Source organism: Streptomyces sp. NPDC002926, from assembly GCF_053591755.1.
Genome location: NZ_JBSFUK010000036.1, coordinates 1 through 40981 on the forward strand (window position 1 = coordinate 1; position 40981 = coordinate 40981).

The 40981-nt window shown below is 68.3% G+C and carries 31 protein-coding genes and 4 pseudogenes; 20 read left to right on the top strand and 15 right to left on the bottom strand.

Annotated elements, in window-relative coordinates; genetic code table 11:
* Both ACWDZ6_RS30005 and ACWDZ6_RS30010 read left to right on the top strand, forming a co-directional pair.
* Nucleotides 1-235: hypothetical protein (locus tag ACWDZ6_RS30005; RefSeq protein ID WP_451505333.1), on the top strand; the 235-nt coding region annotated here is incomplete at its 5' end.
* A gap of 70 nt (nucleotides 236-305) precedes the next feature.
* Nucleotides 306-2504 (top strand): ATP-binding protein, encoded by a 2199-nt coding sequence (locus ACWDZ6_RS30010; RefSeq protein ID WP_451505334.1) that lies wholly within the window; start codon nucleotides 306-308, stop codon nucleotides 2502-2504.
* Between the two features lie 383 nt (nucleotides 2505-2887).
* Here ACWDZ6_RS30010 and ACWDZ6_RS30015 read toward each other — a convergent pair whose 3' ends face one another.
* The 3 genes from ACWDZ6_RS30015 to ACWDZ6_RS30025 all read right to left on the bottom strand — a co-directional run bounded on the left by ACWDZ6_RS30015 (nucleotide 2888) and on the right by ACWDZ6_RS30025 (nucleotide 7097).
* A complete protein-coding gene (locus ACWDZ6_RS30015) occupies nucleotides 2888-3013 on the bottom strand; it encodes a hypothetical protein (RefSeq protein WP_451505335.1) in 126 nt (41 codons plus the stop codon).
* A 95-nt stretch (nucleotides 3014-3108) separates the two neighbouring features.
* Entirely contained in the window at nucleotides 3109-5799 is a 2691-nt protein-coding gene (locus ACWDZ6_RS30020; protein WP_451505336.1) for an NACHT domain-containing protein, read from the bottom strand.
* Nucleotides 5800-6206: 407 nt separating this feature from the next.
* Entirely contained in the window at nucleotides 6207-7097 is an 891-nt protein-coding gene (locus tag ACWDZ6_RS30025; protein ID WP_451505337.1) for a hypothetical protein, read from the bottom strand.
* Between the two features lie 197 nt (nucleotides 7098-7294).
* Here ACWDZ6_RS30025 and ACWDZ6_RS30030 point away from each other — a divergent pair, with 197 nt between their 5' ends.
* Nucleotides 7295-7582, top strand: coding sequence for a hypothetical protein (locus ACWDZ6_RS30030; RefSeq protein ID WP_451505362.1), 288 nt, complete (start codon nucleotides 7295-7297; stop codon nucleotides 7580-7582).
* A gap of 218 nt (nucleotides 7583-7800) precedes the next feature.
* On the opposite strand, the pseudogene ACWDZ6_RS30035 reads toward ACWDZ6_RS30030, so the two are convergent.
* A pseudogene (locus ACWDZ6_RS30035) lies at nucleotides 7801-8008 on the bottom strand (MerR family transcriptional regulator); the annotation flags it as partial.
* Between the two features lie 589 nt (nucleotides 8009-8597).
* On the opposite strand from ACWDZ6_RS30035, the gene ACWDZ6_RS30040 reads away from it, so the two are divergent.
* From ACWDZ6_RS30040 to ACWDZ6_RS30060, 5 genes are all read left to right on the top strand, one after another.
* The gene (locus ACWDZ6_RS30040; RefSeq protein ID WP_451505338.1) at nucleotides 8598-10343 is read left to right on the top strand and encodes an ArnT family glycosyltransferase; all 1746 of its coding nucleotides are present in this window, start codon (nucleotides 8598-8600) and stop codon (nucleotides 10341-10343) included.
* Nucleotides 10344-10614: 271 nt separating this feature from the next.
* A complete protein-coding gene (locus tag ACWDZ6_RS30045) occupies nucleotides 10615-11331 on the top strand; it encodes an SDR family oxidoreductase (RefSeq protein WP_451505339.1) in 717 nt (238 codons plus the stop codon).
* Between the two features lie 194 nt (nucleotides 11332-11525).
* A complete protein-coding gene (locus ACWDZ6_RS30050; RefSeq protein ID WP_451505340.1) occupies nucleotides 11526-12110 on the top strand; it encodes a hypothetical protein in 585 nt (194 codons plus the stop codon).
* Nucleotides 12107-12853, top strand: a complete 747-nt coding sequence (locus ACWDZ6_RS30055; protein ID WP_351453803.1) for a hypothetical protein — start codon at nucleotides 12107-12109, stop codon at nucleotides 12851-12853. The genes ACWDZ6_RS30050 and ACWDZ6_RS30055 overlap by 4 nt, the downstream gene beginning before the upstream one ends.
* Before the next feature lie 10 nt (nucleotides 12854-12863).
* Complete coding sequence (locus tag ACWDZ6_RS30060) at nucleotides 12864-13904, top strand: transporter substrate-binding domain-containing protein (protein WP_451505341.1); 1041 nt, start codon at nucleotides 12864-12866, stop codon at nucleotides 13902-13904.
* On the opposite strand, the gene ACWDZ6_RS30065 is transcribed toward ACWDZ6_RS30060, so the two are convergent.
* The gene (locus ACWDZ6_RS30065) at nucleotides 13882-14055 is read right to left on the bottom strand and encodes a CsbD family protein (protein WP_351453807.1); all 174 of its coding nucleotides are present in this window, start codon (nucleotides 14053-14055) and stop codon (nucleotides 13882-13884) included. The genes ACWDZ6_RS30060 and ACWDZ6_RS30065 overlap by 23 nt on opposite strands.
* 271 nt (nucleotides 14056-14326) lie before the next feature.
* Between ACWDZ6_RS30065 and ACWDZ6_RS30070 the strand changes: the two are divergent.
* A pseudogene (locus tag ACWDZ6_RS30070) lies at nucleotides 14327-14461 on the top strand (transposase family protein); the annotation flags it as partial.
* Between the two features lie 270 nt (nucleotides 14462-14731).
* Here ACWDZ6_RS30070 and ACWDZ6_RS30075 read toward each other — a convergent pair.
* Nucleotides 14732-15967, bottom strand: coding sequence for an epoxide hydrolase family protein (locus tag ACWDZ6_RS30075; RefSeq protein WP_451505342.1), 1236 nt, complete (start codon nucleotides 15965-15967; stop codon nucleotides 14732-14734).
* Nucleotides 15968-16029: 62 nt separating this feature from the next.
* On the opposite strand from ACWDZ6_RS30075, the gene ACWDZ6_RS30080 reads away from it, so the two are divergent.
* Together ACWDZ6_RS30080 and ACWDZ6_RS30085 are read left to right on the top strand one after the other, a co-directional pair.
* Nucleotides 16030-16992 carry a helix-turn-helix transcriptional regulator gene (locus tag ACWDZ6_RS30080; protein ID WP_451505343.1) on the top strand — a complete coding sequence of 321 codons (963 nt, stop codon included), beginning with the start codon at nucleotides 16030-16032 and terminating at the stop codon, nucleotides 16990-16992.
* Nucleotides 16993-17402: 410 nt separating this feature from the next.
* Nucleotides 17403-17750, top strand: coding sequence for a PRC-barrel domain containing protein (locus tag ACWDZ6_RS30085; protein ID WP_451505344.1), 348 nt, complete (start codon nucleotides 17403-17405; stop codon nucleotides 17748-17750).
* A gap of 146 nt (nucleotides 17751-17896) precedes the next feature.
* Here ACWDZ6_RS30085 and ACWDZ6_RS30090 read toward each other — a convergent pair whose 3' ends face one another.
* Nucleotides 17897-18865 carry an LLM class F420-dependent oxidoreductase gene (locus tag ACWDZ6_RS30090; RefSeq protein WP_451505345.1) on the bottom strand — a complete coding sequence of 323 codons (969 nt, stop codon included), beginning with the start codon at nucleotides 18863-18865 and terminating at the stop codon, nucleotides 17897-17899.
* A 405-nt stretch (nucleotides 18866-19270) separates the two neighbouring features.
* Between ACWDZ6_RS30090 and ACWDZ6_RS30095 the strand changes: the two genes are divergently transcribed.
* Entirely contained in the window at nucleotides 19271-19564 is a 294-nt protein-coding gene (locus ACWDZ6_RS30095) for a hypothetical protein (protein WP_451505361.1), read from the top strand.
* Here ACWDZ6_RS30095 and ACWDZ6_RS30100 read toward each other — a convergent pair.
* Nucleotides 19533-21041 carry a glutamate synthase subunit beta gene (locus tag ACWDZ6_RS30100; RefSeq protein ID WP_366732774.1) on the bottom strand — a complete coding sequence of 503 codons (1509 nt, stop codon included), beginning with the start codon at nucleotides 21039-21041 and terminating at the stop codon, nucleotides 19533-19535. The genes ACWDZ6_RS30095 and ACWDZ6_RS30100 overlap by 32 nt on opposite strands.
* 1013 nt (nucleotides 21042-22054) lie before the next feature.
* On the opposite strand from ACWDZ6_RS30100, the gene ACWDZ6_RS30105 reads away from it, so the two are divergent.
* From ACWDZ6_RS30105 to ACWDZ6_RS30120, 4 genes are all read left to right on the top strand, one after another.
* The gene (locus ACWDZ6_RS30105) at nucleotides 22055-23593 is read left to right on the top strand and encodes a S8 family peptidase (RefSeq protein WP_451505346.1); all 1539 of its coding nucleotides are present in this window, start codon (nucleotides 22055-22057) and stop codon (nucleotides 23591-23593) included.
* Between the two features lie 544 nt (nucleotides 23594-24137).
* A complete protein-coding gene (locus tag ACWDZ6_RS30110) occupies nucleotides 24138-24629 on the top strand; it encodes a sortase (RefSeq protein ID WP_451505347.1) in 492 nt (163 codons plus the stop codon).
* Nucleotides 24630-24793: 164 nt separating this feature from the next.
* Nucleotides 24794-25390, top strand: coding sequence for a class F sortase (locus ACWDZ6_RS30115; RefSeq protein WP_451505348.1), 597 nt, complete (start codon nucleotides 24794-24796; stop codon nucleotides 25388-25390).
* Between the two features lie 266 nt (nucleotides 25391-25656).
* The gene (locus ACWDZ6_RS30120; RefSeq protein ID WP_366732779.1) at nucleotides 25657-26019 is read left to right on the top strand and encodes a hypothetical protein; all 363 of its coding nucleotides are present in this window, start codon (nucleotides 25657-25659) and stop codon (nucleotides 26017-26019) included.
* A gap of 441 nt (nucleotides 26020-26460) precedes the next feature.
* Here the strand turns inward: ACWDZ6_RS30120 and ACWDZ6_RS30125 are convergent, their stop codons facing one another.
* Nucleotides 26461-26652: a DUF6381 family protein gene (locus ACWDZ6_RS30125; protein ID WP_451505349.1), complete on the bottom strand. Its 192-nt coding sequence runs from the start codon at nucleotides 26650-26652 to the stop codon at nucleotides 26461-26463.
* Between the two features lie 409 nt (nucleotides 26653-27061).
* Here ACWDZ6_RS30125 and ACWDZ6_RS30130 point away from each other — a divergent pair, with 409 nt between their 5' ends.
* Together ACWDZ6_RS30130 and ACWDZ6_RS30135 are read left to right on the top strand one after the other, a co-directional pair.
* The gene (locus ACWDZ6_RS30130; protein ID WP_326654622.1) at nucleotides 27062-27265 is read left to right on the top strand and encodes a cold-shock protein; all 204 of its coding nucleotides are present in this window, start codon (nucleotides 27062-27064) and stop codon (nucleotides 27263-27265) included.
* Between the two features lie 349 nt (nucleotides 27266-27614).
* The gene (locus ACWDZ6_RS30135; protein ID WP_451505350.1) at nucleotides 27615-28061 is read left to right on the top strand and encodes a hypothetical protein; all 447 of its coding nucleotides are present in this window, start codon (nucleotides 27615-27617) and stop codon (nucleotides 28059-28061) included.
* A 169-nt stretch (nucleotides 28062-28230) separates the two neighbouring features.
* Here ACWDZ6_RS30135 and ACWDZ6_RS30140 read toward each other — a convergent pair.
* Nucleotides 28231-28521, bottom strand: a pseudogene (locus ACWDZ6_RS30140) (winged helix-turn-helix transcriptional regulator); the annotation flags it as partial.
* On the opposite strand from ACWDZ6_RS30140, the pseudogene ACWDZ6_RS30145 reads away from it, so the two are divergent.
* Nucleotides 28515-29084: pseudogene (locus tag ACWDZ6_RS30145) on the top strand (hypothetical protein); the annotation flags it as partial. The pseudogenes ACWDZ6_RS30140 and ACWDZ6_RS30145 sit on opposite strands and share 7 nt — an antisense overlap.
* Before the next feature lie 553 nt (nucleotides 29085-29637).
* On the opposite strand, the gene ACWDZ6_RS30150 reads toward ACWDZ6_RS30145, so the two are convergent.
* The 5 genes from ACWDZ6_RS30150 to ACWDZ6_RS30170 all read right to left on the bottom strand — a co-directional run bounded on the left by ACWDZ6_RS30150 (nucleotide 29638) and on the right by ACWDZ6_RS30170 (nucleotide 40131).
* A complete protein-coding gene (locus tag ACWDZ6_RS30150; RefSeq protein WP_451505351.1) occupies nucleotides 29638-30015 on the bottom strand; it encodes an ATP-binding protein in 378 nt (125 codons plus the stop codon).
* Between the two features lie 363 nt (nucleotides 30016-30378).
* Nucleotides 30379-31344 carry a YihY/virulence factor BrkB family protein gene (locus tag ACWDZ6_RS30155; protein WP_451505352.1) on the bottom strand — a complete coding sequence of 322 codons (966 nt, stop codon included), beginning with the start codon at nucleotides 31342-31344 and terminating at the stop codon, nucleotides 30379-30381.
* 201 nt (nucleotides 31345-31545) lie between these two features.
* On the bottom strand, nucleotides 31546-32766 hold the full coding sequence (locus ACWDZ6_RS30160) for a phospholipase D-like domain-containing protein (protein WP_451505353.1): 1221 nt from the start codon (nucleotides 32764-32766) through the stop codon (nucleotides 31546-31548).
* Nucleotides 32767-32957: 191 nt separating this feature from the next.
* On the bottom strand, nucleotides 32958-35498 hold the full coding sequence (locus tag ACWDZ6_RS30165; protein ID WP_451505354.1) for a SpoIIE family protein phosphatase: 2541 nt from the start codon (nucleotides 35496-35498) through the stop codon (nucleotides 32958-32960).
* Nucleotides 35499-35556: 58 nt separating this feature from the next.
* Entirely contained in the window at nucleotides 35557-40131 is a 4575-nt protein-coding gene (locus ACWDZ6_RS30170; protein WP_451505355.1) for a HAMP domain-containing protein, read from the bottom strand.
* A gap of 250 nt (nucleotides 40132-40381) precedes the next feature.
* Here ACWDZ6_RS30170 and ACWDZ6_RS30175 point away from each other — a divergent pair, with 250 nt between their 5' ends.
* The gene (locus tag ACWDZ6_RS30175; protein ID WP_451505356.1) at nucleotides 40382-40528 is read left to right on the top strand and encodes a hypothetical protein; all 147 of its coding nucleotides are present in this window, start codon (nucleotides 40382-40384) and stop codon (nucleotides 40526-40528) included.
* Nucleotides 40529-40981: the final 453 nt, after the last annotated feature.

Below are 40981 nucleotides of genomic sequence, written 5' to 3' on the forward strand. Positions count from 1 at the left end.
CGCCGCGGGCGCGGCCGGCGCGCCGCTCGGCTGGTGGGCCGGGCGCGAGACGCGGGGCGGCGGCCGGGTGGTCCAGCGGGCGACGGCGACGGACGCCTCACGGACCACACAGATCGGCGGCAGCCGAGGTGGCACGGCGGCCGCGCCCTCTGGTGATGTGGAGCAGCAGGCCGAATCGTCAGGCACCGCGCGCATTACGCAGATCGGCGGCGATCAGCACACCGGCGGGCGGTAGCCGGATGGCGGGGGAGAAGCGGCGTACCCACCGCGCAGAGCAGCACGCGCGCGCCCAGGGAGCGGGACGCGTGGAGCAGTTCGCCGGCGACCAGTACAACATCATCGCCACGGGTACCGGCCCCGTACCGCAGGCAACGGCCGCGCTTCCGGCTCCACCGGCCCACCTCGTCGGCCGCACGTCCGAGGCCGAACGGCTGCTGGAACTCCTCGATCCCGAGGGGCAGGGCCCCTCGGCCGTCGTGGTCTCCGCCGTCTCCGGACTCGGGGGGATCGGCAAGACCGCACTGGCGCTGCATGTCGCCCACGAGGCAGCGGTCGTACGCAACTGGTACCCCGGCGGCGTGCTGTTCGTGAATCTGCGCGGTTACGACCCCGAGGGCCAGGTCACGGGCGGGCAGGCGCTTGCCGCGCTGCTGCGGGCACTCGGCGTGCGGGACGAGGACCTGCCGTCCACGACCGACGAACAGGCGGCCGTCTACCGCTCCGAGCTGGCCCGCATGGCCGACCAGGGCCGACGCGTGCTGCTCGTGGCGGACAACGCCTCAACGGCCGCGCAGGTGAGCCCCCTGATCCCCGCGCGTCGCGAACACCGGTTGGTGGTGACCTCCCGGGACATCCTCGCGGCCCTCCCCGCGCGCCAGCTCGGCCTCTACGAACTGGCGCCCGGCCCGGCCCGCGAACTCATCAGCGACAGCCTCACCCGCGCGCGTCCCGACGACACCCGTCCTTCGCGCGAGCGTGAGGCACTGGACGAGGTCGTGCGCCACTGCGGCAGACTCCCGCTCGCCCTGGAGATCGCCGCGGCCCGCCTCACCGGCGACCCGGGTGTCTCCCTCGGCTCTTTCGCCGCCGAACTGGCGAACACCCGAGGCCGCCTGGAGCACCTGCGCTACGACGATGGCGGCCACTCCCTCGCGGTACGGGCCGCTTTCGAGGGCTCGTACCGTCGCTTGGACCCCGAACAGGCCCTGCTCTTCCGCCTGTTGTCCCTCAACCCCGGCCCGGACCTGGCCACGGACGCGGCGGAAGCCCTGATCGGCCGCCCGGCCCGGGGCCTGCTGGCGGACCTCGCCCGCACGGCGTTGCTGAGCGAGCAGCCGGTGGGCGAAGGGCGGTGGCGGATGCACGACCTGATCCGTCTGTACGCGGCGGAACTGGCGGAAGGAGACGACGCGGGGGCCCGGGCGGAGGCGGCGGACCGGCTGCTGGAGCACTACTCCACGACGTTCGAAGCCGCGACCGCACTCCTGGCGGACCTGCCGGAGGAGGATAACCGTCAGCGGTTCGGCAGCCGCAGTGAAGCGCTCGGCTGGCTCAAGGGCGAGCGCGCGAACCTAACCGCTGCCGCCCAGACCTTCTCCGGGAGCCATCCGGACGTCGTGGTACGCATCGCTTTCGACCTCGTGTTTCGCCTCTTCCAGTGGCGCTACTTCGACGACGGAACCGCTGTGGCGGAGGCGGCGCTGGCAGTGGTCGACGGTCACGGAACGGCGAGCGACAGGGCCGGGCTCCACACCATCCTCGGCATGGCGCTGTTCGGGGCCGGACGGCGGGCGGAGGCTGTCGCCGCGACGCAGGAGTCCATCAGGATCTATCGGGAACTCGCCAGGCACCAGCCTGACGTCGAACCCCTGGTGGGACGTTCCCTTGCGAACCTCGCCATCCAGGAGCGCGATCCGGAAAGGCGCCGGGAGGCCGCCGAGGAGGCCGTTTCCATCGGACGCCGATGGGCTCGCGGGGACGACCCCGCACTTCCCCATGTGGAACTCGCGGGAGCACTGCACAACCTCAGCGTTGCGCTCGCGGACCTGGGCCGGCACTCGGAGGCCGTCGCCCCCGCGCAGGAAGCCATGGAGATCCGCAGACGCCAGGCACAGGCGGCCCCGGGGGCCTTCCAGAGGTACTTCGCCGACCTGTTGATCCATCTCAGCGCAAAGCTGTTGGAGGCGGACCGACCGGGAGACGCCGTGCTGCGGGCCGCTGAGGGCGTGGACGTCTTCAGGCAACTGGCCGCAGAGGATCTCAGGGCGCACGAGCACGCCCTGTGCGAGGCGCTGAGCAGGCTTGGTCTCGCGCTCGCCGCGGTGGGGCGACGGGAGGAAGCGTGCGAACTCCACGCGGACGCTGTTGCGGTGGCTGCGCATCTGGGCGAGAACGCTGTGGAAGCCCGGGTGCTGACAGAACTCGCCGACGTACTGGCGCGCAGCGCTGCGGGGCGCGGAATATGGCGGCGCATCAGAAGGCGTCGGCGCCCAGGTGGTTCGTAGGTCCGTCCACATGGTCGTGCCGGGTCACGGCACGGTCCATGACCGGCACTGCCTGTGACGCCCGGCCGCCATGCCGATGGCAACCCGGGGTATGGGCACGGGAAGACGAATGGCCGCCCGACGGCGCGCGGCTGGCGCGACAGGACATTCGTGCCGCCGGGGGGATTGTTAGCCGGAGTGCGTCCCGGCGGATGGAGCCTGCGTGTGGGACCGCAGCGGCGATTGCTTTCCAGACCCGCTCCCTCCAGGTCAAGAAGCGGGTCCCGGAGCCTTCACCACCGCACTGGCATCGCACTCCGCCGCGGCCTCGGTCTGCCCGTACCGCGTGACCACCCTCATGCGGGTCCACGGCGCGGGCTCGGCGCCGGGTTCCTGACCCCACGTCAGGCCCATGTGGGCGTGGCCCACCGGATGTGGACCGGCCAGGCGCTGGTCAGCGGTGCTGCCAGCAGTAGGGCGAGTTCGTGGGCGTGGGCGAAGTTGGCTTCGAGGCGCGCAACGAGTTCCACGAGGTCCGGATCGCAGAGCACGGTCTCGGCCCGTCGGTGAACTCGTCGAACGGCCCTCACTCGATGACTCGCCTGGCGCTCAGGAGGAGAAACCTTCACTGATGCCCTTCGCGTACCGGCGATAGCGGGAATCGTGGCCAGGGCAGTGGCGGGCGCGGCGCTCCGGGCTCATGAGGCCGCCATGAGGCGGCGAGATGGTGTTGCAGGTCGATGTGACGGAATTGGTGGACTGTTCCTACCTGGCGCAATACGCCGCGTCGTTCATGGGCGTCGGTGAGGAAGGCGGTCAGATCCCGAGGGAGGTGTCGGCGCACCGCCAGGTGGTAGCGGGTAAGGGTGTAGTACCACCAGGCGTTGTGGCCGAGCGCCGCCGCGAGGCCGACGGTGAGTCCGTAGGCGAGACCGCGGTCGATGATGTGGGGCGGGCCCATCGAGATCGCCTGTCCGCCCGTGGTCCCCCGGCCCAGACCGTAGGGAAACCCGCCCTGTACGGCGTATTCGACGCCGTAGCACAGAAGGAACGCGGCGCCGACCGCGAGGCCGACAACAGTCCACAGCCTGCGGAAGATTCTTCGGTCCTGCTTCAGGAGGGCGGCCGGTCCGACCGAGGTGGCGAGATCTGCCGGTTTGCCGGCGAGGCCGTGGGCGATTCCGACAGCCAGCCCGAACGCGCATGAGAAAGAGAGCATGGTTGTGAAGGTGTAGGAGGGAGTGCCGGTGAGGAGCGACTGGATCCTGAGTACCCCCCAGTGGGTGACGCCGATGGTGGAGCCGCTGGCGAGGCCCACCGAAAAGCCCCGCCAGTTCCAGGCCCACAGCGTGTGCACGGTCGGGATGGCGTGCGGGCGGCGTGCGGACAGGCTGCTTGCCCGAGCGCCGATGGCTCCGCCGGCCAGTGCGTAGACCGCCCCGTTGGTGAGTGCACCGACGGCTGCGGCCGTCGGGCCGTAGTTGTGGCGGAAGGAGAACCAGAGGACGGCCCCGGCGGTGAAGCCGAGGGCGCACATGCGCCAGTCCCAGTGCCGGCGGGGTGGGTGCCCCGAGGGCGTCCCGGGCTGCCGCACCGCGAGTCTGCTGGACAGCGCACCGACGATTCCGCCGGCGAAGCCGTAGGCGAGTCCATAGGCCAACGTGGTCGGTAGCCATCCTGGCTGCCCGGTGCTGAGCACGTGGGTCACGCCCTCGGCGATGCCCCCGGTCACCCCTGCGACGATGCCGCAGCCGATGCCTCCTGCGATCCCTCCGGCCAGTCCCGCGACGATGGCTGCGGGCGGGCCTGTCTGCCACCCGGAGTCGAGGCCGGCGAGTAGCGCCGTGAACCTGCCCACCACGCCGGCGGCGGTCCAGGCCACGACACCGAGGACAACTCCTGTCACCACCTGGGCGATACGGGGCGGCAGCGCACGGCGCATCTCCCACCAGGCCAGGTCGCAGGTGCCGTCCAGAGTGCGTTGCAGGTGTCGCGCCAGATACTGCAGGGCGTGCTCGGCCTGCTGGGGAGACCAGCGGCAGGGATACCGCGGATGTGGCCGGTAGGCGGCGGGCACGTACGCGTCGAAGAGATGGGCCCGGACAGCTGCGGTGTCGGGGAAACGGGTCGGATCGCACAGGTCCGCAGGCGTGGGGAGGACAGTGGCCTGTTCCCCCGGCCGGGGGTTGTACACCGTCCTTGCCAGAAAGAGCATCAGTGGTGTGGTCAGTGCGCGTGCCACGGGGGCTTCGGTGCCGAGCAGGCGAATCACCGGATCCCAGCGGGCAGCCGCCGCTGTGTGCCGGCCCCCGGCGTCCCGTTTCAGATAGTCGGCGATGTCCGGCGGCTCCACGGGGCGCAGCTCCACGGCGGCGGCGCCGCAAAGCCTGACCGGTACCCCGCGGGCCGGGGCCTGCGTGTCCCCGTACTCCGTCATGCGGCTGGACAGCACAAGCGGCTGGCCGAGAGGCAGGGCGGCGTTGATCGCATCCAGTGCCATGGCGCGGAACCGTTCGGGAATCTCGTCGAACCCGTCCAGGACCGGCAGGATCAGCCGGTGCTCCAGTAGTGCTCGGGCGTGGCTGACCTGCCCAGGGTGTTCCGCATGTCCCACCTCTGCATGTCCCACCTCTGGGGCGCCAAGGCCGCTGTAGTCACGCGCGAGCCGTTCCGCCATCCAGGATTCCAGCGTCTGCTCCGCAGGATTCCACGAGGCCAGAGGGAACAGCACCGGAACCGGGCTTCCTTCTGTGCGCTCGGCGGCCAAGGCCAGCAACAAGCGGATCAGCAGCATGGTCTTCCCGCTTCCCGGGTCGCCGAGGACCACAAGGCGGCGTGTCGGCACCCGTTCCAGGAACACCTCGGTGATCTCCCCGCCTGTCCCGGCCAGTCCAGCAGGCCCAGTGGCCCAGCCGGAGGGAGGAGCCGACCGGCCGGACGGCCGGTCGCCGGCCAGCTCCCGCAGGAGGGACCACGACTCGCCGAATCGCGGATCGGCTGCCTGCCAGGAGACCGGGAGCGGATAGGGGTCGTTCAGCCGCCGCACCCGGACCTCGGATTCCCACTGGCTCCGCACGGCCACCGCCAGCCGATCGGCGATCTGGGCCACGCCGTACCCGTCGGCTGCCTCCCGCCGATCGGCCCGGAAGGTTGCCCAGGACAGGTACAGGCCGCCTACGGACGGAAGCAGAGCCGCTACCGTCTCTGCCACCCGCAGGTCGAAACGGACGGCGATGCACACGGCCCCGGCCATGCCGCCGACTGCCAGCACGAGATAAAGCACACCAACCCGCCGTGTCAGCCTTCCAGTTCCCATGGCCGGATTTTCCAGCGGCGGGAACGGGAGGCTTGCGGGAACAGTGGCCCCGCCCCACGTACGAGTGACAGGTTGCCGGCCTCGCCCGTGGCTTACCTCGTCCGGCCTGCTGAGATCCGCTGTTTCCGGGGACATGTGACGCCCGCCGTCCTCCGCGCCTGCCGGGGGAGGACCCGACGACCCGGCCAGCCAACGCCGGCGAGCTCGCCGGCCCTCCGCGCCTCATCGCCGGCGCACGTAATGGCCCGCCCGGCAGCCCCGGACCATGCGGCTCAGGAGCTACTGTCGCGCACACGCTCACGGGTTCGGCGACCACTCGGTTGCCCGGCACATCGCTTCCCAAGACCCCGCCGCACGTCGCCGACGACCATGATCGTTCTCGACGCTACTTCCTGTACTTCAACTACTCACACCCGGTCTCGCAGGCCCGCGATGAGCTGGTCTGCGGCCGCGAGCTTCTGATCGCGGTCGGCCAGTTCGGCGTTGAGTTGCTTGATGTGGTCGGCCAGTGGTCCGGTCGTCGTCTTGAGCTTCGCCTCCTCCGAGCGGGCCCAGGCGAAGTACAGCTCGGCGCGTCTGTCGTTCAGCTCGCTCTCCTCCTCGGTGATATCCAGTTGGTCGTCCTGCAGCTCATCCAACTCATGGCGCAGGTGTGCAATATGTCGGCTCAGCTCCGCTCGCTGCTGCTCGAGTGCCGCGATCTTCCCTTGTAGCGCCTGCTTGTGCTGGCGGGCTTCCTCACGCTTCAAGCGTTCGATATCGTCCTCGACCTTGACGCGCTCCTCGAAGGCGAGCAGGAGCTCCTTGCTCGCCTGCCTCTGGCGCTCGGCGATGTCGGCCAGGAAGTCCTGCAGTCCCTCTCGGGCCGCCTCGAGTTGCGGGATGGTGGCATCGCTGGGGGGCAGCGCGTGGCGGTCTTCACGCGCGCTGCGGGGAGCAGCATGACCCGTTGCCCGCCTTACGCGCCGGTGATCGTCTTCCAGACGTTTCACGTCCAACCAGTGTTTGCGCCATCTCTGCACTCGCGGATCGCGGTCGCCCACGGGGCGGCCGTCCACGTGTTCGTACAGGACCTGCACCAAGAGGATCAGGAAGTCCGGCTTCGGCAAGCGCTTGGCCCGGAAAACTTCGCTGACTGTGGATATCGGAAGCCCACCGTTGGCTGCCTTGGCGATCGTCCGAAACGAAGGTGCGCCGCATCCGAGGCGCAGTTCCCTCAGCCGCTCGGCGAAGGCGGCAAGTTCTGCCTCGTAGTCCTGCATCGGCTGCGGCTGGGATCGGGGCTCCTGGTCATTCATGTACGTCTCCCTAACGTGCGTGGGGAACACCGTAGGGCGTTCAGCAGGCCGTCCAGGGGTGTTCGCCGAACAGTTCCGCACACCTTCGTTGTCGCCCGAACATCTGCCGTGTACGGCACTGGACAACATCGAGCGAGTCACAGCGAGGTCGTTCGGCACGCTCGCCAGACGAGGCACAGGAGGGCTGAGGTAGGGGAATGGAAAACAATGAGAACGCCTCGCGCCTCCCTCTTTCCGGCTCTGACACCTCCGATGCGCGCGGTGCCGGCGCCGGATCTGCCCACCCGGTCCCTGGTACCGGGCAGGCCGGGGATCGGGATCTGCTGCCCGCGAGGGAGCGGATTTTGGACTTGGTGGCCCTACTGGTTCTGATCGCCCTGGCTGCGGTGGTGTTCACCGTCGCGGGTCAGGCCGCGTTCACCGCAGTCATTGGAGCAGGCGTCGGCCTGTTCGCTACCTGGCGCTCCTCGCGGCCGCGCGGGTGAACATGTCTGTAGCGGGTGAAACTTGGGCCCCGGGCTTCTACGAGTGACCCTCGCCCATTGAACCCGGCGCCAATGGGTTTGTGATCGGGTGGGGCTACATCGCCATCGCACCGGCCGCCGCTCCCCAGCCTTTGCCCGCGCCCGAGACAACGCTCCCCGCACCGGATCACCAGCTCCCACCCCGTAGGCGAGAAGCGGCAGTCGGGGCCCGCCGTGCGGGCGGTGTCGGCTTCGACCTGGGTCCAGAACGCGCGGATCTCCTGGGACGCCGGAACTGCCTCCAGCGCGCAGACGTGCTGGATGCGGGCGAGGGGACATCCCCAGGCCCGGGAGCCGGGCGACCAGTCGGGCCTGGTCCAGTTGTTCGGGCGCGTAGAGGCGGTAGCCGTTCACCGGGTCGACGCGAGTGGGTGTCAGCAGGCCCAGCTCGTCGTGGAAAGCGTCTCGCTCCCGTTCCTGGTGGCGGTCCGGCGGTCGCGACGGCTCGTCCGCCGAGCAGCCCGTCAGAAGCAGCGCGGCCAGTAACCCGATCACGCCCGCAGCCCTCGTGCACCTGCGCATGGAGCTTCTCCCCCCTCGGACGACCGGTCCGCGGTGAACCGGCGCACGGGACACCGTGCTGCCTCTGATACACCGCCAACCGGCTCCAGGTTCCGCTCCAGCGCGAACCGTGTGAACTGCTTCAGCAGCTCAGCCGTGCGAGAGTCCGGCGAGGCCGGTCAGCGGCGGAGAGTACGACGTGAACGACGGCGGGCTCGAACGCGGCGTTGGCCAAAGCGTCACGGTGACGGAAGTTGATGGGGGAAGGTAGGGCCATGACGTCGCCTCGGATCCCCGTCACACAGCCAGCGCCACTGAGGATGTGGGCCAGAACGGCCGTAAGAGCTCGCGCACTGATGCGCCAGGCTGAAGGAGCGAGCCCTTACGGAGCCGGCGTAGCGCGGGTCATGCCTCCCATGCCGGCTGATTCCCGAGGTCACGGACCTGGTCGGATGGTCGCCCGGATACGCGGACGATGACGCAAGAACAGCACTCACTCCTCGATCTGGACGGTGGGGAGCACACCGCGCCACCCCCTGTGCCTCGCCGGCGCACACAGGCGGCCACCGGGAAGCCGCCCGGCCGATTCGAACGGCTGCGGCGGCACCGGCGGTGGCTGTTCGCGCTCGTCGTGTTCGCACTCCTCGCCGAGATGGCGGTCGCGATGGTCACGGCGGCCGTGGAGCAGACCCCGACCATCGACGAGCCGGTGTACGTGGGCACCGGGGTGGTCTACGTGCAGCAGCACAGCCTGCGGTACAACCCTGAGCATCCGCCGCTGGGCAAGCTGATCATCGCGACCGGGCCGGCATTCGCCCACCCGCGACTCGACGCGGCCTTCGTCGGCAACCAAACGGCGCTCGGGCGGCATCTCCTGTACGAATCGGGCAATGATCCATGGCGGCTGATGCTGTTGGCGCGAATGCCGGTGATCCTGCTGACGCTGCTGTTCGGGCTGGTCGTCCTCGCGTTCGCCCGTGACCTCGCCGGCCCCGTGGGCGGATTGGTGGCGCTCGCCCTGTACGCGCTCTCGCCCGACATCATCGCGCACGGGTCGTTGGCCACGCTCGACGTGCCTGCGGCGGGGTTCCTGCTGACGGCGGTCTGGTTACTGTGGCGTGCGCGGCGGCGGCCGCCCCTCTACCTCCCGCTCGTCGGGGTGGCGCTCGGCGCGGCCGTGGCCACGAAGATGAGCGCGTTGCCGGCGGTTCCGGTGCTGCTCCTCCTGGTCGTCATGACGGTCTGGTATGCCTGCCGGACACACGACTTCGGCAGGTGGAGGACGGCGCGGCTGCTTGCGCTCGGCGCGGCGGCGGCAGTCGTCGTGGCGCTGATCGCGGTCGCCGTGGTGTGGGCCACCTACCTTGCCGTCGACCCGCGGTTGCGCTGGACGACCCCCGATAACCCGCCGGTCACCCCCGGGCTGCGCGGACTTGCTGTCGACTGGCTGCCGCTCCCGGAGCCGTACCGGGACGGGATGCGTATCCAGTTCGGCTTCGAGAATTCGACGTTCGGCGGCTTCCTGTTGGGCCGGTACTACCACGGTTCGCTGTGGTACTACCTGCCGGCCGCACTGCTGATAAAGACGCCGCTCGGCATGCTCGCCCTGTGGCCGGCCGGTGTTGCCGCGATCGTGACGCTTCCCCGGCTGCGGCCGGCGGCACCGTACGTGCTCATGCCCCCGGCCGTGCTGCTGGCAGTTGCCCTGAACGGGTCCCGCGACTTCGGCGTCCGGTACGCCGTCTTCGTGCCGATGTTCCTGGCAGTCGCGGCCGCCGGCGTGGTCGCCTTCCGGTGGCGGTGGGGTCCTGTGCTGACGGCGACGCTGGTCCTGTTCGTCACGGTCAGCTCCCTCCGGACGTACCCGTACTACTTGCCTTACTCCAACGAGGCGTTCGGCGGGCCGTCCAAGACTTACCTGCGCTTGCACGACTCCAACGTCGATTGGGGCCAGGACCTGGGGAGGCTGGCCGACCGCATGCGGCAGCGATACCCGGACGAGAAGATCTGGCTCGTCTACAAGGGCAGCGGTGTGCCGTCCTTCTACGGCATCGATGCGTCCGACCCGCGCACGGTCCCCCCGAGCGAGGTTCATGGGCTGCTCGTCGTATCGGACTCCTCGATCGCCAAGGCCGACGGCCGACTGGCGGCGCTGATCGAGAGCAGCAGGCCGATCGACGAGGTCGGCCATTCGATCACGATCTACCGCCGGGCGCCGTAGTGAACACGGCGCCGTTGGGCGCGCCGGGGGATCAGCGACGGATCGCCGCGCGGTCCTGTGCATCTGTACCGGGGTTCGCCCACGGCGTGGACGGAGGGGCGGGGCCTGCCTCGGGGAGTGCCGGTCGGTAGCCGGACGGCGTGACCGTGGCGGTCGATACCTGTGCAATGCCACGGAATGGCTGATGCCCTCGAGCGGCGTGTGGATGCGGCGCCGATACCGGGGTGGTGTGAGACTGCGAAGTGGCGCTGAATCCTGCTCGGAGGGCTTCATGTCGAAACCACTCATCGTGGTGACCGGGGCGAGCCACGGCATCGGCCGGGCTGTGGCGGCGGCCTTCGCAGCGGAGCAGCACCCCTTGCTGCTGCTGTCGCGGCACCCCGTACCGCTCGACGGGCTGTCTTCCGGGCAGATCATGTCGGCAGCGGTCGACGTCTCCGACTATGCCGCACTCGAAGCCGCGGTCCGCGCGGCGGAAGCCCGGCATGGGCCGACCGAATGCCTCGTCAACTGTGCGGGCTTCCTCAGGATCGGCGCACTGGAGACCCGGGATCCGATGGATACGTCGTACGAGGTCGATGTGCTCCTCAAGGGCGTACTCAACGGCATCCGCGTGGTTCTGGGAAACATGAAGGCGCGTAACAGCGGCACAATCATCAATGTGAGCTCGATCGGTGACCGTGTGCCGGGCCCGGACGGCGAGGTCTATCACGCCTGCAAGGCCGCGCTGCGTTCGCTGGCGGGCTCCCTCCAGAAGAGCCAGGCCGCGAACAACATCCGTGTCGTGAATGTCGCACCGGGCTTCGTCAAGACCAACATCCATGCCGAGATGGGAATCAGCTTCGAGGAGTATCGCGAGCGGCTCGGCCATCCGGACTTCATGGGCGCCGACGAACTCGCCGAAATCATCATGTCCTGCTGGAAGCTACCGCAGCGTATTTGCGTGCGTGACATCGTGGTGATGCCGACGAGGTCGGACTTCGGCTGAGCCTTGGCGGCACGCATCCAGCACGGGTGAGTACGCCAATCCGTCTCCTTGTCCGGCCAGTTGAGCGCAATCGTGCTCGGAAGCCGACTGTATCGGGATTGCGGCCACACCATCAGGACCCGCCGGCCTTCCTGACCTGGGCCGTCCCGGCCGAATCAGTCATACTCTGACGCGCGGCGGACAGTATCGGAGAAATGTCGCCAGAAGATTCCATCCGGCCTGCGGCGCATTCGCTTTCCGTAGCCTCGGAATGTCAACTGAACGAGGGCGAAACGCGCTGCGTAAGACCTACGGGTGTGGTCTGTGCGAGTGCTGCCGATGATGGGAAAGCCATGTCTGATCTGCTGGCCGCGGCAGCCGCCGTCACCCCGTTCGTGAGTGCGGCAGCGGCCACCTTCGCCGGCACGCTGGCCCAGTCGGCGCAGAACCGACTCGCGGACAGTGCCGTGGAGCGCGGCCGTGCCCTTCTCGGCGGACTGCTGCGCAGGCAGGCCGAAGACTCGGCGCGCAGCCCGGAGGAAGCGGCCGCAGTCGAAGCCGTCGCCAGCCTGACGGCAAACGACCGGCTGTTGCTGGAGACGGCGATCGGTGGGTGGCTTGCGGACGGATCGCTGACGGGCGAAGCCCTGCTCGCCCACGTACGACGGGCCATGGATTCGAACGCGCCCGGTGACACCATCATTGTGACGTCCCATGGTGAAAACTCACCGGCCATCGGCCAGATCACGCACGCCGACTTCCATTTCGGGCGTCGCCCGGGCGGTGGAGCCGCTTGGTGACTCCGCGCCGCTCCACCGACACCTATGACGTGAAGTCAACAGGCTCCGGTTCGCTGACGATCGGCAAGGTCGGCAGGGTGGTCCTCAGCCTCTTCGCAGGTGATGTCAGCGAGTTCTCCGGCAGGGCCAAGCGCTGGAGCGGCTGGAACTGGCCACCGTTCTTTCTGGTGCTGGCACTGGGCGCCACAGCGCTGATAGCGGGGCCGTCCGGACCGGCCCGTCAGTTCGCCTGGGTGTACGCCGCCATCGGCACGGCCGTGGTGCTGTCCTTCTGCCGGGTCGTGGGCGTGGTGGGTGACAGCCGCTCGCCCGTACCGCGTGCGCTGGTGCAGGGCTCCGCCCTGCTTCTCGCGGTCCTGGGGCTCGTGGGAATGGACCATCTGGCCGAGCACGGCGAGATCGACGTCACCGGACGCACGCACCTTTCCCCCTCGGGGCCGATGACTCGCATGTCCGCCGCGCAGATCGTCGTGGACGGGCCCGCGCAACGCTCCTGGCTGCGTCTGACGGTCGCGGTCGAGGACGCCGATCCGCTACAGCAGTCCTGCACGCCCGAGAGTGAACTCACGCTGCAGCTCATCGGGGGGAGCAACACCGGCCGGGTCGAGGGGGTGCGCGCGGGGACGCCCGTCGAACTGCCACTCGGCGGCTCACGCACCGAGGTTCGCGTCCAGGTGGCCCTGTCCGCCGAAGAAGGCTGCCTGCTAGCTGTTTCCGTCGCCAGTGCGGCGTTCCACGACTGAGGGGAAGACCATGTCCCGCACACCGCGTCCACGGCCGGCCGGCCACCCGCTGCGACGGCCGTCGGCCTGCTTCGCGGCTGCGCTTGCCGTGGTGGTTACCGCTGCCCTGACGGCCTGCGGCTCACCATCGGACGAACCACGATTTCTCGGTGCCGAGAGAGTCACCGTTGCCACACACAACGACCTGCCGGGGATCTCCTATTCCGAGAACTATGACCGTTCAGGTGTGGACTACCTCCTTTTCAAGCGTGTGAAGGAAGAATTGGGGGTCCGGTTCAGCGAGCCGGTCGACGTTTCGTCGGGCGACCGTATCGCTCAACTGGAAGGCGGAACGGCTGACATGGTGATCGCCTCGTTCTCCATCACGCCTGAACGGATGCGCAAGATTGATTTCGTCGGTCCCTACCTCAAGACTCGCCAAGGCTTTCTCGTGGGCTCCGACGGCTGGGACATCACGAAGATCGAGGATCTGCGAGGCAAGCGGGTCTGTACCTGGGACGGCACCACGTCGCAGGAGGCGTTGGGCAACCTCAAAGGAATGGGCGTGGTCGTGCAGGTCCTCGACGATGCCTCCGACTGCATCGACGCTCTGGTGGACGGTCAGGTCGCTGCCGTCTCGACCGACCAGGCGATCCTTTACGGATTCGCCCATCAGCACGCCGCGGAAAGCCTGCGCGTTCTCCCCGGGCTCACCATCGGCGCTCCTCAGCTCTACGGAATCGGGCTGCCGAAGGGGCATCGCGAGGACTGTCGCAAACTGGCCGGCTGGCTGAAGGAGTTCGTGGGCACCAGCGAGTGGACCGGGGACATCGCTACCTCCCTGCCCGAGTTGCCCCTCGCGGACCCAGGCTGGGTCAGTACCCACAAGCCGAGCGACGCCTCGATCGACGCCCGCTCCTGTCGCGACAAGCCGAGCCCTCTCAAGGGCTCGGCTTGTCACCACTCCGTCCTTGGCGCATCCTTGCTGATCGCCGTGACCGCTCCGGACAACAACCGCAGGACGGATCCCGTCTCCGCCGGACAGTTCCCTAGTCGCGGAAGACGTCCTTGATCTTCTCCTTCGCCTGGCGGGCATCACCCTTGGTCTGATCGGCGCGGCCTTCAGCGGTCATCCGCTCGTTGCCGACCGTCCGGCCCACTGTCTCCTTGGACTTGCCCTTGACCTGCTCGGCCTTCGCCTTGGCCTTCTCATCGGCAGCCACAGCACTCACATCCCCAAAATCGACATCAGCTGGTCGTCCTTCGTGTGACCTCAGTACGTGGTCGCAAACACGCGCAGCCTGATGAGGACCTCTGAAAATGGCTCTGTCCGCAGTTCCGTGAATCCCCAGGCCAGGGGCGGGAACGGGGGATCGTTTCGGCAGTGTGTTGTCTACCGTGGCGAGCAAGACGGTTGAGGATGTGCTGTTTCCCGGGATCGGTGTGCGAGTGGAGCGTGTCAGCGACTCCTCCGGCGCCCTGGTGGTGGAGGCGGTGTCCGTCGGTCGGCCGGGCCGGTGCCCGGACTGCCGGAAGCAGGCGAAACGCGTGCACAGCTCGTACCAACGCGGCCTGGACGAGCGGCCGTTGGGCTCGCGGCAGGTCGTGGTCCGGCTCCGGGTGCGCCGGTACTTCTGCGACCGGAAGAGGTGTTCCCGGAAGACGTTCGTCGAGCAGGTGCCGGGCCTGACCGAGCGGCACCGCCGGTCGAGCACCGGGCTGACGGGGTGGCTGCGGTCGATCGCGATGGGGTTGGGCGGCCGTCCGGCGGCTCGGCTGTGCCGACGCCTACGGCTGGCCGCAGGCCGGACCCGGCTGCTCAGGCTGCTTACGGCGCCGCCGGTTCAGGACCGTGCCCCACGGGTGCTGGGGGTGGACGAGTTCGTTCGGATCTCCCTTTCAGCGTGCATTGCCGAAGAACTCGCGGACGTCGCTGACGAGCAGGTCCGGGGCTTCCATCGCGAGGAAGTGGCCACCACGGTCGAGTTCGGTCCACCGCACGACGTTGTGGTCGCGTTCGGCCCAGGGGCGGATGGTCACGTCGTGGGTGGAGACCAGTACGGCGGTGGGCACCGTCCCGCGCCGGTCGGCTGCCCAGTTGCTCTGGCCGGTGCCCCAGCTGGTGTCTTGCGTGGTGTCGACGCTGGAGTCGGTACTCCAGACGTCGGCTGCGGCCTCGCTCCAGGCGTTCGCGGAGATCTCCTCGTAGTAGACCTGGGCGGCTGAAGCGGCGGTGCCGGTCAGCCAGTACAACGAGACCTCGGTCAGGATGCGGTCCCGGTCGATGCTGTCCTCGGGCAGCCCCTCTTCCGGGTCGGTGAGCTCCTTGAACTTTTCCACCATCCAGGCCAGCTGGCCGACAGGGGAGTCGGTGAGGGCGTAGGCCACCGTCTGCGGCCGTTTGGAGTTGCACTGCAGGTAGCCGTCGTTGAAGTTCTGCATGGCCTGCCAGCGCCGTTGTTCGACTTCGGTGAGGCCGTCGAACTCGCCTTTCGCGCCGACCGGGAACGTGATCATCGCGTTGACGTGGATGCCGATGACGTGGTCCGGGGCCTGCTTGCCCATCTCCGGGGCGACCCACGAGCCGGTGTCGTACCCCTGGACTCCGTAGCGCGCATAGCCGAGGCGGGACATCAGCTGGGTGAGCGCTCCGGCCATCGTGGCCGCGCCCATGCCCGGCCCGGCCAGCGGGGTGGAGAACGCGAACCCCGGTAGCGAGGGGACGACCAGGTGGAAGGCATCTGCCGGATCGCCGCCGTGCGCGCGGGGATCGGACAAGGGCCCGATGACATCGAGGAAATCCACCACTGAGCCCGGCCAGCCATGCAGCAGCATCAGCGGCGTGGCATCGGGCTCGGGGGAGCGCACGTGCAGGAAGTGAATGTTCTGCCCATCGATGGTGGTCATGTACTGGGGGTGCTTGTTGAGCGCCGCCTCGTGCACCCGCCACTCGTAGGTGGTGCGCCAGTGTTCGGCGAGATCCTTGAGGTAAGCCGACGGAACGCCGCGGCTCCAGCCGACACCGGGCAGCTCATCCGGCCAACGGCTGGCGGCCAGACGGGCGTGCAGCTCGTCGAGCTGAGCCTGCGGGATGTCGATGCGGAAAGAGCGGATGCCGGGTGTCGTGTTTGCCATGGCTGTGACGCTAGGGCTCGCTTAGGTCACTTCCGGTCCTAACCTTCGGGCAGTCTGGAGGCATGCTCGAGACCTCCGGGCGGCTGCTGAAGCTGCTCTCCCTGCTGCAGATCCACCGCGACTGGTCCGGCGCCGAGCTCGCCGAACGCCTCGCAGTCAGCCGGCGCACCCTGCGCCGCGATGTGGAGCGGCTGCGCGAGCTCGGCTACCCGGTGCACGCCACCCAGGGCGCTGCCGGCTACCGGCTCGGCGCCGGCGCCGAGCTGCCCCCGCTGCTGCTCGACGACGATGAGGCCATCGCCGTCGCGATCGGGCTGCGCACCGCGGCCGGCGGCTCGGTCACCGGGATCGAGGAGTCCTCCCTGCGCGCACTCACCAAGCTGGAGCAGGTGTTGCCATCCCGGCTGCGGCATCGGGTGCACACCCTGCATACCGCTACCGTCCGGGCCGGCGCGGTCCCGGCCCCCAAGGTCTCCGCGGACACCCTCATGGCCATTGCCGAGGCGTGCCGCCGACGTGAGCGGCTGCGCTTCGACTACTCCAGCCCCCGCCGCGGCCCAAGTATCCGCTCGGTCGAGCCGCACAGCCTGGTCAGCTTCGGGCGCCACTGGTACCTGGTCGCCTGGGACACCGACCGCACCGACTGGCGCACCTTCCGCGTCGACCGGCTCACCCCACGCACTCCGACCGGCCCGCAATTCACCCCCCGAGAACTCCCCGACGGCGATGTGGCCACCTATCTGGCCCACCAGCTGTCGTCGCAGACGTGGCCCTTCCAGGCCACCATCACCCTGCACGAGCCCGCCGCAGCGGTCGCCGACCGCGTCTGGCCCGGCATGGGCGTCATCGAACCCGTCGACGACCACAGCTGTCTGCTGCACCTGGGCGCCGGAACCCCCCGCGACCTCGCGTGGATGATCACCTCGGTCGACGCCGACTTCACCCTCACCCACGCCCCACCCGAACTTGCCGACGCTCTGCGCACCCAAGGCACCCGCTGCCTGAATGCTGTACGAGAGGTATAGGTCCCCCCGTTTCATGCGGAGCCCGGTTCATGAACCCCGTCCGCCCAGGCACGGAACAACTCTCGGGCGAATCCGGACGAGAAACGCTCCACTGCTGGCCAGCGCCCCGATTGGACGGGGAACGAGGCGAGCAGCTCTGGGGAGCTCCTGAGCAGCGCATGGGAACTTTCAAAGAGCGCCAACACAGCCCGCACTTCCGGGAATCGAGGAGATCCGGCCACGCGGGTTTCCGCCTCCAACGCCCCGCCGCTCCGGCCGGTTCAGAAGAACCTTGTTGTCCGGTGTGATGTGGAGGATGCAGGGAACTCGCCTGGAGTCGCCGCATCGAAGAGCTGAACGTTTTCTCGGCGCGATGTGCGGCGCTTATCAATTCAACTGCTTTCCTGCGTCTTCAATGTGAGGGAGTTTCTATGAGTGAGCACATCTGGGGTTACGTTCCGACCAGTGGCCACACCGCGGACGATGATCTGACGGGCTACAAGGTCGAAGCCACCGACGGCCATATCGGCAAGGTCGACAAGTACTCCACCGAGGTCGGCTCGCAGTACATCGTTGTCGACACCGGCGTCTGGATCTTCGGCAAGGAGGTCATGCTCCCGGCCGGCACGATCACCAGGGTCGACCACGAGGACAAGAAGATCCTGGTCTCGCGTTCCAAGGACGAGATCAAGGCCTCGCCCGAGTTCGACAAGGACAAGCACCTCGGTGACCCTGCCTACCGTGACCAGCTCGATGGCTACTACAGCTCCGGTCACTGACGAAACGCATGCGCCGGGCGCGGACCCTTGTCGGGGTCCGCGCCCCGGCGCATGCGTGGTCATGACCTGGCCGCTTCCGCGAACTCCCCCTCACGCCCGACCGGGCGCCGGCCGGGATTCAGCTGCGTTGATAGCCCTGGGTGGACTTAACTGAAGGCCGCGCTGAGGGCGGGCAGCAGCATCTTCGCCGACCAGTCGATGAATTCGGGCTGGGTCCCGCCGCCGATCTGTACGAGTGCTACGTCCGTGAAGCCTGCGTCGACGAACGGGCGTACGGCTTCTACGAAGTCCTCCACTCCGTTCCCGCACGGAATGGCCGCGGCGACGTCCTCGGGGCGTACGAACCGGGTCGCCGACGTGAAGGAGTCCGGGTGCGGCAGTTCCGCGTTGACCTTCCAGCCGCTTCCGAACCAGCGGAACTGGTCATGGGCCCGCCGCACCGCCGAGTCCCGGTCGGTGTCGTAGCAGACCGGCAGCTGGCCGACGCGGGGCTTGCCCTCTCCACCGTGCCGGTCGAACGAGGTCAGCAGGGCCTCCGGTTCCGTGGCGATGGCGAAGTCGGCGAGGCGACCGGCGATGGAACAGGAATGCTCGCCCGACACGGCGATCCCGATGGGCGGAAGCTCTTCCGGCAAATCCCACAACCGGGCCGAGTCCACATCGAAGTGGGTGCCGTGGTGGGTGACATGGCCCCCCTCGAACAGCGCGCGGATGATGCCGACCGCTTCCTTGAACATCTCGTGCCGCACATCCACCGACGGCCAACCGCCGCCCACAACATGCTCGTTGAGGTTCTCCCCGGAACCGAGCCCCAGACGGAATCTGCCCTCGGACAGCAACTGCATGGTCGCTGCCTTCTGCGCCACCACCGCCGGGTGGTAACGGAACGTCGGGCACGTCACGTACGTCGTGAGGGGGATGCGTGAGGTCGCCTGGGCGGCTGCCCCGAGAACACTCCACGCATATGGTGAATGGCCCTGCGAGCGCAGCCAGGGAAAGTAGTGGTCCGACGTCACCGAGAAGTCGAATCCCGCGTCCTCGGCCCGGACGACGTGGTCGACCAGTTCGCGGGGGCCCGCTTGCTCGGTCATCATCGTGTATCCAATGTGCACCATGGCCAGTGAATTCCCGGGTTCGTTGGAGGGGCGGCTGATCGGTGTGCGGCGCCACTTCGTATTCGCCTTCGGAGACCTCGTGGCGCCTGGCATCTCGTCCGGCCTGTCGTGCCTTGGCCGGTTCTTTCTTCCGAAGAGCCTTTGACACTTCCGGGACGCCGACGGGCTGTGCGCGCGCACTGTCCCTCGTTCAGGGCAGCCCCCTACGCCGACTGGCTCGTGGTTTTGCTGGTGCAGCAGCTCGGTGCGTAGTGCGGACTGAGCCGTTCACCTGCGTGCCTGCCGCCGCCGCACGCCGACTGTTCGCTCACCGTGTGCGAACGGGCGGCGACCGTCGGCGTGTGCGCGACCGGGCACCCTGACGCCGTGGTCGGGTTCGCGGGCCGGCAGACGGGCCGGGCGACCATGCCGACGAGCGAGTTCCTCGCGGCGGTGACCGAAGTCGACCTGGCGCTGTTCGCCGCGAGGGACCAGCGCATCAGCGAAAGCTGGGGGAGTCAGGCCCCGCGCCCGGTGTCGAACCGGACATGGAGCAGTTGCGCCGTGAGCACCTGGACCGGGCGACCTGGCTGCAGTGTCCGCGGGACCGTGACCCGGGAGTCTCCGGGCTCGCGTAGGCCTGGCAGGGGCCACTGCGAGCCGACGGAGGCAGCGGCCGTCCGGGGCGTCACGCAGCCAGGGGTCGGTCCCTTGCGGTGATGGGGGCCGGGAGCACGGTGGAGCCGGTCAGATAGCGGTCCGTGGCCGCCGCCGCGGCCCGTCCTTCCGCGATGGCCCACACCACAAGGGACTGGCCGCGTCCCGCGTCGCCCGCGACGAAGACCCCGTCCGTCCTGGTGCGCACCGTCCGCTCCGCCCGGCCCGCCGGTTCGGCCGCGAAGGCAGCGTCCCGTGCGAAGTTTCCCCGGTCGTTCAGCGTGAGCCCCAGCTGCTTCATCAGGCCGGTGCCTCGTTCGGGACCGGAGAAGCCGAGGGCGAGCAGAACCAGCTCCGCCGGGATCACGCGCTCGGTGCCGGGCAGCGGCCTTCTGGCCTCGGGCTCCACTTCCGTCAGGTGGAGCGCGTGCACGTGGCCGGCCGGTCCGCCTTCGAAGCGGAGGGTGGCGGAGGAGAAGACCCTTGGGTCCGTGCCCTCCCGTCCCCGGGACTCTTCATGGGCATGAGAGATCCGGTAGACCTTCGGATATGTGGGCCAGGGCTCGGTCTCCGGCCGGGCGTCGCCCGGCTCCGGGTTGATGTCCAGCTGCACCACGGAGGCGGCGCCCTGGCGCAGGGCGGTGCCCAGACAGTCCGAGGCGGTGTCGCCGCCACCGACGATCACCACGCACTTGCCCTCGGCGGTGACCGGGGGAGAAGCGTAGTCGCCCTCCCTGACCCGGTTGGCGAGGGTCAGGTACTCCATGGCCTGGTGTATGCCGCACAGCTCGCGGCCGGGGACGGGGAGCTCCCGCCTCTCCGTGGCTCCGACGGCGACGACCACCGCGTCGTAACGCCCTCTGAGCTCGGCGGCGTCGAGATCGCTTCCGACGTCCACACCCGTGCGGAACTTGGTGCCCTCCGCCCGCATCTGCTCGAGGCGGCGGTCCAGGTGCCGCTTCTCCATCTTGAACGCGGGGATGCCGTAGCGCAGCAGGCCGCCGATGCGGTCGGCGCGCTCGTAGACCGCGACAGTGTGACCGGTACGCGTGAGCTGCTGCGCCGCCGCCAGCCCCGCGGGTCCGGAGCCGATGACGGCGACGGTCTTCCCGCTGAGCCGCTCCGGCGGTTGCGGTGACGCGTACCCGCGCTCCCAGATCTGGTCGGCGATCGCCTGCTCGACGTTCTTGATCGTCACCGGATCGGCATTGATGGTCAGCACGCAGGCGTCCTCGCACGGCGCCGGGCACAGCCGTCCGGTGAACTCGGGGAAGTTGTTCGTCGCGTGCAGCCGCTCGGCCGCGGCCCGCCAGTCGCCATGCGTCGCGTAGGCGTTCCACTCGGGGATGAGATTGCCCAGCGGGCAGCCGCTGTGGCAGAACGGTATGCCACAGTCCATGCAGCGCCCCGCCTGCTCGGACACGAGGGGAAGCAGGGACTGCCCCGCGTAGACCTCGTTCCAGTCGCTCAGTCGTTCCTCGACGGGGCGGGCCGGGACGGGCCGACGGGGGATCTTGAGGAAGCCGTGAGGGTCGGTCATGCGCCGCCTCCAGCGCTCACTCGCGGTGCAATACGACGTTCTGACCAGCCTACGCCTGCTTTGTGCCGCTTTTGTCGGTCGATTTTGTGCTGCTCCTGCCGGTCCAGGGCTCAGGTCAGCGGCCTGCGGTGCGCGACGTGGTCAGAAGCGGCAGGCGATGGGGCGGCGGGCGACCGACGGGGCGGCGGGCGATGGCGGCGGGCCGGTCGACCGTCGACGAAGCCGTACCGATCGTGCTCCGGGCTCTGGACGGGCTCGCCCACAAGCGCGGAGCGGAGTGCCCGTACGTGGTGTCGTGGACAGGTCACCGTCGGCCGCGGTCGGGTGCACCCGGAGATCAAGCCCCAGCACCAACGGTGATCTCTTCATGGAGTGGTCCGGGTCGAGTGCGTGCCTCCGTGCTGCTGCTCGGCCGTCGCTTCGAGGGCTCGCGCCGGGACCGGGCGGAGTGCCGCCGCGCCGGTGGTGTGCGTCGCAGTTGTCGAGGCGGGAGCGGCAGGGCTGCTTTCAGCCGCTGTCGAGCGAGGCGGCACCGTCGAGCAGCGCCCGCCTCAGCGCCCATGCGGTGGGTTGCCGCTGCGACTTCGGCGAGCCGCGGGTCGGCTGCGCGGCTGAGCGAGCGTGAATTGCTCGTATTCTGCCCGCAGTTGGTGTGTTGAGGTTCCGGTGCGGGCAGACGGCAGTACCCCTGGCGTGCGCACACAGCCTGCATTCCTCACTTCGGCGGTCATGGCCCCGTCCTGCCCGCCGGAGCCTCCACCACGGGGCCGTCCCTTCTTCCCACGGCGAAGCCCCACGGCCGGGCCGCCGCCCCGGACGCACAGCCACCGACGGAAACCATCATCCGCGTCACGTAGTGGGTGAAATGTCTACGGGGGAGTCAGAAGCAAGCCAGGAAGCCTATGGTCACTGGCCATTGATACGCACGCTTGATCGACGCTAGCTTGCTTCGTCACGTACCCCGCCCGTGCGTACACCATTCGGGCGGCCCCACTGATGATGTGGAGTACTCCATGACTCATCCGCGCTCCAGACGCTTGCGTGCCGCCCTCGCGGTACCGGCCGGACTGGCGCTGACCGCGTCGCTCGGCTTTCTGCCGGGCGCCGCCCCCGCCCAGGCCGCCGTGCAGGACACCCCTGCCACAGCGACCACGGACGGCCCCAAGCTCTCGTACGTGGTCAACACCAAGGCGAACCACGGCAAAATCAAGGCCGTTGAGAGGGCGATAGCCGAGGCCGGCGGCACCGTTGTCGCAACGTACGAGAAGATCGGCGTCATCGTCGTCCACTCGTCGAACCCCGACTTCGCCAAGCAGATACGCACGGTCAAGGGCGTGCAGAGCGCGGGCGCCACGCGTACCGCCGCTCTCGCCCCTGCGAGCACCACCGAGGTCGGCGCCCCGGAGTACGTGGACAGCGCGAAAGCCCAGGCCCGTACGGCTGCCGCCGATGGCGCCGAGCCGCTCGAGGCCGACCAGTGGGACCTGCGCGCCATCGGCGCGGACAAGGCCGCCAAGATCAACCCGGGCAGCAGGAACGTCACCGTCGCCGTGATCGACACCGGTGTCGACGACACCCACCCCGACCTCGCCGCGAACTTCTCCAAGAGCCAGTCCGCCAACTGCGTGGGCGGCGTGGCGGACACCAGCGAGGGCGCCTGGCGTCCTTACGACCCGGCGAACGACTACCACGGCACGCACGTCGCGGGTGAGATCGCCGCCGCCCGTAACGGCATCGGCGTGGCCGGTGTTGCTCCGGGCGTCAAGGTCGCCTCGATCAAGGTGAGCGACCCGCAGACCAGCCTCTTCTTCCCGGAGAGCGTCGTCTGCGCGTTCGTCTTCGCCGCCGACCACGGGGTCGAGATCACCAACAACAGCTACTACATCGACCCGTGGCTCTACAACTGCCTCGACGATCCGGACCAGAAGGCCATCGTCGACGCCGTCAACCGGGCCTCGTTGTACGCGCAGGGCAAGGGCACGCTGCACGTCGCGTCCGCCGGCAACTCCAACCATGACCTCGACTCCGACGCGATCGTCGACGACTCCAGCCCCGATGACACCACCCCGGCGCCGCGGACCATCGACCCGCACAGGTGCTTCGACATCCCGACCCAGCTGCCGGGTGTCGTCACGGTCTCGGCGACAGGCGTGCAGAACCTGAAGTCGTACTACTCCAGCTACGGACTCGGCGTTGTCGACGTCGCGGCCCCCGGCGGCGACAAGTACCAGATCCCGGACACCCCGTCGAAGAACGGCCGGATCCTCGCCACCATGCCCAACAACGGCTACGCCTTCCTGCAGGGCACCTCGATGGCCGGCCCGCACGTGGCCGGTGTCGCGGCTCTCCTCAAGAGCACCCACCCGTGGGCGGGCCCGCAGGCTCTGCAGGCGATGCTCAAGGCCCAGGCGGACAACCCGGGTTGCCCGACCGGACTGTACGACCCCGACGGCAATGGCATCGAAGACTCGACCTGCAAGGGCAACAAGCGGGTGAACGGCTTCTACGGTTACGGCATCGTCAACGCACTCGACGCCGTCACGAAGCACTGACACACCGCGCCCTGAGGTCCGCGACCCCTGTAGACCTCAGGGCGCCGGCCTGCTGTCGGCCGCGTCCAGCCGCACCCCAGCGCACCCGGCCGCATCCAGGTCTCCGCCGTCACAGCCCGGACCCGGCGACGACGACGGGGCGGCGCCCTCCCGCACCACGACCGTGCGGGCCGGGGACCGTGGTGGGTGCACGACAGCGCGGCAGGGCCGGCGGGTCGGCAACGAGCTCCGACGCTCGCCTCGGAGCTGTTCCACCCTTCTCGAGCTCATCGCTCCACCGCGCTCCCGACCAGCCAAGGCCGGCAGACCTCACGAGGCATCAGTAGCCCGTTCGCCGTCCTTCTGGTGTTTCTTCCGCCGTGACGGTCCCCGCTCCGGTGACCTGCGTAAATGATCAAGCGAGAGCAGTCGCTACGCCTGCCTGGGTGACGCACCTGTCGATGCGTCATGTTGCGGAGCTGACGGACTGTCGGTTGCCTCATGAGCGGAGCACAGCAGAGGCGCCGCGCAGACAGGCCGGACACTGCTCCGTTGGAGGATCCTCGTGCGCAACACACGTGTTGGAGTAAGTATCGGCCTGGTTATCGCTGCCCTTGGTCTGTCGGCCTCGGCCGCTGTCGCCGCCGGTGACCCGGACCTCGACATCGGCCCGGGGGACGCATCCCCGGGCTCCACGGTCACTGTCAGAACCACGGCCTGCGGCCCGGACGTGACCTACGGCAAGGGAGAGTCGGAGGCGGGAGGGGCGTTCCACCTCTTCAAAGGTGAGAGGGCGGGTGTGCTCGCCGGCGAGTTCCAGGTACCGGAAGATACGGAGCCCGGTAGCGACACAGTCACCGTGAAGTGCCCACCGCGCACCAAGGTCACGGATACCTACCAGGTCGCCGGCCACCAGCCGAGCGGCGCGGTCGATGCCGGCTTCGGGCCGGCCGGCGGCAGGGGTACGCAGTTCGCCCTGCTCGGTGTGCTGCTCGCCGGGGCTGCCGCCGGGGGCGTGGTGAGGAGGCGGCGCCGCTTGAGCGGCGACCGAACCTGACAGCCCACCACACCGGCCCCCGGCCACGCATCGGTCCGGGGGCCGCGAGGGCCCACCCCACCCCGCCGCGAAGCGGAGGCGCAATCGCGATGCAAACAGGACGCAAGACCAGGGCCTCCCCACACTCGTCCACCCCGTCCCTCAAGTTTCTGGCTTGCGCGCTGATGGCCGGTAGCGTGCTGGTGATCAGCGCGACAGGCGACGCGCAGCCACCGCAGCCGTCCGCTGCCCAGGCCTTCTCCACCTCTGTACGCCCCGCTGCCCGCGGCAAGCTTTCAGCCGCTCTCCACACCGTCCGGCCGCTGCCCCGATCGGATCCGGTCCGGCTGCGGATCCCCGCCATCGGTGTGGACGCCCCCATGGCAAGGCTGAACCTCGACGCGGCAGGGACGCTACGCCCGCCGCCCGCCAAAAACCCCAGCCTCGCCGGCTGGTACGGCGGCGGTGCGGCTCCCGGGTCGCGAGGCACAGCCGTCACCGCCGGGCACGTGGACACGCCCACCGGCCCCGGTGTCTTCCACGACCTCGGTGCCGTGGTCAAGGGCGACACCATCGAGATCAAACGGGCAGACCGGCGCGTGGCCGTGTTCACCGTTGACGCGGTAGAGGTCTACGACAAGAAGAAGTTTCCGAACGAGAAGGTCTACGGCAGCTCCGATCTGCCCGAACTGCGCGTGATCACCTGCGGCGGCGGTTACGCCAAGCGCACCGGCTACCGGGGCAACGTCGTCGTCTACGCGACGCTGACCGCGGTGAAATAGCCGCCCGGCTCCGGTCACCGCGCTGCACGAACGCGCCTCGCACCGACAGGTGACGCTGCTGTTGAGGAATTCTCGTAGTCGTCGATATCGGGCGTATCGCGGTGACCGTGTAACGCGCCGTGCGTGTGCGGCGCAGTTCCAATCAGGGCCGCGGACAGCGGTCCGTATGCGGCCGGTCGGGATTTCTCCTGTGGGGAAAGTCGACGCCCTGCGGTGGCCGCACTTCCGTACCGTCGAGGCGGCGTACGCGTCAGATTGGGACTCCAGTGAGTAACACCGAACCCCGGCCGGAAAACCAGCAATACGACCGCAATCACGGCGGCCACCACAGCTACGCACGCGACGGGGACGGCTCCGCCGCACGGCGGTCCGCCCTGGTCATCCACACGATGGCAGACATCGCCGCAGCGTTCCTGGGCCTGTGGATCGTGCTCTACCTGCTCGAAGCCAACCAGTCGAACGTCTTCGTAGAGTTCGTGGAAGGCGTAGCGGACTGGCTGGCCTGGTGGTCACAGGACATTTTCACGATGGACACAGACGGGATTCGCGTCCTCCTTAATTACGGACTGGCCGCCGCGGTCTACCTGTTGATCGGGCACGGCATAGCCACACGGATACGTCGCCTCTGACCGAATTCATGCGACTTCAGGTCTGTGAAGAAACGGCAACCATGCGGCGCGACAATGGAGCCGGAATGCTCACACGCCCACCACAAACCTGAAAGGTCCTCTGCCCGGCCCCTTGCACGGGTCCGGGCAGAGGGCATGCCCATGATTGCGAGGTTGATCACGGCGAGTGGGCGGGAGGGTTTCGAATCCCGGATACGGGATGCGCATGAGTCGACACCACTTATATAACTCAGAGCAGCAAACTTGACAAGCATCCGCTCAATGTGTCGGTCGCCGGGGTGGACGCCCCGAGCGTGCCCCGCTGCCCAACCGGCACGTCGCTGACCTTCTCGGCCCCTCCACAGGCTGATCGTCGTGAGCATGGGGCGGAAGACGTAAGCGACCGGCCGGCGGCCTCCCGCGCTGGGAGAAGCCACCGGCCGGCGCCTTGCGTGGTGGGCACTACTTCGGCGGGTGTATGTCCCCGCTGCCCATGCTGCTTGCCTGCTCGCTCTGCTCCCTGAGCCGGCGAGCCCTGTCCTTGAGCCGCTGACGCTCCTCGGGGTCAGTGGCGCGCTCCGCGGCCTTTTCTATCTCCTGTGCCTGCGCGCGCATCTGCTCGGCGCGACCGCCAGGCTCGCCTGAAACGCTCATGATCACTCCTTGGATACGGGGGACAGCGGGCCAAACCAGCGAAACAGCGTCCGCGCACCCGCGCATCTCGGAGAATCACCCACCGCTATCTGCGCAGTTCGCACGGTCCCCAAGGCAGCCTGCCGATGACTGATTCGGTCTTCCTGCGGCGCGCGCAGTCCTCACGAACGCCCCTGCTTGCCCGGCACCGCGCCCGCTCCACCGCCACCGCGCGGCTGACGCGAGTGCGACGTGCGGGAATGGTTCTGCCCCCGAGTTTCGGACGCCGTTGGCGATGTACTGGCAGGCGACATGGCCGGGTTCACCGGCGAAAGCCGCCCGGGGTGACAAGCTTCAGGAGTCGCAGTCGCGATGGGCTGCGGTCGGTGCCGATGAGGCGGCGCCGTGGCATGGGACAAGGGATCGCTCGATGGCAACAGGCACGGTTAAGTGGTTCAACGCCGACAAGGGCTTCGGCTTCATCCAGCAGGACGACGGCGGCCCGGACGTGTTCGTCCACTTCTCCGCCATCCAGTCCACCGGCTTCAAGGAGCTGCAGGAAGGCGACAAGGTCGAATACGACGTCACGCAGGGCCCCAAGGGGCCGCAGGCGGAGCAGGTCCACCGCAAGTAGGGCGCGACGCACCGGGACGGGGCCGCGTTCGCAGCGCTTCCGCGCGCTGTGAACGTTCCTGGGCGCCGTGACCCTCCCTGCCTGCTCGCGTTGAACAGGCGTCGCGTGCGTGCATACCGTCCCCCACGGGTAGGCGGGTAAGGGACCCGGGCTCCGAGCTCGGGTCCCTTGCATGCGTGGCGCGAAACTGGCCTCGATCTCGAGGTGGTCGACGTCAACTCGCCGCCGAAGCAACCGAGGCCGCCGCCCCGGCACGGTAAGGGGCTGCCTGAGGCAGAAGTGGGGGCGGCCCTGTACGGGGTGTCGGCCGATTCTGTTTGCCATCGGAGTGACCGGTTACCCGGTCACCATGACTGAATCCAACAAGACCAATAACTCGACGTCGAGGGCCGGGACTTCCCGGTCGGCAAAGACCGCCGTGACCGAGGGTGCCAAGGCACCCTCACAGGCGGCCAAGGCCTCCGCGCATTCCTCCGCCACCGCGGCGAAGGATGCCAAGGAGGCAACCCGGTCCGCCGCCCAGGGTGGCAAGGAGGCGCTTGCCGGTTTCGGTGGAGCGGCGGCCGAGAAGTCCAGGACGGCGGCCAGGACGGTTCAGCGGACCGTCGGATCCGCGGCCGAGCAGACCGTGGGCAAGCTCGGCACGGTCTACACGCTCGTCAAGGCCCGGAAGGTCATTGCGGCAGGTGCGGGCGCGGGGGTGGGCATCGTGGTGGCATCCTCCTACGCCGTGGGCCGCCGCGCGGGCCTTCGGCGGCGCGGACCCCTCTCGCGCCTGACCGGCGGTCGTCTGTAGCCCCGCCGGCGGCCCGCGCCTCGATGGTGATCGCGATGATCTCTCTGCCCGCACGATGGTGCGGACACGGTTCCGCCAGGCGGGGCTTCAGCGGGTGCCGGGCCTGCCCCGCAAGGGCAGGCCCGTACCCCATCGGGCGAATCGACTGATCAGTTGTCCGCGGCATGCCTTGGCTGAGCTGATGGGCGCGGTCGATCTCGACCATGTGCTCTTCGGCCCATGCCCGGACCATGGCGAGCGGGACCTCCAGCGACAGGCCGAGTTCGGTGAGCCGGTAGTGGACGCGCGGCGGAACCGTCGGCTCCACCCGGCGGCCGACCAAGCCGTCACGGGTGAGGCTCCGCAGGGTCACCGACAGCATCTTCTGCGGGACACCGGGCATCCTCCGTTGCGGCTCCGCCAAGCGGACCTCGCCCGGGGATGCCTCGGCCGGCATTTTGACCGGCATTGACGTCCATTCTCCTCGCCATGCGGCGCCCCGGTCTTGTGCGCCGGCTGGTGGTCATGGAATCGCTGCCGGGCGCCGAGGCCCTCCTCGCGAACGGGGCACCGTGGTGGTTCGGCTTCCACGCGGAGCCCGGACTGGCGGAGGTCGTGCTGAGGGGCCACGAGGCCGAGTACATCAACCGGTTCCTCGACTCCGGCACCCTCGGCCGGGGTGCGCGCCCCGGTATCCGCGACGCATTCGTCAGCGCCTACGCGGGGAGCGACGCCCTGCGCTGCGCGTTCTCGTACTACCGCGCCCTGCCCACCAGCGCACAGCAGGTCCGGGAGGCCGTCGATTCGGGCCGGCTCACCGGGCCCACCATGGCGGTCGGCGCCCGCCCCGTCGGCACGGCACTCGAACAGCAGCTACGGCCCTTCGCCGACGATCTGGTCGGCCACGTCATCGAGGATTGCGGCCACATCATTCCGCTCGACCGCCCCCGGGCACTCCGCGGTTCCGCGCTTGGGGGCGCCTGGCGGTGCAACGGGGCTTCGCCCCGCCCGACGAATCGCTGCTCGGGAAGGAGCGATCCCTGAGTCGTCCTGATCATGCCTGCGTGATCGTTACCGTGTCGGGTAGCCGCACGACATGTTCAAGCATCGACGTGTACGGGTTGGGGGCGTTCTGCTGAGCGGCTGGGTTGTGCTGGCGGCTGTGGAGCGGTGGGTGGAGGGGGCTGCGTGGCCGACCGCGGTGGCGGCCGGCTTCTCGTGGTCGTGCGTGGTGGCGGGTGTGTGGTGGTTCGCGGAGTGGACGCAGGCGCAGGAGACAAAAGCGGACGCTGCCCGCGCCATGATCCCGGCGCCTTCGGACGGCGAGGGGGCCAAGTCCGCAACGCTCGCAGCTGCCCCGCAGGACGGACCTCATGCGACAGGAGTGGCGAGTGCGGGCCCGCCACCGCGAGTCCCGAACAGGAGCGGTGCGCAGGCGCGCGATGGAGCATCCGAGAGCTGAGGGCTCCTCCGTGCTCCAGCAGGCGGCGCGCCGGTGAGCCGAACACTGGACGAGACGTAGCGCCGCCTGCTGAAGCCGGAGCCCTTCACAGCCGGCGCTACGGAAACTCGCTGCGGTGGGAGGCTCCGGTCGTCCTCAGGCCAGCGGTACCAGTGCGCTGACGCATTTTCCCCCGCCGACGCGATGCGTGATGGCGATGCTGCGCGCGAGGCGGCAGATCACGCGCCAGCCGTGACCTCCGACCCTGATCATGCCGCGGGCGTCGGTGCGTTCCGGGGCCGTCGGCACCTGGTCGCTGCGGTCACTCACGCTTACGCGTAGCCCTTCCCGGGTCAGCTCGGCCTCGAAGTCCGTGATGCCGCCGCCGTGCAGGAGGGCATTCGTCACGAGCTCCGAAGTGACCAGCAGCGTGTCTGCCAGAACGTCGTCATCGCGCTCCGATTCGGGCAGGCAGAAGAGCTCATGCAGCAGGAATTCGACTTCCCTGCGCGCCTCTGCCGGGCTGCGCGGCACAGGCGATCCCGGGGAAAGGCGACTTGTCACTTCATCAGTAGACACACTCCAGCGCTCCTTGAGTATGGTCTTGCCGACTCGCCGAGAGCGGCACTGGTTGGCGGCCACGCGCGGCTGCGGCGGCGCTCAGGTTGCCCATGAGGGCTGGGAAGGCGCTTCGGCTCTCTGGTTCTTGGCCACAGCAATTCACATCCAAGCTGCACTCGACAACAGGTGCTTGGTGTTCGCCTGACCGCGCTCCTCCGCGCCAAACCTGTTTCTGTGTGCGCCGCATGTAGCCATGCGTGTGCTCAGCGGGAAGGCACCCTGTATGTACTGGACTTGCGGTCCCCATGCCTTCGCGCCCACCGGACGTGTGACGGCTCAGGAGCCCGGCCCGGGATCGGGGTGTACGGGGTCGACGATGCCGGCTCTGGCCGCCTCCAGCTGGGCGGCGAAGGCGATGCCCAGAAACAGGGCAATACCGGTCAGGTTCGCCCAGAGCAGCAGCGCGACAAATGCCGTCAGGGGCCCGTACACCGCGCCGAACGACCCGCTCTTGGCGACATAGAAGGCGAGAAGCCAGGTGGTACCGACCCACAGGAGCAGGTGAACGGTGGTTCCGAAGGCAAGCCAGGTGTAGCCGGGTTGATCGCGGCGCGGGGACCAGCGGAAGATCACGGCAGAGGCCACTCCTGCGAGCAGCACACCGAGGGGTATTTCCAGCGGCCCCCACCAGTCGAGCCAGGATCGGGACCAGCCCAGGGACTCCACCACAGAGTCCCCGACCGCCTCGCCCGCGACGAGTACGAGGAAGCCAACCACCAGAGGAAGCCCTCCCCCCGCGGCCAGCAGCAGCCCCCGACTGTATTTCCTCAGGAAAGGCCGGTCGCGCTCGATGCCGTAGATACGGTTGCAGCCACGCTCGATCTGCCCCATCGCAGAGGCGAGATTGAGCATGGCGAAACCGAGCCCCAACCACATCGCCAGTGCACCGGCGGCGTCCGCCTCGGCGCTGCGTCGCGTGTCTCTCAGGGCCCCCTGCACCAGCTCGGCACTGGCGCCCGGCACGATCCTGCCGACCGTCAATTCGATCACTCGGCTCAGACTCTCGGTGTGCACGGTCGTCGCCACCCCGACGAGAGCGATCGTGAAGGGCACCATGCCCACGACGACCTGAAAGGCCAGAGACCGTGCGAAGCTGAAACCGTCCGCGTAGCGGAAACGTGAGAAGGCATCGATGAAGAGCTTGCGTCCGCCGTAGCGGCGCAGCGAGGTGAACGCTTCGTCGCCCGAGAGTTCTTCTCCGAGCATGTCCCGCGTCTGCGGCACGTGCACCACGGTCCCCATACAGCCCCTCCTCCACCCCAGCAATACCTGCGCCGACTGAACGGCTGCCCTGAGCCATGGGGCGTGAAGCTCGCCGTTACCGCCGAAGGCTGCCGGGGGAGCGAGTGGGCGGCGGCTCTACGGAGAGCCCCGCGGCATCGGCTACCCCGTTCTCGCCCTTTCAACAATGAAGTTCCGGGTGTCGCCTTCCGGCGCCCGGGATCACAGGAAACGGCGGAAGGGAATGACCGCGGCCTCCCGGGCGCGCTGCGTGAGCGAACGTCGCGTCCAGCGGCCGGCCTTGATCCGCTCGCTCACTGCGAGATCTTCGTCGAAGTGGCGGTCCAGAACGGCGGCGAACGTCTCGTCCAGGACGGCGAGCATGACTTCTTCGTCGTGGTCGAGGGAGCGGCGGTTGAAGTTCGTCGATCCGATCAGTGCGGCAATCCGGTCGACGGTGATCACCTTCACGTGCATCATCGTCGGCTGGTACTGGAAGATTTTGACGCCACAGGCGGTGAGAGCTTCGTAATAGTGCTGGCCGGCCAGCTTGCAGACCCGTTTGTCGGTATGCGGGCCCGGCAAGAGGATCTCCACTTCCACGCCGCGCCGTGCGGTCGCGCACAACAGCTCGATGAAGAAGGCGTCCGGCGCGAAGTAGGCGGTGGCCAGACGCACCCGCTCCTCGGCGGATTCCAGCATGACCCTCATCAGGGTCTGCATGTCCTGCCAGCCGAAGCTGGCGGAACCGCGCACCACCTGTACAACGGCGTTGCCGTGTGGGCGGTGGTCGATAAAACGGTCGTGGTCGTCGAAGAGTTCGTCGTGGCACTCGGCCCAGTTCTGGGCGAAAGCCGCGGCGATACCGTCCACCGCCGGGCCACGGACCTGCACATGGGTGTCGCGCCATTCGTTCTCGTTGCGGGCATTGCCACACCATTCCTCGGCGATGCCCACCCCGCCGGTAAAGGCAGTGTGCTCATCGATGACGAGGACCTTGCGATGGCAGCGGTGATTCTGCTTGAGAGGGGAGAGGCGGAGCGGCTTACGGAACCACGCCACCTGCACGCCGGCCCGCTCCATCATCTCCAGCTGATCCTTCGCGATCAGGCGGCTGCCGAACCCGTCCAGCAGCAGCCGCACACGCACACCGTCGCGGCAGCGCTCGGCCAGTGCCTCCGCGAACTGTCGGGCTATGTCACCGCGCCAGTAGACAAAGGTCATCATGTCCACTGTGTGTTCCGCGGAACGGATGCCGTCCAGCATCGCTGCGAAGATCTCATCCCCATTGCGCAAGGGGATCAGCTCGTTGCCCTCTGTCGCGGCGACCCCGATCAGCCGCTCGAGCCGACGGCGTATTCGCGCGGCGCCCTGCGTGGCGGTTGTCGAGGGGGCCTGTCTGTACTGAGTCAGGTCCGGCGGCTCCTGCACGGTCATTGTCATCTCACCTTGCTGATCCGCATGAGGAGGAAGGTGGCGGCGAACCACCGACCGAGGGCGCGATGACTGTACCCGTTGAGGTCGCGGCGGTGCCCAGAGGCCGGATCCGGTGATCGCGTCGTACTCCCGGCCTCGTGAGCCGACCCTGGAGTCCGTATCGGTACGCCGCCCCAGCCGCACGGTGGGAGCAGCCTTCACTCCACCTGGAGGCCGACGACGCATGTGTCGTCGTCGGTGTCGGCCTTGCTGTGAGTGAGCAGCCGGTCCAGTCGTTGTTCCAGTGACTGGGAGGGAATGCTCGCGGTGGCGATCAGATGCTGGAGTGAGTCCTGGAGGGAGGAGTCCTTTCTCTCGACGAGCCCGTCGGTGTACATCAGCAACGTGTCGCCCTCCTCCAGTCGTACGTCGCCTTCCTCGTAATCCGCCTGTGCGACGGCGCCGAGCAGCATGCCGCGGATCAGCGGCAGTTTCGTGGTCTGCCGCTCGCTCACCAGGACGGGCGGCAGGTGGCCGGCGCGGGCCCAGCGCAGGATGCGGCTGCTGGGATCGTAGAGACCGCAGACCGCAGTGGCGGTGACCGGCTCGGTCAGGTGGTGAGCCACGATGTTGAGCCAGGTCAGGAGCTGCGCCGGGCCCGCGCCGGTGACAGCCAGGCCACGCAGGGCGTTGCGGAGGACGATCATGCTGGTCGCAGCCTCGATGCCGTGGCCCGCGATGTCCCCGACGCATACGAGGACCTGCTTGGACGGCAGGACGAAAGCGTCGTACCAGTCGCCGCCGACCAGGTGCTCGGTCTCCGCAGGCCGGTAGCGCACTCCGATGCTGAGCCCAGGTGCATCGAGCGGGCCCCGGGCCGGCGGCATGATGGCGTGCTGGAGTTGCAGGGCCAGGCGGTTGCGCTCGGCCGACTCCTGTTCTGTGTGGGCGAGTTGGTCCCGTGTCGCTGCCAGTGCCACTTCGGTCCAGTGCTGCGAGGAGATGTCCTGGAAGGCACCTCGTACAGCCAGCAGCCGGGCGTCCGCGTCGAGAACCGGCTCCGCGACGACGCGGACGTGCCGCGTGACGCCGTCGGGGCGTTGGAGCCGGAAGGCGGTGGAAGCGGGTCTCCGGCGCTGAAGCAGGGTGCGCAGAAAGCGGCCTATGGCGACAGCGTCGTCGGGGTGGGCGTGCGCGGGCAGCTGTTCCAAGGGGATGGGTGCGGCGGTGGGTGGAAGGCCGTGGAGGCTGTGCAGCTGTTTGTTCCAGGTGATTTTGCCGGTTGTGGTGTTCTCCTCGAACCCACCGATGCGGCCCAGGCGCTGGGCGTGCTGCAACAGGCTGGCGAGGCGGCCCGCTTCGTCCTCTATCCGCCAGATGAGCAGTACGGCGCCGCCATGTCTGCTGATACTGATATCGGCGACAGCTTCGAGCGGCACCTGATCGACCAGCGCGGTGAGCGTCATCCGCTGGGTGTGGAAGGGTTCGCCGGTGGCATGCACCCGCTCCACCTTGTCGAACAGTTCACTCCCGCCGGCGGCCGTGGGGTAGGCCTCCAGAAGCATCGCTCCGCTGACGGCGCTACGCGGTCGCCCTGCCGGATCGACGAAGTGGCGGTTCGTGTGATGGATGCGGAAGTCGGTGAGGTGTCCGTCGGCGTCCAGGTGAGGCAGTAGTACCAAAGCGGGGTCGTAGAGGCCGTCGACGAGGTCGACCAGTTCGGCGAGGTCTCGTTTCAGCGCGTTGGGTGCGCCTGGGGAACCAACGGCCGCCGACGAGTGCGTTTCCAGTGTGTGGGCGCAGAGTTCAGCGAGGGCTTCCACCTGACGCTGGATCTGAGGCGGCTGCGGCGTCAGGCGGTGGGGCCAGCAGATCTCCAGGACTCCGATGATCCGGCCGCCGGTGCCGGCTGGTACGGCCACTCGACCGCCACCGGACGCCTGATGGTCGCCGATGGACGGAAGGCCCGCATCGGCGAGTGCCTCGAACCACACGGTCCGGCGTTCGGTCAGCGCCCGGCGGGCCACGGTCTCCACACCGGGCGGTACGTAACGCCAGCGCCCACTTTCCTCCGTGGCGAACCCGGCGTTGCCGGCGAGCGTGAGAGACGCGTCATGTCCTGCGACCCAGATGGCGACCGCGGTGGCACCCAGCGGAGTGAGTGCGTGCTGCAACAGGGACTCGGCCACGGCCTGCGTGTCGTCCGCGGCCAGCGCGCCGCTCTCGGCCGCGCGCAGCCGCACCGCGACAGAGCGGCTCGCCCCGTCGGACCTCTCACCGGCACTGGTGGTCCGAGAAACGAACTCCCGGGCTGCTTCGGTGAAACTGTCATGTGCGGACTGATTGATGATGTTGGCAGCCAGCTCCAGCTGCGACATGCCCGCTTGTTCGGACAGCCCGGCGAGGTGCCCGGCTGCCTCGGTCGGGCCGCAGTGGAACCGCTCGATCAGGACGCCTTTGGCGAGCTCGATCAAGGCGCGGCCGTCAGCCGCGGCATGGGCTGCTTGGACTTCACGGCGGAGGCGTTCCACCGTCGCGGCCAGGCGGCCGACCGCCGATACACCGGCTGGGTCACCGGTGGCCCCGGCCGGTGCGCGCTCCGGGATCGCGGAACCCCCGGAGCCCATCCCGTCCTTGGTGCCGTCTTCCGACCGGTAGAACTCGGGCACGCCGTTGCCGCCGGGGTACCGGCTGTCGGAGGCAACTCCCAGCGGCCCGTCATCCTGGACGGGCTCTTCGGACGGCTGGGCGGTGTTCACCGTACTGCTGCTCCTCAACGGATGGTTGACGCACGAAGTGTGGCAGGGGCGGGGTCGGCTACGCGTTCACCCAGCGGCGGACGCACGCGATGAGGTCGTCGGCGTCCAATGGTTTGGTGACGTAGTCGCTGGCTCCCGCGGCCAGGCACTTCTCGCGGTCACCAGGCATGGCCTTGGCCGTCACCGCGATGATGGGCAGAGCGCGGTGGGCAGGCATCCGCCGAATCTCGGCAGTGGCGGCATAGCCGTCCATCTCCGGCATCATCACGTCCATGAGGATCAGGTCGATGCCCGGGTTCTCGGAGAGGGTGTCGATGCCCTTGCGGCCGTTCTCGGCGTGCAGAACGTTGATGCCGTGGAGTTCCAGGATGCCGCTGAGGGCGTACAGGTTACGGGCGTCGTCATCGACGACGAGCACGGTGCGCCCGGTCAGGGTTTCGTCGGTGTCGCGGGGCGAGGCGGGTGCGGCTTCTTCGGGTCGCATGAGTGGCAGGACGTCGCCCGGCTGTTCGGCGGAGAGGTGCAGTGCGATGCGTTCCCGGAGTTCGTCCAGGCTGGAGAGCAGCTCCAGCGGTTTGGTCTCCGCGCGGCTCTGTAGTTTCCGTTCGTGTGTCGGATCCAGGCGGCGGTTGTTGTGGGCCAGGACGGGAACGCTGCGCAGACCCGCGTCGCCGTCCATGGCGTCCAGGAATCGGAGTGCCTCGCCGTCGGGCATGTCGAGGTCCAGCACGACGCAGTGGCAGGATTCCGCGGCGAGTGCGGAGGCCGCTTCCTGAGCGCCGAGGGCGCTGATGACTTCCACTGAGGCACGCGGGTCGGTCAGGTCGCGGCTGTCGGTGAACTCGGCGACGGTGCTCTCGGCGACCAGCGTCATGAGGCCACGAGGCCGGTCCTCGATCACCAGAAGGCGTCGCTGACGCGGGAACGCTTGAAGGGCGAGCGGAGCGGCGGGACGAAGGGTGCCGTCGGGAGCCGTTTCACTGCCGCCGATTTCGACGCTCCGCTTCGCTGCGGCACGGTCTTCGAGGTCCGCGCGCCATGCGGGCAGATAAAGGGTGAAGGTGCTTCCCTTGCCCAGCGCGCTCTCAGCGGTGACCGCACCGCCGAGCAGATGGGCGATCTCCCTGCTGATGGACAGACCCAGCCCGGTTCCGCCGTAGTTTCGGCTGGTGGTGCCGTCTGCTTGCTGGAAGGCGCCGAAGATGGATTCCAGCTGCTGCTCGGCGATGCCGATTCCGGAGTCCTTGACGCGGAACGCCACGGTGGGCCCGGCTCCGCGCATGGTCTGCGGCAGTTCACTGTCCGCAGCAGGCTCGATCCGCAGCTCGACGCTGCCGCGTTCGGTGAACTTGACCGCGTTGGACAGCAGATTGCGCAATACCTGACGCAACCGCGCGTCGTCGGTGAGCAGTTCGGTCGGCGCTCCAGGGGCAATGGTGATCGTGAAGCCCAGGCTCTTTTGCGTGGTGAGCGGCTGGAATGTGGCCTCGACATACTCCAGGAGCCGGCGCAGCGGAACTCTTTCCGGATTGATGTCCATCTTGCCCGCCTCGACCTTCGACAGATCCAGGATGTCGTTGATCAACTGCAGCAGATCGGAGCCGGCGGAGTGGATGATGCCCGCGTACTCCACCTGCTTGGGGGTGAGGTTTCGCGTGGGGTTCTGTGACAGAAGCTGCGCGAGGATGAGGAGACTGTTCAACGGGGTCCGCAGCTCGTGGCTCATGTTGGCCAGGAACTCCGACTTGTACTTCGACGCCAGGGAGAGCTGCTGGGCCCGGGCCTCCAGCTCGCCGCGGGCCTGTTCGATCTCCAGGTTCTTGGCCTCGATGTCGCTGTTCTGCGCGGCCAGCAGCGCGGCCTTCTCCTCCAGCTCGGCGTTGGACCTCTGCAACTCCTCCTGCTGCACCTGCAGTTCCTCGGAGCGCGCCTGAAGCTCGCCCGCCAGGCGCTGCGACTCGCCGAGCAGCTCGTCGGTGCGGGCGTTGGCGACGATGGTGCTGACGTTGACTCCCACGGTTCCCATGAGCCGTTCGAGGAAGTCGCGGTGAACGGGCGCGAAGGAGGTGAAGGAAGCGAGCTCGATGACACCGAGGACCTGGTCCTCGACGAGGATGGGCAGCACGATCAAGCTGCCTGGCGTCGTCCGGCCAAGACCTGACGACAGGGTGGCGTAGTTGCCCGGTACTTTGTCGGACGCGATGACGCGTCGGCTGCGCGCGGCTTGGCCGACCAGGGATTCGCCCAGCTTGAACCGGGTGTCCCCGGCGGATCCCGCGGGGCGGCCGTAGGAGCCGACAAGCGTCAGTTCCACCCCCTGGTCACCGTCGACGGCGAGATAGAAGGCTCCGTACTGAGCCTCCACCAGAGGGGTCAGCTCATCCATGATGTTCTCGGCCACGACCGCGAGATCGCGATGGCCTTGCATCAACGCGGAGATGCGCGCCAGATTTGTCTTCAGCCAGTCCTGCTCATGATTGGCCCGGGTCGTTTCCCGCAGCGACCCCACCATCGAGTTGATGTTGTCCTTGAGTTCGGCGACCTCGCCGGAGGCGTCCACCGTGATGGAGCGGGTCAGATCGCCCTCCGCCACAGCGCTGGTGACCTCGGCGATGGCCCGTACCTGCCGCGTGAGGTTGCCCGCCAGCTCGTTGACGTTCTCCGTGAGGCGCTTCCACATACCCGAAACGCCTTCGACCTCGGCCTGGCCCCCGAGCCGCCCCTCGCTGCCGACCTCCCGGGCGACGCGGGTCACTTCGGCCGCGAAGGACGACAACTGGTCGACCATGGTGTTGATGGTGGTTTTGAGCTCGAGGATTTCACCGCGGGCGTCGACGTCGATCTTCTTCGACAGGTCACCATTGGCGACGGCGGTGGTCACCAGGGCGATGTTGCGTACCTGGCCGGTCAGGTTGTTCGCCATCGAGTTGACGTTGTCCGTCAGGTCCTTCCAGGTCCCGGCCACGTTGGGGACGTGCGCCTGGCCGCCGAGGATGCCCTCGGTGCCTACTTCCCGGGCGACGCGGGTGACCTCGTCCGCGAACGCCGACAACGTGTCGACCATGGTGTTGATCACCCCGGCGAGCGCGGCCACCTCGCCCTTGGCCTCAACGGTGATCTTCTGCGACAGGTCACCGCGCGCTACGGCAGTGGCCACCTGGGCGATGGACCGTACCTGGCCCGTCAGATTGGAGGCCATGACGTTGACATTGTCGGTGAGGTCCTTCCAGGTGCCCGACACACCGCGCACGGTCGCCTGGCCCCCAAGATTGCCCTCCGTGCCGACCTCGCGTGCGACGCGGGTGACTTCGTCGGCAAAGGCGGAAAGCTGGTCGACCATCGTGTTGATGGTGTCCTTCAGCTCCAGGATCTCGCCCCGGGCATCAACGCGGATCTTCTGTGACAGATCTCCCTGCGCCACCGCGGTCGTGACCTGAGCGATGGAACGCACCTGGGCCGTGAGGTTGTCCCCCATCACATTGACGGACTCGGTCAGGTCCTTCCAGGTGCCGGAGACCCCCTTGACGTCCGCCTGTCCGCCGAGCCTGCCCTCCGTGCCGACCTCGCGTGCGACGCGGGTGACTTCGTCGGCGAACGCGGAGAGTTGGTCGACCATGGTGTTGATCGTGTTCTTCAGCTCGAGGATCTCGCCGCGCGCGGTGACGTTGATCTTCTGGGACAGGTCGCCCTTGGCCACCGCAGTGGCCACCTGGGCAATCGAACGCACCTGATTGGTGAGGTTGCCCGCCATGAAGTTCACCGAGTCGGTCAGGTCCCGCCAGGTGCCGGAGACCCCCTTGACGTCCGCCTGTCCGCCGAGCCTGCCCTCTGTACCGACCTCGCGTGCCATGCGGGTGACTTCGTCGGCGAACGCGGAGAGTTGGTCGACCATGGTGTTGATCGTGTTCTTCAGCTCGAGGATCTCGCCCCGGGCATCGACGGTGATCTTCTGGGACAGGTCGCCCTTGGCGACCGCCGTGGTGACTTGGGCGATGTTGCGGACCTGATTGGTGAGGTTGCCGGCCATGAAGTTCACCGAGTCGGTCAGATCCCTCCAGACGCCACCGACGCCGGGTACCTGTGCCTGCCCGCCGAGCCTGCCCTCACTGCCGACCTCGCGTGCCATGCGGGTGACTTCGTCGGCGAACGCGGAGAGCTGGTCGACCATCGTATTGACGGTCTCCTTCAACTCCAGGATCTCGCCGCGTGCATCGACGTCGATCTTCTGGGACAGGTCGCCCCTGGCCACCGCTGTGGCCACCTGGGCGATGTCCCGTACCTGCGTGGTGAGGTTGCCTGCCATGGCGTTCACCGAGTCGGTGAGATCCGCCCAGGTGCCGGACACACCGGGTACTTCGGCCTGGCCGCCCAGTGTCCCCTCTGTGCCCACCTCGCGGGCCACGCGGGTCACCTCGGACGTGAACAGGGAGAGTTGGTCGACCATGCCGTTGAAGACCGTGGCGATCTCCCCGAGCAAGCCGTCGGCTTCATCGGGCAGCCGGGTACCGAAATCTCCGTCGCGGACGGCGGTCAGTCCGGCCAGCAGCTGCCGCAGCTCCAGCTCACCGACCTTGGCGGCGCCGCGAGCAGTCCTGCTGCCCTGCGCAGCCCGTGATCCGGTCGTGTCAGCCATCTCAACCTCACTCGAACTCGGTCGCTACGAGAGCAGTACACGGAGGTGCGAAGTGCCCATCAGGAACAGATCGCGAATGCCCGGTCCCACGCTTCGATCCGCCGCCCTTGGAGACGACAAATTCGTCACAGACTAGCCCACGAGCAGTAACGCCGACAAAGATCGCCGGAAGTGCGGATTCCGCCGACAGAGCTCTGGTTTCCCGCCGCGTGAGAGCAGGGTGAAAGGGGTGGATGGAGAGGGTGCTGGGATGATCCTGCCGGTGGTGGGGCGGCCGTCGAGGCTGGGTGTGGGCGAGTGGGCGGCGGACGGGATGGGCGGCTGTCTCGGCGTGGGCGGCGAGTTCGCCGACAGCGACGGCAGCCAACGTCGTACCACGTCATGGCCCCGGGAGTGAGTCATCCCGTCGTGAACCGGCCGTACGAGTGGGTGTCGAGGCTCGCGGAAGCGTGCTTCCCGAAGAGCCGTACCTCGGTGTGACGGCCGGTTGAATGGCGCCGAGACCCCGTCGGAGTGCTCGTCAGCCTTGCCGGCGTCCTCGGTCGATCCGCTCGGTCTTGCGACTGCTGGTCGAAGAGCCGCGAGCGCGCATTTGCGGGTACGCTCCGGCATCGGAGAATGCGTGGGAAACCTGCTGCGGCGGAGGAGGCGGGGGTTCCTGCGCGGGACAGCAGATTTCCCGGACACGAATTCCTTCTGTCTGTGTCCGTTCCTCAGTGCACACCGCAACTCTATTCGGCGAAGTACATGCAGCGCGCCGGGGGGGCGCCGCCCAGCAAGTGTAATGGCGGGCCCCCGCCGGCGGGACCCGGGCGCCACACCCACACACCCACCACCCGCCACCACAAAC

Coding starts and splice junctions, on each gene's coding strand:
- ACWDZ6_RS30105 (WP_451505346.1), top strand. CDS start 22,055: ATGACTCATCCGCGCTCCAGACGCTTGCGTGCCGCCCTCGCGGTACCG.
- ACWDZ6_RS30090 (WP_451505345.1), bottom strand. CDS start 18,865: ATGGTGCACATTGGATACACGATGATGACCGAGCAAGCGGGCCCCCGC.
- ACWDZ6_RS30060 (WP_451505341.1), top strand. CDS start 12,864: ATGTCCCGCACACCGCGTCCACGGCCGGCCGGCCACCCGCTGCGACGG.
- ACWDZ6_RS30025 (WP_451505337.1), bottom strand. CDS start 7,097: ATGAATGACCAGGAGCCCCGATCCCAGCCGCAGCCGATGCAGGACTAC.
- ACWDZ6_RS30135 (WP_451505350.1), top strand. CDS start 27,615: ATGACTGAATCCAACAAGACCAATAACTCGACGTCGAGGGCCGGGACT.
- ACWDZ6_RS30080 (WP_451505343.1), top strand. CDS start 16,030: ATGCTCGAGACCTCCGGGCGGCTGCTGAAGCTGCTCTCCCTGCTGCAG.
- ACWDZ6_RS30075 (WP_451505342.1), bottom strand. CDS start 15,967: ATGGCAAACACGACACCCGGCATCCGCTCTTTCCGCATCGACATCCCG.
- ACWDZ6_RS30040 (WP_451505338.1), top strand. CDS start 8,598: ATGACGCAAGAACAGCACTCACTCCTCGATCTGGACGGTGGGGAGCAC.
- ACWDZ6_RS30085 (WP_451505344.1), top strand. CDS start 17,403: ATGAGTGAGCACATCTGGGGTTACGTTCCGACCAGTGGCCACACCGCG.
- ACWDZ6_RS30045 (WP_451505339.1), top strand. CDS start 10,615: ATGTCGAAACCACTCATCGTGGTGACCGGGGCGAGCCACGGCATCGGC.
- ACWDZ6_RS30155 (WP_451505352.1), bottom strand. CDS start 31,344: ATGGGGACCGTGGTGCACGTGCCGCAGACGCGGGACATGCTCGGAGAA.
- ACWDZ6_RS30175 (WP_451505356.1), top strand. CDS start 40,382: ATGATCCTGCCGGTGGTGGGGCGGCCGTCGAGGCTGGGTGTGGGCGAG.
- ACWDZ6_RS30030 (WP_451505362.1), top strand. CDS start 7,295: ATGGAAAACAATGAGAACGCCTCGCGCCTCCCTCTTTCCGGCTCTGAC.
- ACWDZ6_RS30115 (WP_451505348.1), top strand. CDS start 24,794: ATGGCCGGTAGCGTGCTGGTGATCAGCGCGACAGGCGACGCGCAGCCA.
- ACWDZ6_RS30125 (WP_451505349.1), bottom strand. CDS start 26,652: ATGAGCGTTTCAGGCGAGCCTGGCGGTCGCGCCGAGCAGATGCGCGCG.
- ACWDZ6_RS30170 (WP_451505355.1), bottom strand. CDS start 40,131: ATGGCTGACACGACCGGATCACGGGCTGCGCAGGGCAGCAGGACTGCT.
- ACWDZ6_RS30100 (WP_366732774.1), bottom strand. CDS start 21,041: ATGACCGACCCTCACGGCTTCCTCAAGATCCCCCGTCGGCCCGTCCCG.
- ACWDZ6_RS30160 (WP_451505353.1), bottom strand. CDS start 32,766: ATGACAATGACCGTGCAGGAGCCGCCGGACCTGACTCAGTACAGACAG.
- ACWDZ6_RS30020 (WP_451505336.1), bottom strand. CDS start 5,799: ATGGGAACTGGAAGGCTGACACGGCGGGTTGGTGTGCTTTATCTCGTG.
- ACWDZ6_RS30050 (WP_451505340.1), top strand. CDS start 11,526: ATGTCGCCAGAAGATTCCATCCGGCCTGCGGCGCATTCGCTTTCCGTA.
- ACWDZ6_RS30095 (WP_451505361.1), top strand. CDS start 19,271: ATGCCGACGAGCGAGTTCCTCGCGGCGGTGACCGAAGTCGACCTGGCG.
- ACWDZ6_RS30130 (WP_326654622.1), top strand. CDS start 27,062: ATGGCAACAGGCACGGTTAAGTGGTTCAACGCCGACAAGGGCTTCGGC.